This is a genomic window from Streptomyces sp. NPDC058371, from assembly GCF_042723265.1.
Classification (GTDB): domain Bacteria; phylum Actinomycetota; class Actinomycetes; order Streptomycetales; family Streptomycetaceae; genus Streptomyces.
The window spans coordinates 465,510-521,406 of the sequence record NZ_JBHXJC010000002.1 but is presented as its reverse complement, the minus strand read 5'-3'; the positions used below and the strand labels follow the sequence as shown (position 1 = coordinate 521,406).

Annotated in this window: 52 protein-coding genes and 2 pseudogenes (1 of these 54 running past the window's edge); 28 read left to right on the top strand and 26 right to left on the bottom strand. The window is 71.1% G+C overall.

The window, feature by feature from the left end:
- The 7 genes and pseudogenes from ACFWM2_RS09940 to ACFWM2_RS09910 all read right to left on the bottom strand — a co-directional run.
- A protein-coding gene (locus tag ACFWM2_RS09940; protein WP_383275549.1) for a phosphoketolase crosses the window boundary here: on the bottom strand, nt 1-1,503 show its 5' portion. The gene continues 879 nt to the left of window position 1, outside the view; 1,503 of the gene's 2,382 nt are visible here — the first part of the coding sequence; the start codon lies at nt 1,501-1,503; its stop codon lies off the left edge, out of view.
- Between the two features lie 149 nt (nt 1,504-1,652).
- Nucleotides 1,653-2,558 (bottom strand): universal stress protein, encoded by a 906-nt coding sequence (locus tag ACFWM2_RS09935; protein WP_383275546.1) that lies wholly within the window; start codon nt 2,556-2,558, stop codon nt 1,653-1,655.
- Nucleotides 2,559-2,563: 5 nt separating this feature from the next.
- Complete coding sequence (locus tag ACFWM2_RS09930) at nt 2,564-3,586, bottom strand: zinc-dependent alcohol dehydrogenase (RefSeq protein ID WP_383275543.1); 1,023 nt, start codon at nt 3,584-3,586, stop codon at nt 2,564-2,566.
- Between the two features lie 24 nt (nt 3,587-3,610).
- Nucleotides 3,611-4,065 (bottom strand): annotated as a pseudogene (locus ACFWM2_RS09925) (universal stress protein); the annotation flags it as partial.
- A gap of 391 nt (nt 4,066-4,456) precedes the next feature.
- Nucleotides 4,457-5,677, bottom strand: a complete 1,221-nt coding sequence (locus ACFWM2_RS09920) for a metallophosphoesterase (protein ID WP_383275540.1) — start codon at nt 5,675-5,677, stop codon at nt 4,457-4,459.
- Between the two features lie 53 nt (nt 5,678-5,730).
- Nucleotides 5,731-6,015: pseudogene (locus ACFWM2_RS09915) on the bottom strand (uracil-DNA glycosylase); the annotation flags it as partial.
- Nucleotides 6,016-6,205: 190 nt separating this feature from the next.
- Nucleotides 6,206-7,291, bottom strand: a complete 1,086-nt coding sequence (locus ACFWM2_RS09910) for a WD40/YVTN/BNR-like repeat-containing protein (protein ID WP_383275537.1) — start codon at nt 7,289-7,291, stop codon at nt 6,206-6,208.
- Between the two features lie 291 nt (nt 7,292-7,582).
- Between ACFWM2_RS09910 and ACFWM2_RS09905 the strand changes: the two genes are divergently transcribed.
- A complete protein-coding gene (locus tag ACFWM2_RS09905) occupies nt 7,583-8,164 on the top strand; it encodes a hypothetical protein (protein WP_383275534.1) in 582 nt (193 codons plus the stop codon).
- Nucleotides 8,165-8,492: 328 nt separating this feature from the next.
- Here the strand turns inward: ACFWM2_RS09905 and ACFWM2_RS09900 are convergent, their stop codons facing one another.
- Together ACFWM2_RS09900 and ACFWM2_RS09895 are read right to left on the bottom strand one after the other, a co-directional pair.
- Nucleotides 8,493-10,535 carry a HEAT repeat domain-containing protein gene (locus tag ACFWM2_RS09900; protein ID WP_383275531.1) on the bottom strand — a complete coding sequence of 681 codons (2,043 nt, stop codon included), beginning with the start codon at nt 10,533-10,535 and terminating at the stop codon, nt 8,493-8,495.
- A 192-nt stretch (nt 10,536-10,727) separates the two neighbouring features.
- Nucleotides 10,728-11,807 carry an NADH:flavin oxidoreductase/NADH oxidase gene (locus ACFWM2_RS09895; protein WP_383275528.1) on the bottom strand — a complete coding sequence of 360 codons (1,080 nt, stop codon included), beginning with the start codon at nt 11,805-11,807 and terminating at the stop codon, nt 10,728-10,730.
- Nucleotides 11,808-11,964: 157 nt separating this feature from the next.
- On the opposite strand from ACFWM2_RS09895, the gene ACFWM2_RS09890 reads away from it, so the two are divergent.
- Nucleotides 11,965-12,327, top strand: coding sequence for an ArsR/SmtB family transcription factor (locus ACFWM2_RS09890; RefSeq protein WP_383275525.1), 363 nt, complete (start codon nt 11,965-11,967; stop codon nt 12,325-12,327).
- Here ACFWM2_RS09890 and ACFWM2_RS09885 read toward each other — a convergent pair.
- Complete coding sequence (locus tag ACFWM2_RS09885) at nt 12,247-13,695, bottom strand: nucleobase:cation symporter-2 family protein (RefSeq protein ID WP_383275522.1); 1,449 nt, start codon at nt 13,693-13,695, stop codon at nt 12,247-12,249. The two genes, ACFWM2_RS09890 and ACFWM2_RS09885, sit on opposite strands and share 81 nt — an antisense overlap.
- Before the next feature lie 149 nt (nt 13,696-13,844).
- Nucleotides 13,845-15,203, bottom strand: coding sequence for an FAD-dependent oxidoreductase (locus ACFWM2_RS09880; protein ID WP_383275519.1), 1,359 nt, complete (start codon nt 15,201-15,203; stop codon nt 13,845-13,847).
- Nucleotides 15,204-15,443: 240 nt separating this feature from the next.
- On the opposite strand from ACFWM2_RS09880, the gene ACFWM2_RS09875 reads away from it, so the two are divergent.
- Nucleotides 15,444-15,914: a DUF6214 family protein gene (locus tag ACFWM2_RS09875; RefSeq protein ID WP_383275516.1), complete on the top strand. Its 471-nt coding sequence runs from the start codon at nt 15,444-15,446 to the stop codon at nt 15,912-15,914.
- Nucleotides 15,915-16,010: 96 nt separating this feature from the next.
- On the opposite strand, the gene ACFWM2_RS09870 is transcribed toward ACFWM2_RS09875, so the two are convergent.
- Nucleotides 16,011-16,667: a DUF305 domain-containing protein gene (locus ACFWM2_RS09870; RefSeq protein WP_383275512.1), complete on the bottom strand. Its 657-nt coding sequence runs from the start codon at nt 16,665-16,667 to the stop codon at nt 16,011-16,013.
- Nucleotides 16,668-16,859: 192 nt separating this feature from the next.
- On the opposite strand from ACFWM2_RS09870, the gene ACFWM2_RS09865 reads away from it, so the two are divergent.
- Complete coding sequence (locus ACFWM2_RS09865) at nt 16,860-18,362, top strand: LVIVD repeat-containing protein (RefSeq protein WP_383275509.1); 1,503 nt, start codon at nt 16,860-16,862, stop codon at nt 18,360-18,362.
- 108 nt (nt 18,363-18,470) lie between these two features.
- On the opposite strand, the gene ACFWM2_RS09860 is transcribed toward ACFWM2_RS09865, so the two are convergent.
- Nucleotides 18,471-19,172 (bottom strand): TetR/AcrR family transcriptional regulator, encoded by a 702-nt coding sequence (locus tag ACFWM2_RS09860; protein ID WP_383275506.1) that lies wholly within the window; start codon nt 19,170-19,172, stop codon nt 18,471-18,473.
- A gap of 243 nt (nt 19,173-19,415) precedes the next feature.
- On the opposite strand from ACFWM2_RS09860, the gene ACFWM2_RS09855 reads away from it, so the two are divergent.
- A complete protein-coding gene (locus tag ACFWM2_RS09855; RefSeq protein ID WP_383275503.1) occupies nt 19,416-19,661 on the top strand; it encodes a DUF2630 family protein in 246 nt (81 codons plus the stop codon).
- 15 nt (nt 19,662-19,676) lie between these two features.
- On the opposite strand, the gene ACFWM2_RS09850 is transcribed toward ACFWM2_RS09855, so the two are convergent.
- From ACFWM2_RS09850 to ACFWM2_RS09835, 4 genes are all read right to left on the bottom strand, one after another.
- Nucleotides 19,677-20,375, bottom strand: a complete 699-nt coding sequence (locus ACFWM2_RS09850; protein WP_383275500.1) for an HAD family hydrolase — start codon at nt 20,373-20,375, stop codon at nt 19,677-19,679.
- Between the two features lie 78 nt (nt 20,376-20,453).
- Nucleotides 20,454-21,137, bottom strand: a complete 684-nt coding sequence (locus tag ACFWM2_RS09845; protein ID WP_383275497.1) for a phosphatase PAP2 family protein — start codon at nt 21,135-21,137, stop codon at nt 20,454-20,456.
- A 62-nt stretch (nt 21,138-21,199) separates the two neighbouring features.
- Complete coding sequence (locus ACFWM2_RS09840) at nt 21,200-22,132, bottom strand: M56 family metallopeptidase (protein WP_383275494.1); 933 nt, start codon at nt 22,130-22,132, stop codon at nt 21,200-21,202.
- A gap of 191 nt (nt 22,133-22,323) precedes the next feature.
- Entirely contained in the window at nt 22,324-22,872 is a 549-nt protein-coding gene (locus ACFWM2_RS09835; protein WP_383275491.1) for a DUF5134 domain-containing protein, read from the bottom strand.
- Nucleotides 22,873-23,027: 155 nt separating this feature from the next.
- Between ACFWM2_RS09835 and ACFWM2_RS09830 the strand changes: the two genes are divergently transcribed.
- Nucleotides 23,028-24,677, top strand: a complete 1,650-nt coding sequence (locus ACFWM2_RS09830; RefSeq protein ID WP_383275488.1) for an FUSC family protein — start codon at nt 23,028-23,030, stop codon at nt 24,675-24,677.
- The gene (locus tag ACFWM2_RS09825; RefSeq protein WP_383275485.1) at nt 24,674-25,297 is read left to right on the top strand and encodes a MarR family winged helix-turn-helix transcriptional regulator; all 624 of its coding nucleotides are present in this window, start codon (nt 24,674-24,676) and stop codon (nt 25,295-25,297) included. Before ACFWM2_RS09830 ends, ACFWM2_RS09825 begins: the two co-directional genes overlap by 4 nt.
- Nucleotides 25,298-25,346: 49 nt before the next feature.
- Here the strand turns inward: ACFWM2_RS09825 and ACFWM2_RS09820 are convergent, their stop codons facing one another.
- Nucleotides 25,347-26,111: a VOC family protein gene (locus ACFWM2_RS09820; protein ID WP_383275482.1), complete on the bottom strand. Its 765-nt coding sequence runs from the start codon at nt 26,109-26,111 to the stop codon at nt 25,347-25,349.
- Nucleotides 26,112-26,185: 74 nt separating this feature from the next.
- The gene (locus tag ACFWM2_RS09815; protein ID WP_383275479.1) at nt 26,186-26,578 is read right to left on the bottom strand and encodes a VOC family protein; all 393 of its coding nucleotides are present in this window, start codon (nt 26,576-26,578) and stop codon (nt 26,186-26,188) included.
- Between the two features lie 72 nt (nt 26,579-26,650).
- Between ACFWM2_RS09815 and ACFWM2_RS09810 the strand changes: the two genes are divergently transcribed.
- A complete protein-coding gene (locus tag ACFWM2_RS09810; RefSeq protein WP_383275476.1) occupies nt 26,651-27,190 on the top strand; it encodes a GNAT family N-acetyltransferase in 540 nt (179 codons plus the stop codon).
- Nucleotides 27,191-27,193: 3 nt separating this feature from the next.
- Here ACFWM2_RS09810 and ACFWM2_RS09805 read toward each other — a convergent pair whose 3' ends face one another.
- Nucleotides 27,194-27,877: a glycerophosphodiester phosphodiesterase gene (locus ACFWM2_RS09805; RefSeq protein ID WP_383275473.1), complete on the bottom strand. Its 684-nt coding sequence runs from the start codon at nt 27,875-27,877 to the stop codon at nt 27,194-27,196.
- Nucleotides 27,878-28,173: 296 nt separating this feature from the next.
- Between ACFWM2_RS09805 and ACFWM2_RS09800 the strand changes: the two genes are divergently transcribed.
- The 6 genes from ACFWM2_RS09800 (at nt 28,174) to ACFWM2_RS09775 (ending at nt 33,996) form a co-directional block, all read left to right on the top strand.
- Complete coding sequence (locus ACFWM2_RS09800) at nt 28,174-29,229, top strand: alpha/beta hydrolase fold domain-containing protein (RefSeq protein ID WP_383275470.1); 1,056 nt, start codon at nt 28,174-28,176, stop codon at nt 29,227-29,229.
- A gap of 81 nt (nt 29,230-29,310) precedes the next feature.
- Nucleotides 29,311-30,708 carry a DUF6421 family protein gene (locus ACFWM2_RS09795; RefSeq protein WP_383275467.1) on the top strand — a complete coding sequence of 466 codons (1,398 nt, stop codon included), beginning with the start codon at nt 29,311-29,313 and terminating at the stop codon, nt 30,706-30,708.
- A gap of 53 nt (nt 30,709-30,761) precedes the next feature.
- Nucleotides 30,762-31,520: an SDR family NAD(P)-dependent oxidoreductase gene (locus ACFWM2_RS09790; RefSeq protein ID WP_383276497.1), complete on the top strand. Its 759-nt coding sequence runs from the start codon at nt 30,762-30,764 to the stop codon at nt 31,518-31,520.
- A complete protein-coding gene (locus tag ACFWM2_RS09785; RefSeq protein WP_383275464.1) occupies nt 31,517-32,587 on the top strand; it encodes a threonine aldolase family protein in 1,071 nt (356 codons plus the stop codon). Before ACFWM2_RS09790 ends, ACFWM2_RS09785 begins: the two co-directional genes overlap by 4 nt.
- Before the next feature lie 109 nt (nt 32,588-32,696).
- Entirely contained in the window at nt 32,697-33,290 is a 594-nt protein-coding gene (locus ACFWM2_RS09780) for a transglutaminase domain-containing protein (RefSeq protein WP_383275461.1), read from the top strand.
- 13 nt (nt 33,291-33,303) lie between these two features.
- Complete coding sequence (locus ACFWM2_RS09775; protein WP_383275458.1) at nt 33,304-33,996, top strand: B3/4 domain-containing protein; 693 nt, start codon at nt 33,304-33,306, stop codon at nt 33,994-33,996.
- A gap of 4 nt (nt 33,997-34,000) precedes the next feature.
- Here the strand turns inward: ACFWM2_RS09775 and ACFWM2_RS09770 are convergent, their stop codons facing one another.
- Complete coding sequence (locus tag ACFWM2_RS09770) at nt 34,001-34,729, bottom strand: lysophospholipid acyltransferase family protein (protein WP_383275455.1); 729 nt, start codon at nt 34,727-34,729, stop codon at nt 34,001-34,003.
- 183 nt (nt 34,730-34,912) lie between these two features.
- The gene (locus ACFWM2_RS09765) at nt 34,913-35,329 is read right to left on the bottom strand and encodes a DUF4395 domain-containing protein (protein WP_383275452.1); all 417 of its coding nucleotides are present in this window, start codon (nt 35,327-35,329) and stop codon (nt 34,913-34,915) included.
- Nucleotides 35,330-35,404: 75 nt separating this feature from the next.
- Between ACFWM2_RS09765 and ACFWM2_RS09760 the strand changes: the two genes are divergently transcribed.
- The 6 genes from ACFWM2_RS09760 (at nt 35,405) to ACFWM2_RS09735 (ending at nt 42,048) form a co-directional block, all read left to right on the top strand.
- A complete protein-coding gene (locus ACFWM2_RS09760; protein WP_383275449.1) occupies nt 35,405-35,818 on the top strand; it encodes a TlpA family protein disulfide reductase in 414 nt (137 codons plus the stop codon).
- Nucleotides 35,819-36,024: 206 nt separating this feature from the next.
- Complete coding sequence (locus ACFWM2_RS09755; RefSeq protein ID WP_383275446.1) at nt 36,025-36,534, top strand: flavin reductase family protein; 510 nt, start codon at nt 36,025-36,027, stop codon at nt 36,532-36,534.
- Nucleotides 36,535-36,728: 194 nt separating this feature from the next.
- On the top strand, nt 36,729-37,514 hold the full coding sequence (locus tag ACFWM2_RS09750) for an electron transfer flavoprotein subunit beta/FixA family protein (protein WP_383275443.1): 786 nt from the start codon (nt 36,729-36,731) through the stop codon (nt 37,512-37,514).
- 157 nt (nt 37,515-37,671) lie between these two features.
- Nucleotides 37,672-38,634 carry an electron transfer flavoprotein subunit alpha/FixB family protein gene (locus ACFWM2_RS09745; protein ID WP_383275440.1) on the top strand — a complete coding sequence of 321 codons (963 nt, stop codon included), beginning with the start codon at nt 37,672-37,674 and terminating at the stop codon, nt 38,632-38,634.
- A 182-nt stretch (nt 38,635-38,816) separates the two neighbouring features.
- Nucleotides 38,817-40,121: a DUF6986 family protein gene (locus tag ACFWM2_RS09740; RefSeq protein ID WP_383275437.1), complete on the top strand. Its 1,305-nt coding sequence runs from the start codon at nt 38,817-38,819 to the stop codon at nt 40,119-40,121.
- 181 nt (nt 40,122-40,302) lie between these two features.
- Complete coding sequence (locus ACFWM2_RS09735; RefSeq protein ID WP_383275434.1) at nt 40,303-42,048, top strand: serine/threonine-protein kinase; 1,746 nt, start codon at nt 40,303-40,305, stop codon at nt 42,046-42,048.
- Between the two features lie 14 nt (nt 42,049-42,062).
- On the opposite strand, the gene ACFWM2_RS09730 is transcribed toward ACFWM2_RS09735, so the two are convergent.
- On the bottom strand, nt 42,063-43,127 hold the full coding sequence (locus ACFWM2_RS09730; protein WP_383276494.1) for a LacI family DNA-binding transcriptional regulator: 1,065 nt from the start codon (nt 43,125-43,127) through the stop codon (nt 42,063-42,065).
- A 223-nt stretch (nt 43,128-43,350) separates the two neighbouring features.
- Here ACFWM2_RS09730 and ACFWM2_RS09725 point away from each other — a divergent pair, with 223 nt between their 5' ends.
- The gene (locus ACFWM2_RS09725) at nt 43,351-44,307 is read left to right on the top strand and encodes an ROK family protein (RefSeq protein ID WP_383275431.1); all 957 of its coding nucleotides are present in this window, start codon (nt 43,351-43,353) and stop codon (nt 44,305-44,307) included.
- Between the two features lie 30 nt (nt 44,308-44,337).
- Here the strand turns inward: ACFWM2_RS09725 and ACFWM2_RS09720 are convergent, their stop codons facing one another.
- Complete coding sequence (locus ACFWM2_RS09720) at nt 44,338-46,359, bottom strand: NPCBM/NEW2 domain-containing protein (protein ID WP_383275428.1); 2,022 nt, start codon at nt 46,357-46,359, stop codon at nt 44,338-44,340.
- Between the two features lie 278 nt (nt 46,360-46,637).
- On the opposite strand from ACFWM2_RS09720, the gene ACFWM2_RS09715 reads away from it, so the two are divergent.
- From ACFWM2_RS09715 to ACFWM2_RS09695, 5 genes are all read left to right on the top strand, one after another.
- Nucleotides 46,638-47,906 carry an ABC transporter substrate-binding protein gene (locus ACFWM2_RS09715; RefSeq protein WP_383275425.1) on the top strand — a complete coding sequence of 423 codons (1,269 nt, stop codon included), beginning with the start codon at nt 46,638-46,640 and terminating at the stop codon, nt 47,904-47,906.
- 20 nt (nt 47,907-47,926) lie between these two features.
- Entirely contained in the window at nt 47,927-48,841 is a 915-nt protein-coding gene (locus ACFWM2_RS09710; RefSeq protein WP_383275422.1) for a carbohydrate ABC transporter permease, read from the top strand.
- A complete protein-coding gene (locus ACFWM2_RS09705) occupies nt 48,838-49,767 on the top strand; it encodes a carbohydrate ABC transporter permease (RefSeq protein ID WP_383275419.1) in 930 nt (309 codons plus the stop codon). The genes ACFWM2_RS09710 and ACFWM2_RS09705 overlap by 4 nt, the downstream gene beginning before the upstream one ends.
- 48 nt (nt 49,768-49,815) lie before the next feature.
- Nucleotides 49,816-50,013 carry a hypothetical protein gene (locus ACFWM2_RS09700; RefSeq protein WP_383275416.1) on the top strand — a complete coding sequence of 66 codons (198 nt, stop codon included), beginning with the start codon at nt 49,816-49,818 and terminating at the stop codon, nt 50,011-50,013.
- A gap of 141 nt (nt 50,014-50,154) precedes the next feature.
- On the top strand, nt 50,155-51,198 hold the full coding sequence (locus ACFWM2_RS09695; RefSeq protein ID WP_383276491.1) for an NUDIX domain-containing protein: 1,044 nt from the start codon (nt 50,155-50,157) through the stop codon (nt 51,196-51,198).
- Nucleotides 51,199-51,354: 156 nt separating this feature from the next.
- Here ACFWM2_RS09695 and ACFWM2_RS09690 read toward each other — a convergent pair whose 3' ends face one another.
- Complete coding sequence (locus ACFWM2_RS09690) at nt 51,355-52,710, bottom strand: dipeptidase (RefSeq protein WP_383275413.1); 1,356 nt, start codon at nt 52,708-52,710, stop codon at nt 51,355-51,357.
- Between the two features lie 255 nt (nt 52,711-52,965).
- Between ACFWM2_RS09690 and ACFWM2_RS09685 the strand changes: the two genes are divergently transcribed.
- On the top strand, nt 52,966-54,183 hold the full coding sequence (locus tag ACFWM2_RS09685) for a geranylgeranyl reductase family protein (protein ID WP_383275410.1): 1,218 nt from the start codon (nt 52,966-52,968) through the stop codon (nt 54,181-54,183).
- Nucleotides 54,184-54,384: 201 nt separating this feature from the next.
- Here ACFWM2_RS09685 and ACFWM2_RS09680 read toward each other — a convergent pair whose 3' ends face one another.
- A complete protein-coding gene (locus ACFWM2_RS09680) occupies nt 54,385-54,837 on the bottom strand; it encodes a nitroreductase family deazaflavin-dependent oxidoreductase (RefSeq protein WP_383275407.1) in 453 nt (150 codons plus the stop codon).
- 223 nt (nt 54,838-55,060) lie between these two features.
- Between ACFWM2_RS09680 and ACFWM2_RS09675 the strand changes: the two genes are divergently transcribed.
- On the top strand, nt 55,061-55,813 hold the full coding sequence (locus tag ACFWM2_RS09675) for a TetR/AcrR family transcriptional regulator (protein WP_383275404.1): 753 nt from the start codon (nt 55,061-55,063) through the stop codon (nt 55,811-55,813).
- Nucleotides 55,814-55,897 lie beyond the last annotated feature (84 nt).

The following is a 55,897-nucleotide window of genomic DNA, read 5'->3' as shown; positions in this document are numbered from 1 at the left end:
GACCATCGAGTCGACGATGTGGACGAACGCCTCGTAGCAGGAGAACAGTCCGTGCCTGCCGGTGAGCAGATAGCCCTCCAGCCAGCCCTGGCAGAGGTGTTCGGACAGGATTTCCATGACCCGGCCGTGCCGGTCCAGGTGTTCGTCCACCTGGAGGGTCTGGGCCTGCCAGGCCTTGCCGCTGGCGTTGAAGACGGCGCCCAGCCGGTTGGAGGCGGTCTCGTCGGGGCCCACCAGGCGGAAGTCGCGCCGTCCCGAGGTGTCATTCATGATCTGTTCGAGGAGGTCGCCGAGGACCCGGGTGGGCTCGTGCTGGGTGGCGCCCGGCTTGTCGACGGGGACGGCGAAGCGGTCCAGGGACGGCACCGGCAGGTCGCGCAGGAGCAGGCCGCCGTTGGCGCGCGGGGTGGCGCCGAGGCGGCGGGTGCCCTCGGGGATGCAGGCGAGAACGTCGGCACTGGGCCGGCCGTCCGCGCCGAAGAGCTCCTCGGGGCGGTACGAGCGCAGCCAGGCCTCCAACTGGCGCAGGTGGTCCGGGTTCTCGCGGACGCCTGACAGCGGGACCTGGTGGGCGCGCCAGGTGCCCTCGACCGGGACTCCGTCGACCTCGGCGGGTCCCGTCCAGCCCTTGGGCGTGCGCAGCACGATCATGGGCCAGTGCACGCGCTCGGTCACGCCGTCCTCGCGGGCCGTGCTCTGCATCAGGGCGATGCGGTCCAGCGCCTGGTCGAAGGCGTCGGCCATGGCACGGTGGATCTCGTGCGGGTCGTCGCTGGTGACATGGATCGGTTGGTGTCCGTATCCGCGCAGCAACTCGTCGAGCTCGGACTCCGGGAGCCGGGACAGCACGGTCGGGTTGGCGATCTTGTAGCCGTTGAGGTGGAGGATCGGCAGCACGGCGCCGTCGTGGACCGGGTCGAGGAACTTGTTGGAGTGCCAGGACGCGGCCAGCGGCCCGGTCTCCGCCTCGCCGTCACCGATGACGCAGGCGACCAGCAGGTCCGGGTTGTCGAAGGCGGCGCCGTAGGCGTGCGCGAGCGAGTAGCCGAGCTCGCCGCCCTCATGGATCGAGCCGGGTGTCTCGGGGGCGACATGGCTGGGCACTCCGCCGGGGAACGAGAACTGCCGGAAGAGCCGGTCCATGCCCGCCGCGTCACGCGAGACGTCCGGATAGGTCTCGCTGTAGCTGCCCTCCAGCCAGGAGTTGGCGAGGACGGCGGGCCCTCCGTGCCCGGGACCCCAGACACAGAGCGCGTCGAGACCACGCGCCTTGATCACCCGGTTGAGGTGGGTGTGCACGAGGTTGAGGCCCGGGGAGGTGCCCCAGTGGCCGAGCAGCCGCGGCTTGATGTGGGCGGGGGTGAGGGGTTCGGTCAACAGTGGGTTGGCCAGCAGGTAGATCTGGCCGACGGCCAGGTAGTTCGCGGCCCGCCAGTGGGCGTCCAGGGTGCGCAGTTCCTCGTCGTTCAGCACGGTGCTGTTCTGGTGTTCGACCTGGGGCATGGTGACTCCGTAAGTCATCGAGACGAGTCAGGCTTCAGGAAGGGGCGCGAACCGAGGGCGCCTGGCTCGTCGTGGTGTTGGGGCCACGTTCACCGTGCCTCGGAGCACGTGAACCCGCGCGTCGCGCACACGCCGGCGCTCCGAGCCGCTCACGCCCGCTGGGGTACGACGGCCACGGGGCAGGCGGAGTGGTGCAGGACCGTGTGGGCGACCCTGCCGATCTGGAGCCCGAAGTGACCATGACGCCGCTGGGCGCCGACGACCAGCAGACCGGCGTCGGCCGAGGCGTCGAGCAGCACCTTGCGGGCGGGGCCTTCGGCAGTACGCCGGTGCAGTTCCACACCCTCCGGGGCATCCCGCAGCGCCGCCTCCAGGATCTCCACGGCCCGCTCCTCGTGCAGCCGGGCGGGTTCGCCGGTCATCAGAGGGTGGTCGGTGGTCTCGTACCCGGGACACCGCCAGGCGCGTACGGCCTCCAGGGGCACTCGGCGTTCCGCCGCCTCCTCGAAGGCGAAGCGCACGGCCGCCGAGTCCGGCTCCTCGCCGACCCCCAACACCACGCGCCCGCGCATCGTGGAGTCCGCCCGGCTGTCCTGGCTGCCACGCAGCACGATCACCGGGCAGTCGGCGCGGGAGGCGACCGCGAGGCTGACCGAGCCGAGCAGCAGCTCGGCGATGCCGCCTCGGCCGCGCGAGCCCAGGACCAGGGCGAAAGCGGCACTGCCCTCGCGCAACAGCGCGGGCACGGGCTCTTCGGGCAGTACCTCGGTGGAGATCTTCACGTCCGACGCCCGGCGTTGTGCACGCTTCGCGGCAGCCTCGACGATGCTGTCGGCCAGCATCTGTTCCGAGGAGCTGCCGAGCCCCGTGGCGAGTGCGGCACCTTCGATGGGGGTCCCCCCGCTCGAGCGAAGCCGATAGTGGGGGGACCCCCACAGCGAGGCGTACACCAGCCGCAGCGGCACCCCGCGCAGCGCGGCCTCGTCAGCCGCCCAGTCCACGGCGCGCAGACTCGGCTCGGAACCATCGACGCCCACGACCAAGGGGAGGTCCATCGTCCTCACCTTGCCGAAGCCAGGTCGAAGACGATCCGTGCCTTGATCTCGCCGCGCAGCACGGCGTCCATGGACTCATTGACGCTCGCTAGCGGCCGTGTCTCGTAGATGACCCTGGTGCGGCCGGCCGCGTGGAGCTGGAAGACCTCGGCCAGGTCCTGCCGGGTACCCACGATGGAGCCGATCACCGAGGTGCCGTTCAGCACGGTGCCGAAGATCGGGACCTGGATCGTGCCGTGCGCCGGCAGGGCCACCATCACGAGCTTCCCGCCGCGCCGCAGCCCGGCGTACGCCGCCGAGAAGGCCGCCTCGTTCACCGCGAGCGCGATGGCGGCATGCGCACCGCCGTACCGCTGGAGCACCTCGCCCACATCGTGCTTGCGGGCGTCGATGACGAGGTCGGCGCCGAGTTCCGCGGCGAGTTCGAGCTTCTCGTCGGTGACGTCGATCGCGGCGACGGTCGCGCCGGCGATCTTCGCGTACTGCACCGCCAGGTGGCCCAGCCCTCCGACACCGGAGATGGCTACGAGCTGGGTCGGCCGGACGTCGGCGACCTTGAGGGCCTTGTACGTGGTGACGCCCGCGCAGGTCAGCGGGGCGGCCTCCAGGGCGCTGATGCCCTGGGGCACCGGTTGGGCGAAGTCGGCCCCGGCGAGCATCTTCTCGGCGTACCCGCCGTCGCACCCGTATCCGGTGTTGATCTGCTGCTCGCACAACGTCTCCCGGCCGGACAGGCAGTACTCGCACCGCCCGCATGCCCTGCCCAGCCAGGGCGCGGCAACACGCTGCCCCAGTGCGAGGTGCGTGACGTCGTCACCGAGGGCCTCGACTAGGCCGACGCCCTCGTGGCCCGGGACGAACGGCGGACTCGGCTTGATCGGCCAGTCTCCGCGAGCGGCGTGGATGTCGGTGTGGCACAGCCCGGAGGCCTCGACCCGGATACGGACCTGGCCGGGGCCGGGCTCCGGCTCGGGGCGCTCCTCGATGACCAGGGGCTCGCCGAAGGCTCGTACGACTGCTGCCTTCATGGTTTCTCTCCTCCTCGGGGCAGGTCAGCCGTGTGCGACAACGGGGGCGGTGGCGTGGTGCAGTACGGCGTGGGTGACCGGGCCGATGTGGGCGCCGAGCGGGCCCCGGCGGATGCGGCGGCCGACGACGACCAGGGAAGCCTCGTGGGAGGCGCCGACCAGGTGAGTGGCGGCCGTTCCGTACGGGGACTCCTCGACCACCTCGACGACGGGGAACTTCTGCCGCCACGGGCGCAGGATGTCGCGCGGGGCGGTGGCCTGCTGCCGGGACAGCCCGGTGTGGAGTTCAAGGTCGGAGGAGAGGCCGTAGTCGTAGTAGGGCGGCGGGTTCCAGCCGTGAACGACCCGCAGGGAGGTGGCGCGGCGGTCGGCCGCGTCGAAGGCGAACTCGATGAGAGTGGGTCCGGGTCATCGGTGCCCAGGCCCAGGACCACGGGCCGGTAGGGGGCCGCGTCGGACGGGATGCCGGACGGGTCCATCGTCTCCACCTCCTGAATCGGGATCGCACGATCCGATTCCAGAGTGGTTTCGATCGAGTTCGCGGTGCAGGGGCCGCAGGTCCCTGGCAGGGGCCGATCGGCCCCTGCCGCGCCTTCCCGCGGTCAGCGCAGGCAGCCGTTGGCGTGGTCGAACGGCAGCCTGGCCCGGAGCTTGCCGACGCCCCAGGTGCCGTCGGCGGGAGGCCAGGGAGGGGGCGATCAGAGCAACGGCGTAGACGCTCCGGTCGGCGGCGAACGGGTTCGCGGCCTTGCTCCTGGCCGCGGCCCGTTACCTCTGCCCGTCGGACGGAGCACACCCGGGCGCCGCGCTGACGAGGCAGGCTTCGACTCCGTGAACCGGTCCACGAGGGATTGTCGGCCCGCCCCGTGGTTATCGCGTGGGGCGCCGCTGCGGGGAGCGGAGTACGAGCAGGGTGATCTCGCTGGGGGCGAAGATGCGGAAGGGCGGGCCCCAGAAGCCGGTGCCGCGGCTGGTGTAGAGGAGGGTGCGGGTGCCGTGGTGGCTGAGGCCGGCGACGGCGGGCTGGTCGATGCGGACGAGGTGGTGGAAGGGCCAGATCTGGCCGCCGTGGGTGTGGCCGGAGAGCTGGAGGTCGATGCCGTCTGCTGCGGCCCGGTCGACGAACTTGGGCTGGTGGGCCAGGAGCAGGACGGGGTGGTCGGGGTCGGCGCCGTTCAGGGCTCCGGCGAGGTGGGCGCGGTGGCCTGCCAGGCCGGAGGATTCGGCAGTGACGTCGTCCACGCCGGCGACCACGAGGGTGTCGCCGCCGCGTTCGATCAGCAGATGGCGGTTGCGCAGCGGCTCCCAGCCCAGCTCGTCCATCAGGTCGACCCAGCCCTGGGCCTCGCTGTAGTACTCGTGGTTTCCGGTGACGTAGACCCGGGCCCGGGTGGCTCGCACGGTACCGAGCGGGACGGCCTGGGCGCGGCGGCGTTGGGCCGTGCCGTCCGCGATGTCGCCGGTGTGGCAGACGAGGTCGGCTTCCAGGGTGTTCACCGTCTCGCACACCCGCGCCGACCAGCGGGCGCGGTCGAGCGGGCCGTAGTGGGTGTCGGTGATGAGGACGACGCGGATACCGTCCAACCCGGCACCCAGGCGCGGGAGTTGCACGTCGAGCCGGCGCACCCGTGGCACGCGGCGGGCCTCGGTGTACCCCCAGGCGAGTAGCACGGCGGCTACGCCGAGGACGGCCCAAGTGACGATCCGGGCCCGGCCCTGACTGTCGCCCACGTCGGCCACGGTCAGGGCGAGGCGCAGCAGGATGCCGAGCAGGACGGACCAGGTGAACAGCACCCAGCTGGCCCCGAGGAGGGTGTCCCCGACGATCGCCGCCCAGTCCTGCTGCCGCCGGCCGTGGCCGCGCACCATCGCGAGCGGCATAGCGATCAGACCGAGGACGAACAGAGCGGTGCCGCCCAGCGCCACGGGGAGCGGCCAGTGCTGGCCGGCGTACAGGAGCACCCAGCAGGGCACGGTCCACAGCAGGACCGGGGCGATCAAAGGGATGTAGCGCATCAGGCGGCGCAGTCGACTCTGCTGCGTCGCATGCGCTGCACCGTCCGCGGATCGGGCCTCGTTGGTGGTGGTCACGTGTCCCCTCCTCAGTCCTGGCAGCGTCCCACCCGTATCCGACAGCTGATTTCCGCGTGGCCCGGAGTCGGATACGGGTCCTGACCGACGATGAGGACGCGCACCTCGTCGAAGGGCTGCTGAAAGGCGCGCAGGACATTCGGCCCGGCGCGGAGACAGGTGCGTCCCGCGGCGATCTCCGCGCGCAGGAAGTCGCCCATCTCGGCGATCTTCCCGGCCACGGGTTCGTGGGCCTTCGCCCAGCCGGCTTCGACGATGTCATGCAACGGTCGTGGTGCCACGGGCGTCACCCTACTGCCGTACAGCCGCCGACGATCAACCGGCGGCCCTGGACGCACCGGAGTTGACCGGTCGGTGGCCGAAAGGGAGGACGGCCTGGCGCGTGACGACCGGGAGCGGGCCGTCCGTGGTGCCCGGGCCGCGGGGGTGGCTGAACCCCGCAGCCCCGCAGCCGCGCCACAGCGGAGCGGTCCCGACCGGCCCGTGTGCGTGGGCCCGGCCATGGGCTCAACTCCGTCGGCCCGCTCCTCAATCCACCACCGCCGCTCGCACGCACAGGACGTCCGGGAGATGGGAGGCCAACTGCCGCCAGCTGTCGCCGTCGTCGGCCGACCCGAACACCTCCCCATTGCGGTTGCCGAAGTAGATGCCTGCCGGGTCCGCGTCGTCCGTGCACAGGGCGTCGCGCAGCACCGTGCCGTAGTGGTCCTCCGCCGGCAGCCCGGCGGAGAGCGGCTCCCAGCTCTTGCCCGCGTCCGCCGTGCGGAAGACCCGACATCGGTGGTCGGCCGGGACGCGGTCCGCGTCGGCGTTGATCGGGAACACATACGCGGTGTCCCCGCGGTGCGGATGCCCGGCGGCCGCGAATCCGAAGGTGGACGGAAGTCCCGCGCCGATGTCCGTCCAGTGGCCGCCAGCGTCGTCGCTTCTGTAGACCCCCCAGTGGTTCTGCAGATACATCCGGTCCGGATTCGCCGCGTCCCGCGCGATCTTGTGCACGCACTGGCCGAACTCGGGGTTCGGATCCGGCAGGAACACCGCGGAGACACCGGAGTTGGAGGGTGTCCAGTTCGCACCGCCGTCGGTGGTGCGGAACACCCCGGCCGTGGAGACGGCCACCGTCACGGCCGCGGGGTCGCGCTCGTCGGTGAGGACGGTGTGCAGCCCCTCACCGCCGCCGCCCGGCACCCACTTGGACCGCGTGGGGTGCTCCCAGAGCGGGCGTACGAGCTCGAAGGTCTCGCCACGGTCCTCGGAGCGGTACAGAGCAGCCGGTTCCGTGCCCGCGTACACCACGTCCGGCTCCGCTGCCGCCGGGTGCAGCTGCCACACCCGCTCCAGCGAAGCCCCGGTGTCCTTGGGGAACTTGACGGCCGGCCGGGCCGGTTCGGTCCAGGTGCGGCCGAGGTCGTCGGAGTGGAAGACGGACGGGCCCCAGTGCGCGCTGTCGCCGCCGGCCAGCAGCCTGGGCGTGGGGCCACGGGTGTCGATGGCGACCGAGTACACGGCCTGCGCGTTGAAGTAGGGGCTCACGTCGAACTCCCAGGCGCCGCCCCGGCGCCGGCCGATGAAGAGCCCTTTGCGAGTGCCTACCGTGAGCAGTACGTCGGCCATGCCGACCACCTCCGCGACGTCGTTGTCCCAGCACCGGCCAGTCTGCACCCCTGCACTGACAGTCACCTCTGGACACGGCATCACCGCAGGTCACAGCGGTGGCGTCGCTATCGGGCCGGGCCTCCCCGCCGGCGCCCCGGCATCGCGGAGGCGCGTTCTCCTTCCGCAGCTTTCCGGTCAACGTGACGCATGAGTCCGACGAGTTGGAGCACCGGTATGAGCAGTAAGGAGACGGCTCCCGTATGGGAGGGCGGTCCGGCATGTCCCTGAGTCCGTGAGGAGGGTGCCTCGATGGCGGCATTCCGTGGTCCGAAGGTGTGGCTGTGGCGATGGCGGCGCAATCCGCTGCGACGCCCGGTCGATGCGCTGGAGGCCTGGGTCGTGCTGGTCGTCTGGACCCTCACCGTGCTCTGCGGGGCGCTGGCGGGCCTGGCGGCGGCGCACTCCGTCGACAACGGCCTGGCCCGGGAGCGCGCCGAGTGGCATCCGGTCCAGGCACTGCTCAGCGAGGACGCGACGCGGTCGGCGGGCCCGGCCGCCTCCGGTGCGGGCCAGGTCTGGGCCCCGGTGCGCTGGACGGCGACGGACGGTTCGGCGCACGCCGGTCAGGCGCGGGTGAAGCCCGGCAGCGCGGCGGGCACTCCCGTCACCGTGTGGACTGACGCCGCCGGCCGACTGGTGACCAAGCCCGCCACCGAGTCCCAGGCGCGGCTACGGGCCGCCCTGGTCGGATTCCTCGTCGGGGTGAGCGTGGCGAGCATCCCCTTCGTCGGCGGCCGCCTCGCCCGGGTCCGCCTGGAGCGCCGCCGCATGGCGCACTGGGACGAGGAGTGGCAGCGGTTCGGCCCACGCTGGGGCAGCACGACGGGCTGAGCCAGCCGCGGTCGCCTCCGGCGCGGACCGGGGGTCTGATCGCGGCCGGGGCCCGCGGACGAGCGCCGGGGGCCCGGTCACCTCGGCCGTCTTGCCGCGCCCGTGCTCCCGCCTCCCGCTCCCGCTCCCGCTCCCGCGAGTCCGTACACGCCGGCCCAATTTCCGCTCCCGCGCGTCCTCCACGCCTGCATGGTTCCCACACCGGCCCGGCGCCCCGCGCCTGCACGTGTTTCCACCGGCCCAGGTGTCCCACGCCCGCACCTGCCCCCTCCACGCCCGTACCCGGGACCAAAAGGGCCCGCACCCGCCCGTTCCGCCGCCCCCGCGGCTACCCTCCCGCCACCCCCTCCCGGCACGCCCTCAGCAGCCGCTCGTCCTCGATGATGTCGTGGCCGCTGAATCCGCCGGCGCGGGCCAGGTGGCGGCGCGGCTGGGCGAGCTCGGTGCGGAGCAGGTCGTGGGTGGGTGCCGGCGCCGGGCCGAACTCGGCGAGGCAGCCGGCGATGGTGCCGCGCGTGTACACGCGCTGCGTCCAGGCGGCGTGGAACACCGGGAGCACCGGCTCGGGATCCCCGGTGATCCGCCACACCGCGCACGCCCCCGCGGTCCGCTCCCACACGTCCTCGGAGTCGAGCAGCCGGCGCAGTCCGGGCAGCGCCGAGCGCGCGTCGGGTCCGAGGCGGCCCAGCGCCTCGGCGGCGCGCCTCCGGTGCGGTCGGCCGGCCGCCAACTCCCGCCGCAGCAGGGGCAGTACGGCGTCGGCGTCACCCTCCACCGACCAGAGCGCCGCGGCGGCGGTCACCGCGCACTCGGAGTCCAGCAGCTCGCGCAGCGCCGGTATGGCCTCGGGGGTCCCGAGGGCGCCCAGTGTCCGGGCCACGGCCTCCAGGAGGGGTTCCCGCAGCCGCGGATCGCCCGCCATGCCGTGCGCCAACCGCAGCACCGCCGGCAGTGCGGCACCGTCCTCCAGCGCCGCCAGCGCCAGGAGCAGCGGGGCGGCACGGTCATAGAGGTCGCGGGAGTCGAGGGGTACGTCGGCGAGCCGTGCCCGCAGCAGCGGAGCCAGCGAGGCGGAGCCCGGGCCCGTGTCGGCGATCACATATCCGAGATCCTTCGGCACAGTGGGCTGCTCCAGCAGCTGCGCCAGGACCGGTATCGCCCGTGGATCCCTCGTTCTGGCCAGTGCCTTGAGTGCGCCTCCGAGGGTCGGTGCCCCGTGCTCCCAGTGCCGGACCCGGTACTCGGGGCGACCCTGGACGAGCGCGGCCAGCTGGTCGGCCGCGGGAGCCGCCAGAGTGAACAGGTCCTCCAGGACGGAGATGGCCGCATCGCGCAACCGCTCGTCGTCCGCGCCGAGTTGCTCGCCGATCAGCGCGACCGGTTCCGCGTACGACGCACGCCATTCGCGGAACAGCCCGGCGGACATCCACACGGCGTTGCACCGGTCGGCGCTCCCCGGACTGGTCAACTGCCCGCTCAGCAGGGCGATCCGGTCGCCGACCCGGCCGCCGAGCCCGGAGTGCAGCGTCCGCAGCAGCTGTGAGCCCTCCTCGTCGGCGGGCCGCAGCCGCCGCAGATGACCGATGAGCGTGTCGGTGTGGGGCCGCTCCGGCTCGTCCGGAACTCGGAGCCGTTCCGATCTGGTGCGGAGGAGGCCGACGACCGTCGGCACCAGGTCGGCCGGAAGTCGCTCTGGCGCGCAGCCCGCGAGCTGTCCGAGTGCGGCCAGCCGGAGGCCCGGATCGCCGGCGGCCGTACTGAGCTCGGCCAGACAGGCCACGGCGGGAGCGGCGACCCCGGGGTACAGGCGCGCGAAGAGCCCGAGGCCCTCGGTGAGGGCCGGCCGGACCCTCGCGTCCGCCTCCTCCTCGATCCGCCCCCGCAGCAGCCCGAGCACCCGGGCCGGATCGTCGGCGAAGCGCACCAGGGCCGTCGGAACGGCCCGCCGCACCTGCGGGTCAGGATCCTCGACGAGCGCGGCGAAGACCGCGGCGCCGGCCCTCACCGCCGTACGGGCCATCGCGTAGTTGCCGTTGACGGGCCTGTCGTCCGCCCCGGTGCCGTCCCGCGCGCCGGGTGAGTCCCCCGGGTCCTGGGCCCCGCCGCCGATGCTGACCAGTAACTCCACCACCTCGCCCCGGTCCTTGAGGTCCCCGCGGGCGATCAGCGCGAACAGGAACGGGATGCAGGCGAGCGTCGAGTCGTAGACATCGCCCTGGTGGTGCACCGCTCCGTACATCCCGTCGAGCGCTCGCTCCCGCTCCTCCGGACGGGGCGACATCAGCCCACGGAGCAGCTCGGGCACGTCCTCGGCGCTTCCGTAGGCATGCGCCATCGAAGCCCAGTCGACCTCGTCGATCCCCGTGAACACGGCGTTCCTCCCCGGCTGTTCGGCAATTGATCGTGAGTGTCCACCACAGCACTGACAGTCATCTCGGGGAAAACCGGCTCGACGGCGGGGATCGGCCGAAATGAGCCGCGCATGGTTTTCGGGGAAGGTGCCGCAGGCTGTGGGTGCCACAAGCCGCAGGGGAGGGCGCGCCCGGTGGTCGGACGGCGGAGGTCAGACCGAGCGGTGGTACTGGTCCGGCACGTGCACGTCCCCGCCGAGTTCGCGGGCCGCGAGGCGTGCGAAGGAGGGATTGCGCAGGAGCTCGCGGCCCAGCAGCACGGCGTCGGCTTCGTCGTTGGCGAGGATCTTCTCCGCCTGTTCGACGTCGGTGATGAGGCCGACGGCCGCGACGGGCATCCGTGTCTCGGCCTTCACCCGCGCGGCGAAGGGGACCTGGTAGCCCGGACCGGCCGGGATGCGTACGCCGGACGCGTTGCCGCCGGTGGAGACGTCGAGGAGGTCGATCCCGTGCTCGTGCAGCTGCGCGGCGAAGCGGACGGTGTCGTCGGCGCTCCAGCCGCCCTCCTCCAGCCAGTCGGTGGCGGAGATGCGGAAGAAGAGCGGCTTGTCGGCGGGCCACACCTCGCGTACGGCGTCGACGACCTCGAGCGCGAAGCGCGTGCGGTTCTCGTAGGAGCCGCCGTACTCGTCGGTGCGGCGGTTCGAGTGCGGCGAGAGGAACTCGTTGATGAGGTAGCCGTGTGCGCCGTGGAGTTCGGCGATCTCGAAGCCGGCGTCCAGTGCCCGGCGGGCCGCGGCCACGAACTGGCCGACGATCTCCCGGATTTCGGCGACCGTCAGTTCGCTGGGGACCGGGTGCCGCTCATCGAACGCCACCGCGCTCGGCGCGAGCCCCTGCCAGCCGTACGCGTCCGGACCGACCGGCGCGCCGCCCTTCCAGGGGCGGTCGGTGGAGGCCTTGCGTCCGCTGTGCGCGAGCTGGATGGCCGGCACCGTCCCCTGCGCCTTGAGGAATTCGGTGATCCGGCGGAACGCCTCGACCTGGGTCTCGTTCCAGATGCCGAGGTCGTACGGGCTGATGCGGCCTTCGGGGGAGACGGCGGTCGCCTCGACGATGATCAGGCCCGTGCCGCCGGCGGCGCGGGCCGCGTAGTGCGCGAAGTGCCAGTCGTGCGGGGCACCCACAGAGGGCCCCTCGGGTGCGGCCGAGTACTGGCACATCGGGGGCATCCACACCCGGTTCGGGATGGTCAGGTCGCGCAGGGTGTAGGGCTCGAAGAGCGCGCTCACGGCGGACTCCATTCGTCACGGGGTCGGTGTCGGGTCGTACGATAAGCATCGTAGTACGGGAGATGTCAAACTACGAGAGGTCTCGTACAATGGCGGCGGTGGGACCCTCCGGAGACGTCGCCGGACCGGAAGCCCGCCCCGAGGAACTGGAGCCGCCGTGACGACCGCCGCCCCCGCCGGCAGCAGCAGCCGGGATCTTCCGCACCCCGCGAGTGAGGAGATCCGCCTGGAGAGCGTGCTGCACGCGCTGTCCGACCCGATGCGCCTCCAGGTCGTGCGAGAGCTCGCCGCCGACGGCGACGAGCTCTCCTGTTCGCACTTCGACCTGCCCGTCACCAAGTCCACGACCACGCACCACTTCCGGGTGCTGCGCGAGAGCGGGGTGATCCGGCAGATCTACCGGGGCACGGCCAAGATGAACGGCCTGCGCAAGGACGACCTAGACGCGCTGTTCCCCGGTTTCCTCGACAGTGTCCTCGCCGCGGCCGCCCGACAGGCCGACCGGCTCGGCGCCGGCTGAAACACCCTGCGGGCTCTCCGCGGCCTTCGCGGTTCCCGGGGTCCCGGCCTTCGCCGCTGAACCCGCCTTGCCCGACAGGTGGTTGAAGAGCAGGTTCAGCACGATCGCCGTCAGGCAGCCGGCGCTGATCCCGCTGTTCACCACCGTCTGGAACCAGTCCGGGAACTTCGCATAGACCGTCGGCACCCCCACCGGCAGCATGCCGACGGCGACCGAGACCGCCACGACGGTCAGGTTGTCGTTGCCCTTGAAGTCGACCTCGGACAGCGTGCGCAGCCCGCTCGCTGCGACCGTCCCGAACATCACCAGGCCCGCCCCGCCGAGCACCGGCGCCGGTATCGCCGCGACCACCGCACCCAGCTTCGGCAAAAGACCGAGCAGCACGAGGATGCCTCCCGCGGCGGCGACCACCCAGCGGCTGCGGACGCGGGTCATGCCGACGAGGCCCACGTTCTGCGCGAACGCGGTGTAGGGAAAGGTGTTGAACACGCCGCCGAGGACCGTCGAGAGTCCGTCGGCGCGCAGACCGTCCGCGAGCGAGCGCGGCTGGATCGGCCGGTCGGTCATCTCGCCGACCGCGATGAAGTCGCCGGTCGTCTCGGTCATCGTCACCAGCGCCACGACCAGCATCGAGATGATCGCCGAGGCGTGGAAGGACGGTGCCCCGAAGTGGAACGGCGTGCTGATCCCGACCCAGTCGGAGTCCCCGACTCCGCCGAAGTCCGTGAAGCCGAACGGGACCGCGACCGCGAGGCCCACGGCGATGCCGATCAGCACGGCGATACGGCTCAGGAAGGCCGGCGCGAAGCGCTGGATGCCCAGCACCACGGCCAGCACGAAGCCCGCGAGCGCCAGGTTCTTCGGCTCGCCGAACTCCGGCGAACCCTGGCCGCCGGCCGCCCAGTTGCCGGCCACCGGCAGCAGCGAGACGCCGATGATCAGGATGACCGTGCCGGTGACGAGCGGCGGGAAGAAGCGCAGCAACTTCCCGAAGACGGGCGCCAGCAACACGATCGTGAGACCCGCGACGATCACCGATCCGTAGATCGCGGGCAGTCCGCCGCCCGTCGTCCCGATGAGCACCATCGGCGAGACGGCCGCGAAGGTGCACCCCTGCATGATCGGCAGCCGCACCCCGAATCGCCAGAAACCCACGCACTGGATCAGCGTCGCGATCCCGCACACCAGCAGGTCGGCGGTGATGAGATACGCCAGATCGGCGGGCGACAGCTTCATCGCCCCGCCCACGATCAGCGGTACCGCGACCGCGCCCGCATACATCGCGAGCACATGCTGCAGACCGAAGGCGGCCAACTGGCGTACGGGTGGGACCTCGTCGACGGGATGCACGGGTGCGGTCGTGGCCATGGGCACTCCAGGAGCGGCGGGCGAGCGGGAAAGGTCCGGAGGGCGGGGAGAAGTCCGGACAGCACGAGACCGTAAGGGGCTTGAACAGTTTGTTGATTTCCGGATTGTTGCCGGTGTGTGTCCTGCCCGCGGGAGCGGATCCGCCTCTGCTACGAGGCTGCTGTCCGGGCCGCGGCCAGCAGGGACGCCCAGTCGGGAAGCTTGACCACACCCCGCCCCAGGGAGGCGCCCAGCTCCGCCTCGGCCCGCTCGATCGCCTGCCAGCCGGCCCACTCGACCGGCGTGACCCCGGCGGCCCGCAGCGCCGCGAGCGGGTCGTCGGCGACGTCCCGCCGTACGAGCTGGGGCGCGTCCGCGAGCAGTGAGGTCACCGTCTCCTTCGCGCACGGCCGGTTGGTGCCGATGACCCCCGTCGGACCCCGTTTGATCCAGCCCGCGACGTACTCGCCCGGGGAGACGACGCCGTCCCGCAGGACCCGCCCCGCGAGATGCGGCACCGTGCCGCGCTCGGCGTCGAAGGGCAGTCCCTCCAGCGGCACTCCGCGATAGCCGACCGAGCGCAGCACCAGCTGGGCCTCGATGTCCTCGTACCGGCCCGTGCCGCTCACCCCGCCGTGCCCGTCGGGCGCCGTCCGCTCGAAGCGCACCGCACCGACGCGGCCGCCGCCGGCCTGGTCGGCGAGCAGTTCGGCCGGGCGCAGGAAGAAGCGCAGCCGGATCCGGCGGTTGCTGCCCGAGGGGGGAGCGGCGGCCCAGGCCCGCATGACCTCCACATTGCGGCGCTGGGCGGCCGGCAGGGCCGACGGGTCTACGTACCCCGGATCGAGCGCCAGCTCCTCCGGGTCCACGACCACGTCGACATCCGGCAGGGCGCCCAGCTCGCGCAACTCCTTGGTGGTGAACCGGGCCTGCGACGGGCCGCGCCGTCCGACCATGTGGATCTCCGCGACCTCGCTCGCGGCGAGTGCGGCGAGCGCTGCCTGGGGCATGTCGGTGGGGCTGAGCTCGGGCGCGCCGCGGGCGAGGATACGGGTCACGTCGACGGCCACGTTCCCCACGCCGATGACCACGGCCGAGCGGGCGCCGACCACGAAGCCGTCGGAGGTGGAGTCCGGATGCGCGCTGTACCAGGACACGAACTCGGTGGCCGACCAGCTGCCGGGCAGCTCCTCGCCGGGGATCCCGAGGTGGCGGTCGGTGGCGGCACCCACGCAGTAGACGACCGCGTGGTACAACTCCCGCAGCCGGGTCGCCGGCAGCCCGCCGGGTCCGACCTGGACGCCGCCCAGGAAGCGCACCCGCTCGTCCTCAAGGACCGCGCGCAGATTGTTCTGCAGCGACTTGATCTTCTCGTGGTCCGGCGCCACCCCGTAGCGCACCAGGCCGTACGGGGACGGCAGCCGGTCGAGCACATCCACCCTGACGTCGGGCAGCGCGCTCTGCTGGACGAGGCTCTGGGCGGTGTAGACCCCGCTGGGCCCCGAGCCGACGACGGCGACATTCAGCACGGCGGAACTCCTTCTCGACGTCCGGACGGTCCGAGGAGATCGCTGGTGGCTCCAGCATCGCACCGTACGGAGCGCTCGGGGAGGGGGCGCGGGGGCGGAGCGGCCCTGGGCCGACGGGGTACGGCGCCCGCGTCCGGCATGCGTGCCGTTGTGCATTGAATGTGATCATGCGGTTACGTTGCGTATGTGCTGGAAGCATCCTTTCTTAATCTTTCTGATCGTGATCGACCGGATGGTGCGGTGTCCGTGTGGCCCGCGTGGGAACTGCGGGAGCACGGGATCGCCACGTCGTGGTTCAACGTGCGGCTCGGATTCGGCGACGGCGCCCGGGTCGACGTGCTGGCCGTGGTGTCCGGGGCGGGCGTCTCGATCGAGGACGTACAGGCGCGGCCGCCGTTGTCCCTCGACGATCTGGCGGTGCTCGCCGAGTGGATCGAGGGGCCGCTCTCCGACGCGTGCGGCGCCGGGCCGCGGTCCACGGGGTCCGGCGAGGGCCCGCACGTGCCGCCGCGTCGCGCCCGGCCCGCCTGGCCGCGCGGCACGGAAGGCAGGCGCCTCGTCGCGGAGGAGTACCGCGCGGCGCAGGAGGAGGGTGCGGACCCCGTGTTCGCGGTCATGCGGGCCACCGGGCACAGCCGTCGGCGCGCGCTCAGACTGATCGCCGGAGCGCGCGACGCGGGATTTCTGACGCCACGTCATGTACGGCGCTGATCAAGCCGGTTGAGGCGCCGGCCGACCGTTTTGATGCGTGCGGCCGGTGTGCCGATGGTCCCGGCCACGTGAAGGAGGTCAGGCCGGTAGGCGGTGTCAGGACATGGCGCGCATGCGGCCGATCTCGGTGGTCTGCTGGGCGATCACGTCGTCCGCCATCTCCTCGATCTGGACGTTGTTGCCCTGCGACTTCACGTCGGTGGCCATCGTGATCGCCCCGTCGTGGTGCGTGATCATCAGCTTCAGGAAGAGCTCGTCGAACGCCTTCCCCTTGGCGGCGCGCAACTTCTTCAGCTGTGCCTCGGTCGCCATGCCGGGCATGGTGTCGTGCTGGTGTTCCGCGCTTTCCGTCGGCCCGCCGTGCGTTGCGAGCCAGCTTTCCATCACCTTGATCTCCGGACCCTGCACGGACGCGATCCGTTCGGCGAGCCGCTGCACGGCACTCGACTCGGCCCGCTTCGGAACGAGTTGCGTCATCTCGACCGCCTGGGTGTGGTGCTTGATCATCATTCGTGCGTACGTGAGGTCGGCCGAGTTGGGGGAGTCGTCGGGCCGCTGCTTCCGGGCGTCCTGGGCGGAGAGCGTCTCCGCCGCCTCACCGGGTTTTCCCGGCGCGATCACCGAAGGACCGCTGCTCGCCGGGGACTTGGCAGCCGCGTCGGACGAGCCGGAGTCGCACGCCCCGAGTAGGAGCACGGCGGCCGCCAGGGACGCCGTGACCAGGGATGCGCGGGACGTGCGGCGAACGAGCACAACGACCTCCTGTGGCCCACGGGTTGAGGGACGCCTCTTGGTGTCGAGGACCGTCCTAGCACGCTTCCGCACGCGAATGATCAAAAACTTTCATTACGAGTCCGTTGCCGTCTGTTGATCTGTGCATGATGAAGACGATACTGCGGAGGTCGGTGAACCGTTCGAACACGGACGGCGACTAGGGAGGACGCAGTGACCCTGTTGAACAATCCCCGAACGCGGCACAGACGCCTGGGAGTTGCCGCAGCCGCGGCCGGGCTCCTGGCCGCGCTGCTCACGGCCGGCCCGGCGGCCGCGACCCCCGACCCCGGGGACGGCCCCGCCGCACAGGAGCAGGTCTCCAAGAGCGAGGCCGCCGAGGTGCGGGCGGCGATCACGGCCGGCGAGATACCCGGACAGGACGAGATCGTCCACTCCGACAACATCACGCACCTGGCCAACATCCCCAAGGAAGCACTCCTCGGCACCAATTCGGACCTGGCCTTCCAGGGCCACTACGCGTTCGCCGGCAACTACGACGGCTTCCGCATCTTCGACATCAGCAACCCCAAGGCGCCCGAGACCGTCGCGCAGGTGCTCTGCCCCGGCTCGCAGAACGACGTCTCCGTCTCGGGTGACCTGCTCTTCCTCTCCACCGACTCCTCGCGGAGCGACAACTCGTGCAGCAGCACGACCCAGCCCGTGACCGAGAAGTCCTCGTGGGAGGGCATGAAGGTCTTCGACATCAGCGACAAGGCGAACCCGAAGTACGTCGCCGCCGTCGAGACCGCCTGCGGTTCGCACACCCACACGCTGGTGCCGGAGCGCAAGAACGTCTACGTCTACGTGTCCTCGTACTCGCCGAACGCCACGTTCCCCGACTGCCAGCCGCCGCACGACGGCATCTCGGTCATCAAGGTCCCGCGCAAGGCCCCCGAGAAGGCGGCCGTGGTGAACTTCCCTGTCCTGTTCCCCGGTGAGGGACCCGACGGCGGCGGCAACCCGGGCGGGCCCACCAACCCGGGGGTCTCCAAGACCACCGGCTGCCACGACATCACCGTGCTGCCCTCCGAGGACCTCGCGGCGGGCGCCTGCATGGGTGACGGCATCCTGTTCTCCATCAAGGACCCGGAGAACCCGAAGGTCATCGACCAGGTCGAGGACAACGTGAACTTCTCGTTCTGGCACTCGGCGACCTTCAACCAGGATGCCGACAAGGTCGTGTTCACCGACGAGCTGGGCGGCGGCGGCGCGGCCACCTGCAACGCGACCGTCGGACCCACCCGCGGTGCCGACGGCATCTACGACATCGTCGGCAGGGGCGACCACCGCAAGCTCGTCTTCAAGAGCTACTACAAGATCCCCCGCTACCAGGCGGACACCGAGAACTGTGTCGCCCACAACGGCTCGCTGATCCCGGTCGAGGGCAAGGACATCATGGTCCAGGCCTGGTACCAGGGCGGTATCTCGGTCTGGGACTTCACGGACTCGGCGAAGCCGAAGGAGATCGCCTACTTCGAGCGCGGCCCGCTGACCACGGACAGGCTCACGGGCGGCGGCTCCTGGTCGGCGTACTACTACAACGGCTACATCTACTCGAACGACCTGGTGAAGGGCTTCGACGTGCTGAAGCTCAGCGACCGGCGCACGGACCCGGCGAAGCGGATCCACCTGCGGGAGCTCAACGTCCAGACGCAGCCGGACTACTTCGACTGACCGGACTGATTCGACCGACCGGATCCACTGCGACTGACCGGATCCACGTCGAGTGACGGGGATCCCTTCGCGTCACGGGGCCGCCGCCAGGCCCGATCCGCCGGACTGTCACGCCCGGCCGGACTCCACGGTCCGGTCGGGCGGCGGATCGGTCTCGCGGCTCCCGGCCGCGAAGAAGCGTGACAGATCCGGGTCGAACATCCCGCCGGGCGCCTCGGCGTCCGGCGGGGTACCCATCGCCGGATCCAGCCGGTAGCGCTTGAACAGCTCGGCCCGCAGCACCGGCACCGGCATCGGCACCCCGGGCACCAGCGCCGAGTACACCGCGCCCATGAGCAGCGCCCGCAGCATCGGATAGTCGGTGGCCGAGTCGGGCGAGCCGTACCGGGCGACGGTGTCCCGCAGCAGCTCCGCGAGCCGCTGCTGCTCCGGGCACTGGACGAAACCCTCGGCATGCAGGATCCCGGCCATGTGCTGGCGCATCAGGACGGGGTGGTCCTGGGTGAGGCCGAGAATCGCGTCGATCGCGCGGGCCATCCGCTCCCGGCCGTCGTCGGTGTGCGGTTCGCGCTCCAGCGCCTCTTCCAGGGTGCGGTGCATCAGGCGGTGCACGGCCGACTGCAGCAGCTGTCTCTTGCCGGGAAAGTAGTACGACACAAGACCGCGCGCAGAGCCCGCCCGGTCCGCGATGTCGCCGAGTGTCGTGGCCTCGAATCCGCGCTCGCGGACGAGCTCGGCAGCCGCCTGCAGAAGCCGCTCGCGGGAACGCCGCCGCAACTCTTCATTGACCGAGGCGCTTCGCGGGGACATGCTGTAACTCCTGCGTTGACTGGCTGCCAGCCAACTATACTCAACGCGTCCGGTCCAGACCCCCGGTGGGTCTCCTCCGGGCTGCCGTCCGCCCTGGGCGACGCGGGGGATCGTCCAGGGCGGGCGTGCGGGGGTCCTGCCCTGCCTCGGATATCGCCGGTGCGGGCCGTGCCCGTCCACAGCTGTCGCAGCGGCGCCGAACCGTCTCTAGAGTGGGCAGAAGTCCCGAGGAGGCGTACGGACATGGATCAAGAACAGATCCTGGCCAGGATCACGGCGATGGTGGACGACGAGCGGCGGCTGCGCGAGGCCGCGGCGTCCGGGCAGATCGACAGCACCACGGAACAGGAACGGCTCGGACAGCTGGAGCGCGACCTCGACCAGTGCTGGGATCTGCTGCGCCAGCGCCGTGCGAAGTCCGAGTTCGGCGAGAATCCGGACGACGCCCGGGTCCGTCCGTCGTCCCAGGTCGAGGGCTATCAGAGCTGAGGCGCCCGGCCTGCGTCAGCCGACCAGGTCCAGCACCGGGCGGAGCCCGTCCGGCCGCCGCGCCACGGGCAGATGGTCCACGAAGTGCACTCCGCATCCCAGCGCCGCCGCGCCCCCGTCCGCCCGGCGGTCGTCCCCGACCATCAGCGTGTCCTGCGGGGCGACCCCGAGCGCCTCGCAGGCGGTCGCGAACAGCCGCGGATCCGGCTTCTGGATGCCGTGTTCGTAGGACAGCACGTACGTCCCGACACAGCCGTCGAGTCCGTGCGCACGGAAGACCGGCCGCAGATCCCACCCGATGTTGCTCACGACTCCGACCGCGACCCCGCGTTCGCGCAGCGCATCGAGTACCTCCAGAGCGTCGGGATACGGGCGCCAGGCATCCGGCGTGCTGTGCCGGTCGTACAGCGCGTCGTGCATTCCCGGGTCGGGCAGCGTCACCTGACGGGAGAGCCCGGTGTACGTGGCCCGGTGCAGCTCGGCGCTGCGGTCCCGGATGTCCCACAGCTCGGCGATGCCCGGCGGCAGGGGCCGGCTCGGCGTGGCCCCGCCGGGCAGCGCGCCCACCGCCTCCAGCTCCACGGCCGCGCCGAGCAACTCGGTCTCGGGCAGGGAGACATCGGCCGCCGCCAGTACGGCCCGCAGCCACGATTCGCTGGATTCGATACGGAAGAGGGTCCCGGAGAAGTCGAAGAGCACACCCTTGATGGCCATGGAAGGTGATCCTTGGTGAGCCGACCGCCCGGGTCAAGAGCGCCCGGCCCGCACGGAGGCACACCTCGGCGGCACAGGTCAGGGCAGTCTCGGGGCGCCCCACCGCTCGTACGCGGCCACCGCGAGCGCCGCCACCAGGGCGCCCAGGAGCCAGCCGCCCAGGACGTCCGACGGCCAGTGGACGCCGAGCCAGATGCGGGTGAGGCCGACGCCCAGGACGGAGACGGCGGCCGCGGCCACGGCGGTCCACCACAGGAGCCGCCCGGCGCCGTACCGGTGGAGCAGCCAGAGCAACAGTCCGCACACCAGGGTGGCCGTCAGGGCGTGGCCCGAGGGGAAGGCGGCGTAGTGGGCGGAGTCCACGGGGTCGGGCCAGACGGGACGCCGGCGGTCGACCGCCGCCTTGAGGCCCTGCTGCAGCAGGGTGCCCACCGCGCAGGCGGCCGCCAGCCACAGGGCGGTCCGCCAGGCGGAGTGTCGCCACACCAGCCACAGGGCGGCGGCCGCGCACACGATCCGCATCGTCAGCGGATCCCAGACCCAGTCCGTCAGGATGCGGAACGCATGGGTGGTGCCGGGTTCGTCGACCGCCCAGCGATGTGTGGTGCGCGCGATGTCCCCGTCGAGGGAGAGGAGCGGGTGCCAGGAGAGCGCGACCAGCAGCAGGAGCGCCAGGGAGGCCACGGCGAGGAGCAGTGCGACCAGGGCGGCGGTCCGCGGGGCCGGCGTGCGGGACGGTGGGTCGACGGGCGGGGGACGCATACCGCGATCCTCGCCGACTTACGAGGTTCTATGCCAGTACCGGGCCGGGAGAGGCCGGGTCGTCAGCCGAGGGCGCGCAGGCCCGGGACGAACGCCACCAGCAGTGGGATCACCGGCACCAGCGTCCCGGCCGCCGTCAGCCGCAGCCGGCGCGCCGCCGTGAGCCGGTCCGGCGGGGTGAGGAGGCGGTCGACGCGCTGCGGGACATGGGCCTGCGGCGTCGGGCAGGGGCCGAACACGCCCCGGTCCTCGTTCAGTTCCACCAGTGCGAGGGCGATGGTGAGGCGGCCGAAGCGGCGGGACGCCATGTCGTCGGCGGCCAGTTCGACCAGCCGGTGCATCTCGTCGCGGAACGCGGCGAACACCGGCACCTGCGGAAACCCGTTGGCCAGCGCGGCCGAACAGTGCAGCAGCCAGTCGTGCCGCGCCTGCGCGTGCCCCTGTTCATGGGCGAGGACGGCATCCAGCCGGCGGCCTTCGAGGCGGCGCAACGCGGCCGTGGTGATGACGAGTTGGGGAGCGGCCCCCGGTAGCCACCAGGCATCGGGGCGCTCGCCCTCCAGGACCACCAGACGGTCGCTGCCGGGCTCCTCGCCGGGCAACAGCGGGGCCCGTACGAGGAGTTCGGCGCGGTGCCGGCGACGGCGCGCCCGGGCCCGTACGATCTCGCGGGCCAGCATCGCCGCGGTCCAGGCACCGCCGCACGCGAGGGCCACGGCGGTCGCGGCGGCCCAGGGGCTGCTGCTCAGCGCGTAGGCGTTCACGACGGAGTGCGGCGCGGGGGCGAACACATGGCCGCGCACCGCGACCCACGCACCGGCCGCGCTCAGCGTCATCGACAGCACACAGCAGAGCAGGACCGACGCCACCACGCACTGCCACACCCACAGCGCCACCACCGGTTCGCGGTCCGGCCAGTCGGCCCGGGCGAGCAGCCGCGGGGCGACGAGGGCGGCCAAGGCGCCGAGCAGCAGCAGTGCCGCGGGGACCATCATGGGGCGAAGCCTATGAGCGGGGCCGCGCCGGGGATACGGCCTGCCGCGGCAAGTGACGTACACCACGGGTTCGTGCACTGGAGCCCGCCGGTTCGTACAGCCACCGCGACGGTTTTCTACAGTTCGCACAACGGATCAGCGAGACGTGCCTCGCGGCGCGGCGCGACCCGGGGTGCGAAGCCCTGCGGGTCTCAGAGCGTGAGCAGCATGGCGACCATGGCGATCCCCATCGACAACCGGCACGCCCGGGCCACTTCGGGCCGGTCGCCCCAGCCGGGCGCGTCCCCCTGTTGCCCGGCCACCGCCGTCACCGGCAGCAGTCTGGCCCCGGACCACAGCACGTATCCCGTGAAGTAGAGCAGCAGGGCTCCTGTCACCAACGGCACGCCGGTGCCCCCGTGTTCCCGGTGACCGGGAGAGGCGGCCATCACCGCCGCCATGTAGGCCATCGCGCACACCCCGACCAGATGGTGCAGGTGATGCGAATTGGACCGAGCCGCCCACAGTGCGCGGACGGCCGCCGCGCCGAACAGAGCTGTGTACGCCAGCCAGGTCCAGCGCGGCGGCGCCGCCACCGCCGCGGGGACGGCCATCGCGGCCATCCCGAAGCCCATGAGCGCCTCACCGCCCGCGGCGCGCCGCTGTTCCTCGACCGGACTGCGCATGCGCAGCAGGCAGTAGGCCCCGGTGGCCGCACAGAGCGCGACGAGCAGCCAGCCGGGCGAAGCCGGTCCGTGCACCGCGCACCTCCCGTTCGACGGCGTCGGACAGTCGGTCAGGACATGCCCCACCCGGCCGGTGCGCAAGCGAGCGCAAGGGTGTACACGGGGGAGCATGAGGGAGCGAACCGCAGGTCGGAGACTATCTTTTACGAGTAAAACACCTGGTAATCTGTATGCGCAGCGTTTCCCCCACCTCTTCGCCCCTCCGCAGGCTCCCGCTCGCCGGGGTGCTGCGGGTCGGCAGGCCCTCCGACATCTGGTTCAAGCCCGCGTCGAGCGTCGTCGTCTCGGTCGCTCCGCCGAACCTCACGCTGCTCGCGCTCGGGCGCCTCGATCTCGCGATGTACACGATGGCCGGGTCCCTCTGCGCCCTCTACGCCCACAACCGTCCCTACGCCGCCCGGGCGCAGGTGCTGGCCCGGGTGGTGCTCGGCATGCTCGGCGGCCTGGCCGTCGCCCTGGTCGCCGCGTCGCTCACCACGGACGCCGTCGCGCTGGTCACTGTCGGCGCCCTGCTGGCCGCCGTGCAGAAGGCGCTGTGCGACGCCACCCGCGTCGGACCGCCCGGACATGTCGTCCTGACCTTCATCAGCTCCGCGTCCCTGTTCGCGCCGCAGACCCTCGGCCAGGTCCCCGGGCACCTGGCGGCGGCGGCCGTCGCGGGCACCTGGGCCTGGGTGGTCTGCATGGCACCCGGACTCGTACGGCCGCACGGACCCGAGCGGCGCGCCACCGCACACGCACTCGGCGCCGCCGCCGCGTACGCCGAGACGCGCGGCACCGGGGACGAGCACGCCGGGACCCGTGCCGCCGGGGCCGCCGCCGTGCACGCGGCCTGGCAGGCGCTGCTCTCCACCGGCGCCCGGTCCGCGCCCCGCCGCGCCCTGGAACGACTGGTGGTCCGCGCCGAGGTCGCGCTCGCCGCGCCCGCCGACGCCGAGCCGGAGCGGCTGCGGGCCTGGGCACGGGACCTGCGCGGCACCCGGCCGATCCCGAGCGTGGACGACCCGGACGCCGACGACGAACTGCTCGGTGTGGAGGCCGAACTCGACGTCCCCGTAAGGCCGTTGAGTGCCCGGCTCGGCCCGCTGGCCCCGCTCGCGCTGCGCACCGCCGTCGGCTGCGCCCTCGCCGGATACGTCTCGCTCGCCCTCGGCATCGGCCGGCCGTACTGGGCGCTGGTCACCGCGGCCTCGCTCTACCAGGCCAACGTCACCCTGACCTGGAGCAGGGGTGTCCAGCGCGTCGTCGGCAACCTGATCGGCGTGCTGGTCTTCGCGGCCGTCGTGCCGCTCGCCCACCTCGGCCAGTCGGCCCTCGTCCTGTGCTGCCTCGCCCTCACCTTCGGCGCCGAGGCGCTGATCGGCCGGAACTACTGGCTCGGCAGCGTCTGCGTGACTCCCATGGCGCTGCTCATCACCGAGTTCGCGCACCACCAGCGGTCCGGTGAGCTGATGGCCGACCGGGTGCTCGACACGCTCGTCGGCGCGCTGGTGGGCTTCCTCGCGGCGGTCGCGGTCACCAACCGGCGCGCCGGCGACCGTGTCGAGGAGGCCCTCGACAGCGTCGAGCGGGCCCGCGAGCGCGCCGCGGGCGTCCTGGCCGCGCAGACCCCCGCGCCCGGTGCCCTGGAGTCCGCCCGCCGAGGCCTCGCCGCCGCCGTCGTCGAGCTGCGCGCCGTCGCCGACGCGGCCGCCGGCGAGTGGTGGCAGCGCGCCCTGCCCGAGGACCGGGTGATGATGGCTGAGCAGGCCGGACACCGTACGCTCGCGGCGACGGTACGACGGCAGGGACGGCACTTCTTGGAGGACGCACAGGCATGACGGCAGCGAACGGGCGGGCGGCGACCGGGGGCGACACGGCCGGGTCCGCGGACCCCGAGGCCGCCCCTGGGCATCCGGTGGCGGGGCCCGCGGACTCCGGGAGCGGACGGGCCGCGCCCGTGGACACGATGGCCTTCGTGGTGCGTCAGTGGCAGGCGGTGCATCCCGGCATCGACACCGGCCCCATGGAGATCATCGGCCGCATCAACCGCAGCGCGGCCCTCCTCCAGCAGGCCGAGGACGCCCCGCTGCGCCGCGCCGGACTCACCCGGCCCGAGTTCGACGTCCTCGGCACGCTGCGGCGCACCGGTCACGAGCTGACCCCCAGTGACATCGCCCGCGAGACGTTCTCCTCCGGAGCCGCGGTCACCAAGCGCCTCAAGCAGCTGAGCGAGCGGGGCCTGATCGAGCGCCGCGGGGACACCCGCGACCGCCGGGTGGCGCACGTCCGGCTCACCGACGAGGGCCGCGACCTCGTCGACGGCATCCTCCCCGAGCAGCTCTCCTTCGAGACCTCGGCCCTGTCCGGCATCGATCCGGCCCGACGGGACGAACTCGCCGTTCTGCTCGGTGAGTTGCTCGGCCAGCTGGAGGGCCGGCTCGGGGCGCCCCGCGGCTGAGGGCGCGTCGGGTGCCCGCCACCCGTCCGCCACCCGTCCGCCGGAGGCCCTACCCCTCCTCGCCCGCCACGTGGATGCCGAAGACCGCTCCCTGTGGATCCTTCAGTACGGCGATCCGCGGGCCGTCCGGCACCGAGGTGGGTTCCATCAGCAGGCTGCCGCCCGCCGCGACGGCGGCGTCCGCCGTGGTGTCCACGGCCTCGACGGCGAAGTACGGGAGCCAGTGCGAGGGCACCTCGGGCGGGAACTTGTCGTCCATCGCCAGCAGCCCCCCGAAGTCGGCGCCGTCGATGCCCCACTGCGGGTACTGCTCCGAGGCGCTCAGCGTCCAGCCGAAGACCGTCGTGTAGAAGGCGGCGACCTGCTCGGGGGCGCGGGTCAGCAGTTCCACCCAGCCGAGCGAGCCCGGCGCGTTGAACAGCCCGGCTCCCGGAAACGTACGGGCCTGCCACAGCTGGAAGGCGGCGCCGCCCGGGTCGAAGGCCACGGCGAAGCGGCCCACGTCGAACACGTCCATCGGGCCGAGGACGACCGTGCCGCCCGCCGTGCCGACGGTCTCCGCGGCGACGTCCGCGTCGGTCACCGCGAACGACACGTTCCACGCGACCGGCTGCGACTGCTGGTAGAGCGGGGAGATCGCCGCGACCGACGCGTCGCCGAGGTGCGCGACCGTGTAGCCGCCCGCCTCCTGACGCGGGTCCGTCTCGAGGCGCCAGCCGAACAGCGCCGCGTAGAACTCCTTGGCCGCCTCCGGATCGCTCGTCCCCAACTCGGTCCAGCAGGGCCCGCCGGTCACCGGCCTGTCGAGCTTCATGACGTCACCTTCCGGACGAGGGACCCCCGCGATCACGCTATGCCCGCCGGCCCGGGCGTGGCCACCGGTACCCCTCAGATCCCCGGCCGGTACCGCAGGGGATGGTCGGCAGGGATCTCCACGAGCACGATCTCGGTCCCGTCCGGGTCCGCGATCCACATCTCGATCAGGCCCCAGGGCTCCTTCACCGGCGGGCGCCGGATCTCCACGCCGGCGGCAGTCAGCTCCTCGTGCGCGGATGCCGCGTCCTCGACCTGGAGCCACAGCTTGAGCGTGGGGGAGGGCCGGGTGTCGGCGCGGCCAGCGACCTCCAGGAAGCCGCCGCCGAGGAAGTACACGGTGCCGCGTTCGGGGCCCGTGCCGAACTCGCGCTGGACGGCGAGGCCCAGCTGGTCGCCGTAGAAGGCGCGGGAACGCTCGGGGTCGGTGGGTCGCAGAAGGGTCCGGCTGCTCAGTACATGCACCATGCAACCGGAGCTTAAGGGCGGGTTAGTCTCGTCGGAGCACGAGCCGCGCCACAGAAACAGGGGAACCGCTCCATGGACACCGCTCCCAACGGACTGACCTTCCGCGACGCCACCGACGCCGATGTCGACGCGCTCGTCGCGCTGATCGAGTCGGCCTACCGCGGCGACTCCAGCCGGACCGGCTGGACGACGGAGGCGGACATCCTCGAAGGACAGCGGACCGACCCCGACGGCGTGCTCGCGGTCATCAAGTCGCCCGACAGCCGGCTGCTGACCGTGGAGCGGGACGGCTCGGTCATCGCCTGCTGCCAGCTCGAACACCGCGGTGACCACGCCTACTTCGGGATGTTCGCGGTCAGTCCGGTGCTCCAGGGCGCGGGGCTGGGCAAGGTGATCATCGCGGAGGCGGAGCGGCACGCGCGCGAGACCTGGGGCGTCACGGAGATGCACATGACCGTGATCTCCGTGCGGGACGACCTCATCGCCTGGTACGAGCGGCGCGGCTACCGCCGTACGGGAAAGATGACGCCCTTCCCGTACGGCGACGAAAGCTTCGGCATTCCGCAGCGCGACGACCTGCAGTTCGAGCTGCTGGTCAAGCCGCTCGCCTGATCCCTACGCCGTGAAACGGCCGGTGCGCTTGATCTCGGGGTAGTCGGTGGTCGCACCGTCCAGTTCCAGGGCGCGCACCAGCCGCAACTGGTCCTGGGTGTTCACCACCCAGCCGATGATCCTCAGGTCCGCCTTGCGCGCGTACTCGACGACCTCCAGGGTCAGCCGGCGGATGTTCAGGACGAGCGTCGTGGCGCCTACGGCGGTGGCGCGGTCCACGACATCGATGCCGTAGCGGCTGGCGACGAGGGCGGTGCGGACGCCGGGGACGAGGCGGGCGATCTCCGCGAGCGCCCCGTCGTGGAACGAGAGGACCTCGACCCGCGCCACGAGGTCCCGGCGGTGCATGACCTCGGCCAGCGCCCGGGCCGCCGCCACGTCCTTGATCTCCGCCTGCAGCGGCGCCTTGACGGCGTCCAGCACCTCCTCGAAGACGGGAATCCGCTCGCCGTGCCCCGCGTCCAGGGTGCGCAGCTCGGCGAGGGTCTTCTCGGCGATCGGTCCCGAGCCGTCGGTCGTACGGTCCACGTCGGCGTCGTGCATGACGACGAGTGCGCCGTCCTTGCTCAGATGCAGATCGAGTTCGATCAGGTCGAGGCCCGCCTGCTGGGCGGCGATGAAGGAACGGAGGGTGTTCTCGGGTGCGATACCCATCACTCCGCGATGACCGATGGTGAGGAAGTTCAAGGTTCAACTCGCTTCCGTCGACGGCGGCTCGGCTCCGGCGTGGAGTCCGACGGGGCATCCACGCGGCAGGGCCGCAGCCTAATGGTCCTGCCGTGTGATGTACCCGGTCGTACGCCGGGGAATGGGGGTCGGTGCCTGGCGGACCTGCCCCTGGAGCCCGGGCGGATCACCCGGGGGTGGGCGAGTCCCGCGCGGGTTGACCCGCCGCCGGATTCCCTTGCCCCTTCATCTCCTGACGACTAGTCATATGGCGTACCCGGTACAGCAGTTCACCGACCCCGCCGAGAGGTGACGCGATGACCGCCGAACCCGCCCCCGAAGTCCGTGCCCTCGTCGACGCCATCAAGGTCCACTTCCCGGACCTCGGTGGCGCCGTCACCGACGCGGCAGAGGCCCGTCGGGTCCTGGCCGCGGCACCCGCCTGGCCCTTCGAACCCCCGGCCGTCGGTTCCGTGGAGGACCGCGTCGTACCCGGCCCGCCCGGGGCGCCGGACATCCCCGTACGGATCTACCTGCCGGAACCGGGGAGCGCCCGCGACCTGCCGGCGACGGCGGTCGTCCCCGGGCCGAGCCCGGGCGCCGGGGCTCCCGGTCGGCCGGAGAGAGCCGCGCCCCGTCCGACCGTCGTCTTCTTCCACGGCGGCGGATGGACGATCGGCGGCCTGGACAGCCATGACCCGATGGCGCGCGGGCTGTGCCGGGACGCCGCCGCGGCGGTGGTCTCCGTCGACTACCGGCTCGCGCCCGAGGCGCGTTTCCCCGCGGCCGTCGAGGACGCGTACGCCGCCGTGTGCTGGGCGGCGGCACATCTGGACGAACTCGGTGGGGACCCGGGTGCGCTGGTCGTCGCCGGTGACAGCGCGGGCGGCAACCTGGCGGCCGTGGCCGCGCTGATCGCCCGCGACCGGGGCGGCCCCGCGCTCGCCCACCAGGTGCTGGTCTATCCCGTGACCGACGCGCGGCGCGAGAAGACGTTCGCCGACGGTCTGGGGCTCTTCCTGACCGCGGCCCACGGCCGGTGGTTCGCCGAGCAGTACTTCGGGCCCGACGGCGACCGCACGCACCCCCACGCGTCGCCTGCGCTGGCCGAACTTCGCGGGTTGCCGCCCGCGCATGTCGTCACCGCCGGTTTCGATCCCCTGTGTGCTGAGGGTCACGCCTACGCCGTGCAGCTGCGCACAGCGGGCGTCGAGGTCACCGAGAGTCACTATCCGGCCATGTTCCACGGCTTCTACGGCTTCCCGGAGCTCCTCGCGGACGCTCGCGACGCTCAGCGGCGGATAGCGGAAGTAGTCGCATCTACGGTGTCCGGCAGGAAAAAGAGCGGTGAAGATGGGGGTAGCGCAGGATAATTCGCCGGACCTGCACTTGTGGGAAGGAACCTCGCATGCATACGGTGTCCATACGCGAGTTTCTCCCGTGGAGGATGGGTCATGACGGAAATTCTTGAGCAGGTGGGTACGGAGGAGCGGATTCCTCCCCTTGGCAGGGTGGTGGAACACCCGGCTTGGCCCGTGCTCAAGGATGCGGTGGAAGAGATTCGGCCGTGGCAGGCCAAGGACGGCTCCATCGACTTCGACGCCGAGGACGCGCCGGACGCCTCCGACGCCGAGCTGGCCGTACGCCGGGTCATAGACGCCGTGGAGCGGCTGTCCCCGCTGGTGCCGCACGACGCCGAGTACCACGCGGCGCTCGTGAAGGACCTGCGCCGCTGGGCCGACGCCGGCTTCCAGGTGCCCGACTTCCTCGACTCGCTGCTGGCCTTCCAGCCTGCCGCGCACCGCGAGGACGGCCTTCAGCACCTGGTTCTCTTCCCGATGTACACACAGAACGGCAACCCGGACCGCAACCTCGAAGCGGTCGTGCTGCGCATGGTCTGGCCGGACTGGCTGGCCGAGCTGGAGCGCACCCGCTACGACAACCCGCTGTTCTGCGGCATCACCTTCGAGGACTTCACCGCGGGCTACGACACCAACTCCGCGGTCCTCTTCCCGGAGACCATCGCCGTGCGCGAGGCTCCCGAGCGCTTCAGCTGGGGCGGCATCTTCTGCGACCGCGAGGCCGCCCGCTTCCGCCGCGTCACCGAGGCCGCCGTCGACATCCTCGGGCTCGAACTGCCCGCCGAGATCCAGCAGATGGTCGGCGACCAGAAGCGCTGCGAAGAGGCCTTCGTGCTGTGGGACATGGTCCACGACCGCACCCACAGCCACGGCGACCTGCCGTTCGACCCCTTCATGATCAAGCAGCGCCAGCCGTTCTGGATGTACGGCCTGGAGGAGCTGCGCTGCGACCTCACCGCCTTCAAGGAGGCCGTGAAGCTGCAGGCCGACGGGGTCCCGCAGGCCCGTGACGTGCAGTACGCCGTCCTGTTCGACCGGATGTTCCGCTTCCCGGTCTCCGGCGAGCGGGTGCGCAACTACGACGGCCTCGGCGGTCAGCTGCTCTTCGCCTACCTGCACAAGCACGATGTCGTCCGCTGGACCGACAACAAGCTGCACATCGACTGGCAGCGCGCGCCCGAGGTCACCAACCAGCTGTGCGCCGAGATCGAGGACCTCTACCGGGCCGGCATCGACCGCCCGAAGCTGGTCCACTGGTTCGCCGCCTACGGCCTGGTCTCGCAGTACCTCGCCCCGCACCCGGGTTCCCGCTGGGCCAAGGGCCCGGACGCCCTGGACCTGTCCCAGCCGCCGCGCAAGCTGGTGGACGACGTGCTTCCGGACGAGTTTCCGCTGAGCATGTTCTACGAGGCGCTCGCCAAGAAGCTGAAGAACGTGATCGCCTCCACCAAGGGCATCACCGCGGAGAGCGCCGAGCGGATCGCCGCGTGAGCGCCCGCGCCGGGAATGCCGAGGACGCTCAGGACGCTCAGGAGGCGAAGGTCATGGCCAACGGGAACGGCAACGGAGCGCTGAGCGGCGCGGTGATCGCGGTGGCCGGGGCCGGCGGCCCGGCCGGCCGGGCCACGCTGATGCGGCTCGCCGAGGCCGGCGCGGTCGTCGTCGGCTCGGACGCGGACCCCGAGCGGCTCGCCGAGGCCGTGGACGCGGCGCGCTACGCGCACGGCGGTGCCACGGTCGTGGGCGACACCGTCGACCTGCTCGACCTGCAGGCCACCCGGGACTGGGCCGGCCGGATCGAGAAGGACTTCGGACGCGTCGACGGCCTCGTTCACCTGGTCGGCGGCTGGCGCGGCAGCTCCTCCTTCACGGGGACGGATCTGGCCGACTGGGAGCTGCTGGAGAAGCTGCTGATCCGCACCGTCCAGCACACCTCCCTCGCCTTCTTCGACGCGCTCCAGCGCAGCGACCGCGGCCGTTACCTCCTGACGAGCGCGGCCGGCACGGCCAAGCCCACCGCCGGCAACGCGGCCTACGCGGCGTCGAAGGCCGCGGCCGAGGCGTGGACGCTGGCCATGGCCGACGCCTTCCGCAAGGCGGGGGGCGAGGAGGGCCCCCGGTCGGCGGCTGCCATCCTGGTGGTCAAGGCACTGGTGCACGACGCGATGCGCGCCGAGCGCCCCAACGCGAAGTTCGCGGGCTTCACGGACGTCACGGAGCTGGCCGAGGCCATCGTCGGCGTCTGGGACAAGCCCGCCGGTGAAGTGAACGGAAACCGTCTGTGGCTGACCGAGAAGCCGTGAACCCTCCGAAGACCGACGCCCGGCGTCATCACGACCCGGACGTCCGCGGCTTCGCCAGCGACAACTACGCGGGGGCGCACCCCGAGGTGCTCGCCGCCCTGGCCCTGGCCAACGGCGGGCACCAGGTCGCGTACGGCGAGGACGACTACACGGCGGGCCTCCAGCGGATCATCCGCAGTCACTTCGGTGCCGGCGCCGAGGCCTTTCCGGTCTTCAACGGCACCGGGGCGAACGTGGTCGCGCTCCAGGCGGTCACCGACCGCTGGGGCGCGGTGATCTGCGCGGAGAGCGCGCACATCAACGTGGACGAGGGCGGCGCCCCCGAGCGCATGGGCGGACTCAAGCTGCTCACCGTGCCCACTCCCGACGGCAAGCTCACGCCCGAGCTGATCGACCGGCAGGCGTTCGGCTGGGACGACGAGCACCGTGCGATGCCGCAGGTCGTCTCGATCGCCCAGAACACCGAGCTCGGCACCCTCTACACGCCCGACGAGATCCGTGCGATCTGCGGGCACGCCCACGCGCACGGCATGAAGGTGCACCTGGACGGTGCCCGGATAGCCAACGCGGCCGCCGCCCTGGACGTCCCGATGCGGACGTTCACCAACGCGGTCGGGGTCGACATCCTCTCGCTCGGCGGGACGAAGAACGGCGCGCTGTTCGGCGAGGCCGTGGTCGTCCTCAACCAGGACGCCGTCAGCCACATGAAGCACCTGCGCAAGCTGTCCATGCAGCTGGCCTCCAAGATGCGCTTCGTCTCGGTGCAGTTGGAGGCGCTGCTCGCCAAGGACCTGTGGCTGCGCAACGCCCGCCATGCCAACGAGATGGCCCAGCGGCTCGCCGAGGGCGTCCGTGCCGTGCACGGCGTGGAGATCCTTCACCCGGTGCAGGCCAACGCCGTCTTCGCGCGCCTTCCGCACGACGTGAGCGAGCGGCTGCAGAAGCGCTACCGCTTCTACTTCTGGGACGAGGCGGCGGGCGACGTCCGCTGGATGTGCGCCTTCGACACGACGGAGGACGACGTGGACGGGTTCGTGGCCGCGCTCAAGGAAGAGATGGCGCGCTAGCGAGAGAACAGGACCCTGGCTCTCGGGGAAGCCCGAGCTGATGCATAGATATGCGGCCGATCGAAAAGTAATTGACTCTCGACCGGCCGCATTCCTATGCTCTGCGGCCATGGAGCTGATCCAGGAAACCCCTGACCTGTCCGCCTATTTGGCCGCAGACGAGGTCGTCGACCATCATCATCCGCGGGTGCGGCAGGCGGCTGCGCGCCTGGCCGAGGGTGTGGCGGACTCGTATGCCTATGCGCGGGCTGCCTATGAGTTCGTGCGCGACACCATTCCGCACTCCGCCGACTCCGGGGATCCGCGCGTCACCTGGCGCGCCTCCGACGTCCTGGAGCTGCGTACGGGTATCTGTCACGCCAAGGCGCACGCGCTGGCCGCGCTGCTGCGGGCCGAGGACATCCCCGCGGCGCTCTGTTACCAGGGCCTGTTGCACGACGACGGGAGCGGGCACGTCGTGCACGGTCTGGTCGCCGTGCGGTTCAACGGGGCCTGGCACCGTCAGGACTGCCGCGGGAACAAGGCGGGTGTGGACGCCCAGTTCTCCCTCGACGGTGAGCGGCTGGCCTGGGTCCCGGATCGGGAGTCCAATGAGGTGGACTATCCGGTACTATATGCTGCACCGCATCCGGACGTGCTGCGGGTGCTCCGAGCGGCACCGGACCGTCCGTCCCTGTGGAAGACGCTCCCCACCGCACTCTGACGCAAGGCAGCCGATGACTCTCACGCTCACCGTGTCCGACGAGGTGCGCGCCCTCGCGCCGGGCTTCACCCACCTGGCCGTCGAGGCGCAGGGCCTCGTGAACGGGCCCAGCACCGAGGAGACGTCGGCGCTGCTGGACGACGCGGCACGCCGGCTCGCCGTACGACTGGACGGCCGTCCTCCGCACGAGGATCCGCACATGGCGGCCTGGCGCGCGATGTACACGGCGTTCGGCTCCAAGCCGTCCCGGACGCGCAACTCGGCGGAGGCGCTGGCCAAGAGGGCTCTGTCGGAGGCCGGGCTGCCCCGGATCAACGTGCTCGTCGACGTCTACAACGCGATCAGCGTCGCGCACCTGATCCCGGTGGGCGGTGAGGACACCGATCGCATCCAGGGCGGGATGTCGCTGGTGCGGGCCACGGGCGACGAGGACTTCGTGACCGTCGCGGGCGGCGACGAGGTGGTCGAGCACCCGGACGCGGGCGAGGTGGTGTGGCGCGACGACGCCGGCGTGACCTGTCGGCGCTGGAACTGGCGCCAGGGTCCGCGGACCCGGCTCACCGAGGAGTCGACCTCCGCGGTCTTCCTCCTGGAGAGCCTGGCCCCGATGCCCGTGCCCGATGTCACGGCCGCGGGCGCCGAACTCGCCGAACTCCTGGAGAAGTTCAGCCCCGGGGCGCACATCGCGGTGCACGCCCCGGCGTGACGATTCAGCGCGCCTCGGAAGCACGCACCTCTTCGGGGGTCGGTGCCGTGCCTCCGAGGTGCGCGGGCATCCACCAGGTGTCGTCCGCGCCCTTGGGGCGGACCGGATAGGCGCGCTGCGCGGCCTCGAGAAGCTCCTGCACGCGCTCGCGCAGCCGCCGGGTGATCGCGCCCGCGTACTGGTCCTTGGGCGCTTCGACCGGCTCGCCGATCCGGATGGTGACCGGGATGTGGCTGCGCTTGAAGTTGCGCGGGTGGCCCTTGGTCCACAGCCGCTGGGTGCCCCACAGTGCCACCGGAATCAGCGGTACGCCCGCCTCCTGGGCCAGGCGCGCGGCGCCCGACTTGAAGCTCTTCAGCGTGAACGACTGCGAGATGGTGGCCTCGGGGAAGACTCCGATGACCTCGCCGGACCGCAGCGAGTCCAGGGCGTGTGCGTACGCCGTCTCACCCTGCTTGCGGTCCACGGGGATGTGCTTCATGCCGCGCATCAGCGGTCCGGAGATCTTGTGCCGGAACACCGACTCCTTCGCCATGAAGCGCACCAGGCGCTTCTGCGGCAGGGCCGCCAGGCCGTCGAAGACGAAGTCCAGGTAGCTGATGTGGTTGCTGACCAGCACGGCGCCGCCCGAGCGCGGAATGTTCTCCGTTCCCTGGCAGTCGATCTTGAGGTCCCACGCCTTGAACAGGGTGCGGGCGAAACCGATGACGGGACGGTAGACAAGCTCTGCCATGGACGGGGTGGACCCTTCTCTCTGCCTGGGAAGGGCTTCCCGGCGGAAGTTACGCAGCCGTAGGTTTACGGCGATGCGCAGATCGTGCCCCAAGAACGGACGGGGGGCCAGTCCTGGTTCCTGTGAACGGCGAGATCCTCGTCACGTCGGGCACCTGATCCACCTCGGGGTTTTCCCCTCCCTTTACTCTGCGCGCACCGTCACCCGGCGGACGAGCAGGTACATCTCGCACCCCAGGCAATACCCGAAGGCGGCATTGAGAAACGCCGCGGCCAGCGCGGCCGCGGTCGCCGCGAGTCCCAGCCACTCCGGGCCCACGGTGTATCCGATCAGTCCGACGACCGCGAAGAGCAGCCCGACCACCTGGGCGAAGCGCGGCGGCTCCGGGGGTTCGAACTCCGTCGGCGGCCCGATCCGGGGCCGTACCACCGTGCGGAACAGCCAGCCGTACGGGGAGCGACCGACGCCGCCTGCCGCGCCCAGGGCGAAGGCGAGCGTCTGCCACGCAAGCACCCACGGGCTGCCGGTGATCAGCACGACCGCCAGTACGACGGTCGTCACGGCCGCACCGAATCGCGGCCCCCTCACATCGATGTCCATGAATCAAGCATTCCGTACCGGACGGGATTCGTGGCGGCGGGAATCTTTGCGGTCTCGTGAATGCTTGAGGATGTGATGACCGGACTTGTGGTGTGCATGGTGGTGCTCGCGCTGGCGAGCGCCTACGGAGTGCTGCATCAGCGGCGGAGCGGGAGAGTGCGCGTGCGCGGGAGGGACGGCGGAAAGCGGCTCGGCGCGGCGGAGTTGGGCGAGGACATCGGCGAACGCGCCACGCTCGTCCAGTTCTCCAGCGCGTTCTGTGCGCCCTGCTGGGCGACCCGCCGGGTGCTCGACGAAGTGGCCGGCATGGTCCCGGGGGTGTCCCACGTCGAGATCGACGCCGAGGACCATCTGGACCTCGTACGGGACCTCGGGATCCTGAAGACGCCGACGGTGCTGGTGCTCGACGCCGAGGGGAAGATCGTGCGGCGCGCGACCGGACAGCCGCGCAAGGCGGATGTCATCGCCGCGCTGGGGGAGGCCGTCTGACCCATGGCGCCCTTGGTGAGGCATCTCCCAGATAGCGGTCCGTACTTGACGCCACCCGCCACCTATCGTCAGCCTGACCGTATGCCCCCGGAACTCCTTCTCTTCGAGCGCGTCCATGTGGACCTGGCCCGTACCGCGAGTGCGCGCTGTCCGGGCCGTTGAGCACCCACGGACCCGCACGTCGCCTCCCGAAGAAGGACAACTCCATGACGGCCACATCCGGCCTCGGTACCCCTCGGCTCGCCTCTCCCGACCTCCTGCGCTCCGTCTTCCGGCGGCATGCGGCGGGGGTCGCCGTGATCACCGCGCAGAGCGAGGGCGGCCCCGTGGGGTTCACCGCCACCTCGCTCGCCTCGGTCTCGGCCGAGCCCCCGCTCATCTCCTTCGGCATCGGTACCGGCGCCTCCAGCTGGCCGGCCGTGTCGCAGGCGGACCATGTCGGCGTGCACATACTCGGCGAACACCAGCAGGAGCTGGCCGGCACCTTCGCCCGGAGCGGTGCCGACCGTTTCGGTGAACCCACCCGCTGGCGCGAGGGCCCCGAGGGGGTCCCGGTCCTCGAGGACGTGCTCGCCTGGCTGGTCTGCCGCATCGTCGCGCGCGTGCCCGCCGGGGATCACCGCATCGTCCTCGCCGAGGTCTCCCTCGGCGATCCTTCCGGAGTCGGCAGCCCGCTGCTGTACCACCAGGGGCGCTTCAACGGCCTGCGGGACTGAGTCCTGAAGGCCGACTACGCAGCGTTGTCAAGGTCACAGTTCAAAGCGCTTGCTCAGTGGGCATCCGCTAGGTGTACTGACGAGTAATATTTCGTTCGGGGCGTGGGTCGCCCCGACCGGGATCGGCCGCTTCAGGCGCCTATGCTGCCTGAAAGAAGGCAGCCCAGAAATGACGATGCAGTAGGAGAGCCGGCGTGAGCTTGAGGATCGTTGTCACTGTGAAGTACGTGCCCGACGCCACTGGCGATCGGCACTTCGCCGATGACCTGACCGTCGACCGTGACGACGTGGACGGTCTGCTCTCGGAGCTCGACGAATACGCGGTCGAGCAGGCGCTGCAGATCGCCGACGAGGCCGACGACGCCGAGATCACCGTGCTGACCGTCGGCCCCGAGGACGCCAAGGACGCGCTGCGCAAGGCCCTGTCCATGGGCGCCGACAAGGCCATCCATGTCGAGGACGACGACCTGCACGGCACCGATGCCATCGGTACGTCGCTGGTGCTCGCCAAGGCGATCGAGAAGGCCGGTTACGACCTGGTCATCTCCGGCATGGCGTCCACCGACGGCACCGCCGGTGTCGTCCCGGCGCTGCTGGCCGAGCGGCTGGGTGTCCCGCAGGTCACGCTGCTCTCCGAGGTCTCCGTCGAGGACGGTGTCGTCAAGGGCCGTCGCGACGGCGACTCCGCCTCGGAGCAGCTGGAGGCGTCGCTGCCGGCGGTCGTGTCGGTCACCGACCAGTCGGGCGAGGCGCGTTACCCGTCCTTCAAGGGCATCATGGCCGCCAAGAAGAAGCCGGTGGAGGCCTGGGACCTGTCGGACCTGGAGATCGAGGCGGGCGAGGTCGGTCTCGCGGGCGCCTGGACCAAGGTCGACTCCGCCACCGAGCGCCCGGCGCGCACCGCCGGCACGATCGTCAAGGACGAGGGCGAGGGCGGCAAGCAGCTGGCCACCTTCCTTGCGGAGCAGAAATTCATCTAGGCCCAGCCTCGCGGGCCAGAAGTTCATCCGGCCGCCGAGGGCCCGGGGTCATCTCCCGGACCGGCGCAGCGCCCAAGGCCCGCCAGACCGCCCGGGGTTCGGCTCGCCGAGCCCCCACTGCCCCCTCATACTTCGTAAGCAGGAGAGAAGAAGTCCCATGGCTGAAGTTCTCGTCTACGTCGACCACGTGGACGGCGCCGTCCGCAAGCCCACCCTGGAGCTGCTGACGCTGGCCCGTCGCCTCGGCGAGCCCGTCGCCGTCGCCCTCGGTGCCGGTGCCGAAAACACCGCCGCTGCGCTCGCCGAGCACGGCGCGGTCAAGGTCCTCACGGCCGACGCCCCCGAATTCGCCGACTACCTGGTCGTACCGAAGGTGGACGCCCTCCAGGCCGCCTTCGAGGCCGTCTCCCCGGCCGCCGTGCTGCTCCCGTCCTCGGCCGAGGCCAAGGAGATCGCAGCCCGTCTTGCGATCCGCATCGGCGGCGGCATCATCACCGACGCCGTCGACCTGGAGGCCGGTGACGAGGGTCCGGTGGCCACGCAGTCCGCGTTCGCCGCTTCCTTCACCACCAAGTCCCGTGTCTCCAAGGGCACCCCGGTCATCACGGTCAAGCCGAACTCGGCCGCCGTGGAGGCCGCCCCGGCCGCGGGTGCCGTCGAGGCCCTGACGGTCTCCTTCTCCGAGCAGGCCACCGGCACGAAGGTCACCTCGCGCACCCCGCGCGAGGCGACCGGCCGCCCCGAGCTGACCGAGGCCGCGATCGTGGTCTCCGGCGGCCGTGGCGTCAACGGCGCCGAGAACTTCTCGGTCATCGAGGCGCTCGCCGACTCCCTCGGTGCCGCCGTGGGCGCCTCGCGCGCCGCGGTCGACGCCGGCTGGTACCCGCACTCCAACCAGGTCGGCCAGACCGGCAAGTCCGTGTCCCCGCAGCTGTACATCGCCTCCGGCATCTCCGGCGCGATCCAGCACCGCGCCGGTATGCAGACGTCGAAGACGATCGTGGCCATCAACAAGGACGCCGAGGCCCCGATCTTCGACCTGGTCGACTACGGCGTGGTCGGCGACCTCTTCGAGGTCGTCCCGCAGCTCACCGAGGAGATCAAGACCCGCAAGGGCTGACCTTCTCCAAGGAAGACCGGGGTCCGTGCGGACCCGGTTCTGCCGTCCGCCGGGGCCGCGTGGTGATCATCACCGCGCGGCCCCGGCCGGTTTCGGGGGACCATTGACGCAGGTCGAGGCCGCCTATTAACTTCGCTATACGGATTGTTGATTCCGTGAAGCGGAAAACAGGAGGACGTGGGATGGGTCAGGGCCAGCAGGAGAAGGTGGCGACGAGCCTCGCGGGAGCCGTCAGCGAGGAGATCAGTGCCTCCCTCGCCCCGGTCGACGCGGAGCTGGAGCGCCGCTTCCCGGGAGACCCGGGCACCCGGCAGCCCGTCCACACGGTGTACGTACCGGGAGACGTGTTCGCCGCCGACACCATCCGTAGCTGGGGCGACCAGGCACTCGCGGCTCTCGACGAACACGCCCCGGACGCCGCCTCCTTCGCCGCCGTCCTCGGCCTCGGCGACGACCTCGCCGAGCCCGTCTACAGCCGGGTCCGCGCCAAGCTGGAGCGCGAACCCATTGAAGACCTGCGCGTCGACTTCGAGGACGGCTACAGCCCCGGCTCCGGCGCCGAGGAGGACGAGACGGCCGCCCGGGCGGCCCGGCTGATCGCCGAGGCGTACGAGAACGGCACGGCGGCCCCGTACATGGGCATCCGCATGAAGTGCCTGGAGGCGCCGGTCCGCGACCGCGGCATCCGCACGCTCGACATCTTCCTCACCGGTCTGATGGAGGCCGGCGGTCTGCCCGAGGGGCTCGTCCTGACGCTGCCGAAGGTGACGTACGCCGAGCAGGTCACGGCGATGGTCCGGCTGCTGGAGGAGTTCGAGAAGGCGCGCGGTCTCGAACCTGGCCGGATCGGCTTCGAGATCCAGATCGAGACCAGCCAGTCCATCCTCGCCACCGACGGCACCGCGACCGTCGCCCGGATGATCGGGGCCGCCGAGGGCCGGGCCACCGGTCTGCACTACGGCACCTTCGACTACAGCGCCTGCCTCGGCGTCAGCGCCGCCTACCAGGCCAGCGACCACCCGGCCGCCGACCACGCCAAGGCGATCATGCAGGTCGCGGCCGCGGGCACCGGCGTACGCGTCTCGGACGGCTCCACCAACGTCCTGCCGGTCGGCCCCACCGAGAAGGTCCACGACGCCTGGCGGCTGCACTACGGCCTGACCCGACGAGCCCTGGCCCGCGCCTACTACCAGGGCTGGGACATGCATCCCGGCCACATTCCGACCCGGTACGCGGCCGTGTTCGCCTTCTACCGCGAGGGCTTCGAGCAGGCCGCGGCCCGGCTCGCCCGGTACGCCAATCACGCCGGTGGCGACGTCATGGACGAGCCCGCCACCGCCAAGGCCCTGAGCGGGTACCTGTTGCGCGGCCTGGACTGCGGTGCCCTCGACATCGCCGAGGTCGCCCGGGTGACCGGTCTGACCCGCGCCGACCTGGAGGGCTTCTCGGCGCCGAGGCGGGGAGATCTCACCATCTCCGGCAGCTAGGACCTGCGCGGCCAGGGGACGCGCCGAGCCACGTGACCGGCGCCGAGCCGGCCCGTGGTTTCCGGACAACTGGGGCGCGCTTGCGTAGCGACCGCGTCACAGAGGTCCCCGGCGGTCCCGCGGGTCACATCCGCCCCTTAATCTGAGGGCCACGCAAGGTGGCTCACAGATCGGGGCGGACGTGTCTTCGGGGGAGAACCAACAGGCGGACGGGACAGGCCGACTCCTGGCCGGCCGCTATCGCGTAGTGGGCCGGCTCGGCCGCGGCGGCATGGGTATCGTCTGGCGGGCCGTCGACGAGGTCCTCGGCCGCGAGGTGGCGGTCAAGGAACTGCGCACCTTCACCGACGCCGGAGGGCCCGAACTGGCCGATCTGGGGCTGCGGATGCAGCGCGAGGCCCGTGCGGCGGCCCGGGTGCGCCACCCGGGAGTCGTCGCCGTGCACGACGTGGCCGAGGTCGACGGGCGTCCGCTGATCGTCATGGAGCTGGTCGACGGGCCCTCCCTGGACGACGTCCTGCGCGAGCAGGGCACCCTCGACGCGCGCGAGGCGGCCGCCATCGGTGCCAAGGTCATGGAGGCGCTGGCCGCCGCCCACCGCGCCGGAGTGCTGCACCGCGACGTGAAGCCGGGCAACATCCTGCTCGACCGCTCGGGCCGTGTCGTCCTCACCGACTTCGGCATAGCCGCGATGGAGGATCCGGGTGACGGCTCGACCACTCATCTGACCCGCAGTGGTGAACTGGTCGGCTCCCTGGACTACTTGGCGCCCGAGCGCGCCCAGGGCAACGACCCGGGCCCCGCGTCGGACATCTGGGCGCTGGGCGCCACCCTCTACGCCGCGGTGGAGGGAGCCTCCCCCTTCCGCCGTACGTCGACCTGGTCCACGCTCACCGCGATCGTGGTCGAGCCGCTGCCCGAGCCCCGCAGAGCCGGGCCGCTGGGTCCCGTCCTGCAACAGCTGATGCACAAGCAGCCCGAGGCCCGCCCGGACGCGGGCCGGGCGCGTGAGCTCCTGGAGTCGGTCGCGCGGGAGCCGGACACCGACTCCGACACGGCCGGGCTGCGGAAACCGGACCCCCGGCCGCGCGAGACCACGGAGCTGAGCGTTCCGGCGGTGCCGCCGGGATTCGGGCCGGCGCAGCCCCCCGCCGCACCCGTGGCGCCCGGCTTCGGGCCCGCGGAGCCCGTCGTGACGGCCGCGCCGACCACCACGGTCGGCGCACCACCGGCACCCCGCCGGCGCAAGGGCCGGGGTCTCCTCGCCGCCGTGGCCGTCGCGGTCGTCCTGGCCGCGACCGGCGTCACGGTCGCGGTCATGAACGGCTCGGACGGCGACTCCACGGCCGCCGCGCAGCCCGCGTCGTCCGCCGACGGCGGCACGGCTCCCTCCTCGGGCGCCAGCCGCGGATCGGTCGACCTGTCGCACGACGGCGAGCCGACGAAGCAGGCCGACAAGGCCGACGAGAAGGACAAGTCCACGGACGAGAAGCCGACGGGGAAGGACAAGCCCGCGTCCGGGACGTCCGACGCGCCGTCGAAGTCTGCCGACGGCGGTACCACGGGCGGCGGTTCCGGCGGTTCGGGAACTTCGGGCGGCGGCGGTACGACCGGCGGCAGCTCGGGCGGGGACTCCACCCCCGCGCCGGTCTGCACCTCCGTCGGCGGCGGCAGGTACGACTGCCAGGTCTGGCGCACCGCCAAGTCGTACACGGCGTCCGGCACGGAAGTCGGGGTCCTCAACGCGGGCACCAACTACTTCTACTGCCAGCAGAACCTGGGCCGCCGCGAGACCTACGGTCAGTGGACCAACGTCTGGTGGGCGAAGACCGACGACGACAACGGTCACACCGACGTCTTCGTCAGCGACGTCTACATCAAGGGCGGCGACAACGACACAGCGCTCCCGGGGCTCCCGGTCTGCTGAGACCCGAGGCCAGGTCAGTCCGCGGGCGGCAGCTCGCCGGAGCCGCGCGTGATCAGCCGGGTCGGGAGTTCGATCCGCTCCGGCGTGATGAGGGTGCCGTCCAGCTGACGGAAGAGGCGGTCGGCGGCCGTACGGCCGAGCGCGGCGGCGTCCTGGGCCACGACCGTCACACCGGGCCGGAGGAGATCGGCGAGCTCGATGTCGTCGAAGCCGACGAGGGCGACCTGGCGGGCGTGCTCGGCCAGGACGCGGACCACCGTGACGGTCACGCGGTTGTTGCCCGCGAAGATCGCGGTGACGGGGGAGGGCCCGGACAGCATGTCCTCGGCCGCCCGGCGCACCCGGACGGGGTCCGTGACGCCCAGGGACATCCACGCGTCCTCGACCGGTATGCCCGCGTCCTCCATGGCCGTCCGGTAGCCGCGCAGTCGCTCGGCGGCGGTGTGGATGCGGGGCATGTCGCCGATGAAGCCGATCCGGCGGTGGCCGTGGGCGATGAGATGCGCGACCCCGCCGCGGGCCCCGCCGAAGCTGTCCGACAGCACGACGTCGGCGTCGATCCGGCCGGCCGGGCGGTCCACGAAGACCGTGGCGACGCCCGCCTTTATCTCCGGCTCCAGATAGCGGTGGTCGTCACCGGCCGGGATGACGACGAGCCCGTCCACGCGGCGCGCGCACAGGGCGAGGACCAGCTCCTGCTCGCGGTCCGGGTCCTCGGCACTGGAGCCGTTGATGAGCAGGGCGCCGTGGGCGCGGGCGACTTCCTCGACCGCGCGGCTCAGCGGGCCGTAGAAGGGGTCGGCGAGATCCTCCAGGACGAGACCGATGCTCGCGGTACGGCCCTTGCGCAGCACTCGCGCGCTGTCGTTGCGGCGGAAGCCCAGCGCGTCGATGGCCTCCTGGACGCGGCGCTCGGTGTCCGGGGTGACCCCCGGCTCGCCGTTCACCACGCGCGAGACCGTCTTGAGGCCTACGCCGGCACGCGCCGCCACGTCCTTCATGGTGGGACGATTGCCGTAGCGGGTCTCGGATCGGCGGGCGGTCTCGGCCACGATGTACTGTCCTGTCCTGTCGTCCATGGGGATGCGTCGGTCCATGGGGTTGTATGAGGATGTGGCGTCGAGCATAGAGCCTGGACAACGTTGTCAGATGCGGGAGAGACTGTCCACCGCAATCTCCGGCCTGCGCCTTCCCCCAGGGGCGCGATGTCCTGCCAGCTTTTCGGCCGGGGACCCGGGCCCGCGGCGGCAGCCGCTCCATGTCAGGGCCCGGGACGACACAGCAGCGGGAGATCTGACTCTGATGCACACCGACCTCGTGGCCGCGCTCGACATCGGCGGCACCAAGATCGCCGGGGCACTGGTGGACGGCCGCGGCCGGATCCTCCTGCGCGCGCAGCGCGCGACGCCCGCGCAGGAGGACGGCGACACCGTGATGGGGGCCGTCGAGGCCGTGATCGGCGAACTGACGGTCTCCCCGCTGTGGAGCAGAGCGCACGCGGTGGGCATCGGCAGCGCGGGCCCGGTGGACGCCTCCGCGGGCACGGTGAGCCCGGTGAACGTCCCGGGCTGGCGCGGCTACCCGCTGGTGGAGCGGGTCCGTTCCGCCGCGGCGGGGCTGCCCGTCGAGCTGATCGGCGACGGCGTGGCCATCACGGCGGCCGAGCACTGGCAGGGTGCCGCTCGCGGCCATGCCAACGCACTCTGCATGGTCGTCTCCACCGGCGTCGGCGGCGGCCTGGTGCTGAACGGACAGCTGCACCCCGGCCCGACCGGCAACGCGGGCCACATCGGGCACATCAGTGTGGACCTCGACGGTGACCTCTGCCCGTGCGGCTCCCGCGGCTGTGTGGAGCGCATCGCGAGCGGCCCCAACATCGCCCGCCGCGCACTGGAGGACGGCTGGCGGCCCGGACCCGACGGCGACACCTCGGCCGCCGCGGTGGCCGCCGCCGCCCGCGCCGGCGACGCGGTGGCCCTGGCGTCCTTCGAGCGGGCCGCCCAGGCGCTGGCCGCGGGGATCGCCGCGACGGCGACCCTCGTCGAGATCGACATCGCCGTCATCGGCGGGGGAGTGGGCAAGGCGGGTGACGTCCTGTTCACCCCGCTGCGCAAGGCCCTGAGCGACTACGCGACGCTCTCGTTCGTGCAGCGCCTGACCGTGACGCCCGCACAGATGGGCACGGACGCCGGTCTGGTCGGCGCCGCGGCGGCCGCGCTCAGCAGGCCGAGCGCGACCGCCGCGGGGGTGGGTGGCTGAGGCCGGCGGCTCCCGGCCCCTCGCCGGGCGTCAGCAGCTGAGTTCGGCGTCCGCCCAATCGCCGTGGTCCGAGGTGACGCCGTCCCCGGCGTCGGTGACCACGAGGCGGACCACCCCGGCGCCCGTCACATCGGCCGAGATCGGCTGGGCCGGCATCGCATTGGTCAGCGTCCCGGACGAGGCGACCTTGGCGCCGTCCGCCCAGATCTCGAAGGCGACGGTGCCGTCGGCGCCTTCCTCGTCGTCGACGCCCACGTTCGCGGTGACCTTCTCGCAGGCCTTGCCGGCGTAGATCTCGACCGTGCTCTGGGCGTGCGCCCCGATCCCCTTGGCGTGGACGGTGCCGTTGATGGTGATCGGATGACCGTCGCCCGCGTCGCTCTCGCCGTTGCTGGTGTTGCGCTCGACCGGACCCCAGCCGTTCGTCGTCGACATCCACGGCAGGTCCCCCAGGGAGGAGACGCCCGAGGGCGGGGCCACGACCACGGTCGTCGCCAGCGGCACCTCGGTGTCGGCGCGCACACCGGCCGGCGAGCGGTACATCGCCTTCAGCGTCAGGTCGTAGGTGCCCGCCTTGGTGCCGACCGGCACGGCGACCTTCCACTTCGTACGCAGTGAACGGCCGGTCCTCAGCATGCGCGCGGTGGTCGGTGAATCCGCCTTCACCCGCCAGCCCCGCGGTCCGCTCAGCTTCACGGAGACGTGGTGTGCGGGCGTACGGCCGAGGTCGGTGACCGTGGAGTCGAGGGCTACCGTCCGGCCCGCCTCGAGCAACGGACTTTCGGTCAGGCCGAGTTCGACGGCGGACGGGTTCCTGGCCCACCTGACGTCGGTGGAGACCCGTACCAGGACTGTTCCGTGTGCCGGGACGGTCGCCGAGATCGCCCCTGCGGTGTTGTAGCTCCGGTGCTGCCACAGATCGCGCAGCGTGTACGCGTGCGCCCTGGGCAGACCCACCGCCTGCGCCGTGGTGGCGATCCGCTGCGGGCTGCCGGTCTCGTTGAAGAGGGCGACCGCCCGGCTGCCGTCCTTCATCTGCTTGGCGACGACCCAGCGGCCGCCCTCGGAGGAGAGCACGGTGCCCTGCTTGCCGAGCGGGTCCTGGTCGACCGCGATGACCTCCTTGTTGTCGAGGATGCCGAGGGTCGTGTCGGACGCCTTGCGCAGGTCCGAGCCGATGAGCAGCGGCGCGGCCATGACCGACCACATGGAGAAGTGCGAGCGGTACTCGGTCGCGGTCATGCCGCCGTTGCCGACCTCCAGCATGTCCGGGTCGTTCCAGTGCCCGGGGCCGGCGTACTGGGCGAGGGGCAGATTCTGCTTGAGGATCGACAGCATCGAGCTCCAGCTGTCGCTGATGTCCCCGGTCGTACGCCACAGATGTCCGACGTCCGACGCCCATTCCCAGGGTTTGTTCTCGCCCCACTCGCAGAGGCTGTAGACCATGGGACGCCCGGTGGCCTTCAGAGCGTCACGCATCGTGTTGTAGCGGAGTTTCGCGTCGACGCCCTGGTTGTTGCAGTTGTCGTACTTGAGGTAGTCCACACCCCAGTCCGCGAACTGCTGGGCGTCGCTGTACTCGTGGCCCAGTGCGCCGGGGAAGCCGGCTTCGTTGCAGGTCTTCGTGCCCGCGCTGGTGTAGATGCCGAGCTTGAGCCCCTTGGAGTGCACATAGTCGGCAACCGCCTTTATTCCGCGCGGGAATCGGTCGGGGTCGGGCACCAGCTTGCCGTTCGCGTCGCGGGAGGGCAGGGCCCAGCAGTCGTCCAGGTTGACGTACCGGTATCCGGCGTTCTTGAGGCCTTTCTTGACGAAGATGTCGGCTATTCCCTTGACCATCGCCTCGTTGAACTCCGACCGGCATCCCGTGGAGTTCCAGTTGTTGAAGCCCATGGGCGGGGTGAGAGCGAGGCCGTCGGCCGGTGCCGCTGACGGGGGCTCGTGGGCAGGAGCGGCAAGTGCCGGCGCCGCGAGAGCGGTTGTACACAACAGGCCCCCGGCAAGCGCTCCGACAACTCTTCGGCGTGCTGTGCGGGTGTGGGGGTGACGCATCGTGACGTTCCTCCGAACACGCTAAAGGTGGGATGACTTCATGCGCACATCAACTGTGCATCAGCTGTGCGCGTTTACGGTAGGACCTGTCGGACTCTGTTGGAAGAGAAGTGGTAACGGTTGTTCGATATCTCGTCCGAACCCTTGACGGCACTCTCACTTGGGAGTGAAATCCGAGCCTCGCGTTCGGTTGTGTTGGGTGGCACCCCGAGGAGGGGGACATGGCGCAGTCATCGTTCAAAGGACTCGTTGTGCCCGAAGGTGGGGCAGGACATCGGATGTCCCGGCGAAATCTCTTGCGTGGTGCGGCCGTTGGGGCCGGTGCGGTCACGCTTCCCGCTCTACTGACGGCCTGCGGCGACGGACCCGGTGGAAACAAGAACGAAGTCTCGGTGGGGTCCAACGCCTCGGACGCGGTCCCCAAGAAGGCATTCGCCGCGGCCTTCGCGGCGTACGAGAAGAAGTCGGGCAAGACCGTCAAGGTCAACACCAAGGACCACAACGACTTTCAGGAGAACATCAACCGCTATCTGCAGGGTTCACCGGACGACGTCTTCATGTGGTTCGCCGGATACCGTATGCAGTATTTCGCGGAGAAGGGCCTCCTGCACGAGATCAGTGATGTGTGGAGCGGCTTCAGCGGTTTCTCGGACGCGCTGAAAGAACAGTCCACCCACGCGGGCAAGCAGTACTTCGTGCCCTATTACTACTATCCCTGGGCGGTATTCCACCGGAAGAGCCTTTTCCAGGACCAGGGGTACGAACAGCCCAAGACATGGGACGACTTCATCGCGCTCGCAAAGAAGATGTCCAAGGACGGCACACCGGTCGCCTTCTGCGACAAGGACGGCTGGCCCGCTATGGGCACCTTCGACTACATCAACATGCGGCTCAACGGATACGACTTCCACAAGTCGCTGATGGCCGGCGAGAAGGCGTGGACCGACACCAAGGTCAAGAACGTCTTCGACACCTGGCGCGAACTCATGCCGTACTACCAGAAGGGCGCCCTCGGCCGGACCTGGGAGGAGGCCGGGCAGAGCCTCCAGCAGCGCAAGACCGGAATGGCGGTCTTCGGTATGCCGCACCCGGGCTCCCAGTTCCCGGAGGCCGAACGCGACGACATCGACTTCTTCGCCTTCCCCGAAGTCGACCCGCAGTTCGGACAGGACGCCGTGGAAGCGCCCATCGACGGCTTCCTGGTCGCCAAGAAGTCCAAGAACCTCGACGGTGCCAAGGCCCTCCTGAAGTGGCTCGGCAAGCCCGAGGCCGAGGAGACCTATCTCGCCCTCGACCCCAACAACGTGGCGGTCAACGACGACGCCGACACCGCCAAGTACACCGCCCTGCAGAAGAAGTCGGCCGAGCTGGTCTCCGGCGCGAAGCAGATCTCGCAGTTCATGGACCGTGACACCCGTCCCGACTTCGCCTCGACCGTGATGATCAAGGCGATCCAGGACTTCATCGGCAACCCCAAGGACGTCGACGGTCTCTGCAACAGCATCGAACGACAGAAGAAGACCATCTTCTCGTCGCCCGTCAGCTGATCACCGGAGGAAGACGTTCCGTGGCGCTCAACATCCCACGGCGCACCGGGGGACGGCGGCTGCGGCGGTTCACCCGCCGCGACGCCGTCGTCCTCGGCGTGCTCCTCGGCATACCCGTCCTGCTGGACATCGTCATCATCTGGGGCCCGACACTGGCCTCCATCGGGCTCTCCTTCACCGCCTGGGACGGCGTCGGCGATGTCCACTGGGTCGGCGGCGAGAACTACAAGAACCTGGTCGACAACTATCCGGCGTTCTGGCCCGCGGTCCGCCACAACGTCATGTGGCTGCTCTTCCTGGGGCTGATCGCGACCCCCTTCGGACTGTTCCTCGCCGTCCTCATCGACCGCGGGGTGCGCTTCAGCCGCTTCTACCAGTCCGTGATCTACCTGCCGGTGGTGCTCTCCCTCGCCATCGTCGGCTTCATCGCCCAGCTGATCCTCGGCACGGACCAGGGCGCGCTCAACACGATGCTCGGCAACCGGAACAACCCGATCGACTGGCTCGGCGACTCGGACCTCAACATCTGGATGATGATGATCGCGGCGAGCTGGCGGCACACGGGCTACGTCATGATCCTCTACCTGGCCGGACTCAAGTCCGTGGACCCGCAGTTGAAGGAAGCGGCCGCGATCGACGGTGCCAACGCCCGGCAGACCTTCTTCCGCGTCGTCTTCCCGACCTTGCGCCCGGTCAACGTCATCGTCGGCGTGATCACCGTCATCGAGGCGCTGCGCGCCTTCGACATCGTCTACGCGGTCAACAAGGGCCGTAACGGCCTGGAACTGCTCTCCGTACTGATCACCGACAACATCATCGGAGAAGCCAGCCGCATCGGATTCGGCTCCGCCATCGCGGTCGTCCTGCTCACCGTCTCCCTGGGGTTCATCGTGACGTTCCTGGTCCAAGAGCTGCGAGGTGCGCGCGACCGATGACCGCCGACATCCGTGCCAGCGCGCCCACTCGTCCGGTCGCGGCGCCCGCGGGCCCGCCCGCGCCCCGGCGCCGGCCGCGCCCCGGCCGCTTCGGGGTGCACATCTTCCTGATGGGCGTCTCGCTGGCCTTCCTCGCACCGCTCCTGCTCGCCGTCTACGCCTCACTCAGGCCGTACCAGGAGACAGCGCAGAACGGCTACTTTTCCTTCCCCGAGCACCTGTCCTTCGAGTACTACCGCCGGGCCTACACCGAGTCCGGCATGGGCAAGTACTTCACCAACACACTGCTCATCGCCGTACCCGGCGTGATCATCACGCTCTTCCTCGCCTCGTTCGTCGCCTTCGCGGTCTCCCGGCTGAAGCTGCGCGGCGGCCTGGTCATCCTGATGTTCTTCACGGCGGGCAACCTGCTGCCCCAACAGGTGATCGTCACCCCGCTGTACGTCCTGTTCAACAGGATCCCGCTGCCCTGGTGGATGTCCGACTCGATGACGATGTACGACTCCTACTGGGCCGTCATCATCGTCAACATCGGCTTCCAGCTGGGCTTCTGCGTCTTCGTGCTCGCCAATTTCATGCGGACGCTGCCGCAGGAGATCATGGAGGCCGCGATCGTCGACGGCGCCGGGGTGTGGACCCAGTTCTGGCGGATCACGCTCCCCTTGTGCCGCCCCGCCCTCGCGGCGCTCGGCACCCTCGAATTCACCTGGATGTACAACGACTTCCTCTGGGCCCTGATCTTCATCTCCAACCCCGACAAGCTCCCCGTCACCTCGTCCCTCAACAACCTCCGCGGCCAGTTCTTCACCGACTACAACTTGCTGGCCGCGGGCTCGGTCCTCGTCGCCCTCCCGACGATCATCGTGTTCATGCTGCTGCAACGGCACTTCATCGCGGGGCTGACGCTGGGGTCGACCAAGGGGTAGCCGGTCCGGGCACCGTGACTCCTGTGCGCGTTCGTAGTTGAACCGGGCATGAAGAAGCGAACCATGCTCGCCGTTGCCTCCCTCGCCGCCGGATTCGTCGTCGCGGCCGTCACCCCCTCCCACGCCCTCGGCGGGGACCCCCTCGACGACCTGAGCGTCGACGACACGCTCAGCAGTCTTGACCACACGATCGTCAGCAGCGACAGCCTGGCTCTCGACGACAACGCCCTGGGGCAGAACGGCTGACAGGCTCGATCGGCGGCGCCGGTACCCCTCGCAGGGGGCCGGCGCCGCCGCATGCCGGGCCCCGGAAGGCCCCTCATCAGCGCCTGGTTTCCGTGGCAGGGTGGAGCGGGCAAGCCTCAGGGGGCCAACAGAAGAGGGGGAATCGTGATCGTCTGGATCAACGGTGCGTTCGGTGCGGGGAAGACGACCACCGCACGGGAACTGATCGAACTGATCCCGAACAGCGCGCTCTTCGACCCCGAGGTCATCGGCGGCACACTCACGCACCTGCTGCCGCCCAAGCGCCTCGCCGAGGTCGGCGATTTCCAGGACCTGCCGATCTGGCGACGTCTCGTGGTCGACACCGCCGCCGCCATGCTCGCCGACCTCGGCGGTGTCCTGGTGGTTCCGATGACCCTGCTGCGCCAGGAGTACCGCGACGAGATCTTCGGCGGCCTCGCCTCGCGCCGGATCCCGGTGCGGCATGTGCTCCTCGCCCCGGCGGAAACGATCCTGCGCGAACGAATAGCCGGGCGCGAGGTGCCCCCGGAACTGCCCGACGGTGAGATGCGCGTGCGCCAGTGGTCCTACGACCACATCGAGTCCTACCGTGCCGCGCTCGCCACCTGGCTCACCGCCGACGCCCACCCCGTGGACACCAGCGCACTCACCCCGTACGAAGCCGCCCTGCGCATCACCGAGGCCGTACGCACCGGTGACGCACCCGTCTCCGAGATCGTCCAGACCCCGGAACCCACCGCCGAGACCCTGGCCGCAGGGGTGCTCCTCTTCGACGAACAGGACCGGGTACTGCTCGTCGACCCGACCTACAAACCTGGCTGGGAGTTCCCGGGAGGCGTCGTCGAACCCGGCGAGGCCCCCGCGCGCGCGGGCATGCGCGAGGTCGCCGAGGAGACCGGCCTCACGCTCGACGACGTACCCCGACTGCTCGTGGTCGACTGGGAGCCGCCCGCACCGCCCGGTTACGGCGGACTGCGGCTCCTCTTCGACGGCGGCCGCCTCGACGCCGACGACGCCCAGCGGCTGCTGCTCCCCGGGCCCGAACTGCGCGACTGGCGCTTCGTCACCGAACAGGAAGCGGCCGGACTGCTGCCGCCCGTGCGCTACGAACGGCTCCGCTGGGCGCTGCGGGCCCGCGAGCGAGGGGCCGCGCTCTATCTGGAGGCCGGGGTCCCGGTCGGCTGACCGGAAGCCCGGCCTGCGTACATCCCGCGTACGCGTACGCGTACGCGGAGAGGGCCCTCGGCCGGTGGCGGGGACCCTCTCCTGCGGGCAGTTGGTAGACGGTAGGCGGCAGACGGCAGGCGGGCGGCCGACGTCAGGCCGCGCCGGCCGTCGCGATCAGCTCGCCGCGTAGTTGCGCAGGAACAGCGCCTCCGCCACGGACAGCCGCTCCAGCTCCTCGGGAGACACGCTCTCGTTCACGGCGTGGATCTGCGCCTCCGGCTCGCTGAGCCCGATCAGCAGGATCTCGGCCTGCGGGTACAGCGAGGCGAGGGTGTTGCACAGCGGAATCGAACCGCCTTGCCCGGCGTACTGCATCTCCTGGCCCGGGTACGCGACCGTCATGGCCTCGGCCATCGCCGCGTACGCCGGGCTGGAGGTGTCGGCGCGGAACGCCTGGCCCTGGCCGATCTGCTCCGACCGCACGCGCGCGCCCCACGGAGTGTGCGCCTCCAGGTGCGCCTGCAACAGCTTCGTCGCCTCGGCCGCGTCCACGCCCGGCGGTACGCGCAGGCTCACCAGCGCCCGGGCGCCCGCATGCACGGACGGCGTCGCGCCGACCACCGGCGGGCAGTCGATGCCGAGCACGGTGACGGCCGGACGCGCCCAGATGCGGTCGGCGACCGAGCCGGTACCGATCAGCTGCACACCGTCGAGCACCTTGGCGTCCTTGCGGAACGTCTCCTCGTCGTACCGCAGCCCGTCCCACCGCGCGTCACTGGTCAGCCCGTCGACCGTCGTCGAGCCGTCCTCCGCGCGCAGCGAGTCCAGAACACGGATCAGCGCGCCGAGCGCGTCCGGTGCCGCCCCGCCGAACTGCCCGGAGTGCAGGTTCCCTTCCAGTGTGTCGACCTGTACGCGGACCAGGGTCATGCCCCGGAGCGTCGAAGTGACCGTCGGCAGACCGACCCGGAAGTTGCCCGCGTCGCCGATGACGATGGTGTCGGCGGTCAGCAGCTCCGGGTGCTCCTCGGCGTACCGCTCGAGGCCGCCCGTGCCCTGCTCCTCCGAACCCTCGGCGATCACCTTGACGTGCACGGGAACGCCGCCGTTGGCCCGCAGCGCACGAAGCGCCAGCAGGTGCATGATCACGCCGCCCTTGCAGTCGGCGCTGCCGCGCCCGTACCAACGGCCGTCGCGCTCCGTCAGCTCGAAGGGCGGCGTCGCCCACGCGGCCTCGTCCAGCGGGGGCTGCACGTCGTAGTGCGCGTACAGCAGGACGGTCTTGGCGCCCTCCGGGCCGGGCAGGAAGCCGTAGACCGACTGCGTACCGTCAGGAGTGTCGAGCAGCGCCACATCCTGGAAGCCCTCGGCGCGCAGCGCGTCCGCGACCCAGTCCGCCGCGCCCTCGCTCTCGCTCTTGGGGAATTGATCGAAGTCCGCCACCGACTTGAAGGCCACCAGCTCGGTGAGCTCCGCCTTCGCCCTGGGCATCAGCGAGGCAACGGTCTCGGCGACCGGATTCGACGACATGGGCACGCTCCTTGTGGGTGCGACGTTGTATCTCTGTGTACGCGTATAGGGGTGTACGGCGTCCGCCGGTGCACGAGGCGCACCGGTTGTCGGCTTGTGGGCGCTGTTCTGCTTGTACCTCTGTAGTGCGTACGCGCGTACTGGTGTGCAGGGCGCATACGCTGCCGATCCTCCCACAGCGGTCCCCGGCGATCTCCGCCGTAGGATGCGGGGGGAAGGTGCGGCAGACGGCTGGATCGGGAGCAGTAGACCATCGTGAGCAGCGAGAACTCTTCGGCGGACGACGCGCAGCGGGTATGGGACGTCGTCGTGGTCGGCGCGGGGCCCGCGGGCGCCTCGGCCGCCTACGCGGCAGCGGTCGCGGGACGCAGCGTCCTGCTGCTGGAGAAGGCGGAGTTGCCCCGCTACAAAACGTGCGGCGGCGGCATCATCGGTCCCTCGCGTGACGCTCTGCCGCCCGGCTTCGAGCTGCCGTTCCGGGACCGGGTGCACGCGGTCACCTTCTCGCTGGACGGCAAGTTCACCCGTACCCGGCGCTCCAAGCAGATGCTGTTCGGGCTGATCAACCGGCCCGAGTTCGACCAGCAGCTCGTCGAGCACGCCCAGAAGGCGGGCGCCGAAATCCGTACGGGCGTCACGGTCTCGCGCGTCGAACAGCACGGCTCCGCCGTCCCGGACCGGCGCACCGTCGCCGTCGTCCTGCAGAACGGTGAGACCGTGCTCGCGCGGGCCGTCGTCGGCGCGGACGGCAGCGCCAGCCGGATAGGAGCGCACGTCGGGGTGAAACTCGACCAGGTCGATCTCGGCCTGGAGGTGGAGATCCCGGTCCCGGAGACCGTCGCCGAGGACTGGAAGGGACGGGTCCTCATCGACTGGGGGCCGATGCCCGGCAGTTACGGCTGGGTCTTCCCCAAGGGCGACACGCTGACCGTCGGTGTGATCTCCGCGCGCGGAGAAGGCGCCGCCACCAAGCGGTACTTGGAGGACTTCATCGCCCGCCTCGGGCTCGCCGGCTTCGAACCGAGCATCTCGTCGGGGCACTTGACGCGCTGCCGTGCCGACGATTCGCCGCTGTCGCGCGGGCGGGTCCTCGTGTGCGGCGACGCCGCGGGTCTGCTGGAGCCGTGGACCCGTGAGGGCATCTCGTTCGCGCTGCGCTCGGGCCGGCTCGCGGGGGAGTGGGCGGTGCGGATCGCCGAGGCCCACGACGCCGTGGACACCCGTCGACAGGCCCTCAACTACGCCTTCGCGATCAAGGCGGGGCTCGGGGTCGAAATGAGCGTCGGCAAACGCCTGCTCATGGCCTTCGAGCGGCGCCCCGGCGTCTTCCACGCCGCGCTCACCGGTTTCCGGCCCGCCTGGAAGGCGTTCGCGGGCATCACGCGGGGTGCCATGTCACTCGGTGACGTGGTCCGTAACCATCCGATGGCCGGCCGCGTGCTGACGGCGCTCGACCGGCAGACGGCGGGCTGATCGTCGACTGGCCTCAGGCGGGCTGCGCTCCGGGGCCAGGTCAGGGCCGGGGCCCCAGGGTGGGTTGACCTACCCGGGCGGCGCCTGGCGGGCAGAGGCGGGGCTTGGCCTCGCTGGGGCGGCCGCGTCGCGGGTTCACCGCGCGGCCGGCGGACTGCGGTGGGCCGACCGCGCCGGCCCGGCAGACCCCGGGTCGAGGGATCACGGCTTGACGGTGATCCGGAACACCGGGTGCTTGGGCGCGGCGGCGAGCAGCTCCGCGTCACTGGAGTTCACCGTGACGTCGCCGAAGAAGCGTCCCACCTCCCAGCCCCACTTCTTGAGGTAGGTCCGAAGGACCACCGGCTTCTCCGCGTCGGGCAGCTCCACGGCGGTGAACTCCTTCGTCCTGCGCCCGACCTGGAGCTGCCCGCCCCCGGCGGCCCGCAGATTGCGTACCCACTCGGAGTGGCCGCGCGCGGAGACGAGGTAGGGGCCGCCCTCGTACGGCAAGGGGTTGACGGGCACCTTCCGCCACTCGCCGCTCTTGCGGCCGCGGACGGAGAGCTCGGCGCTGCCGAGGAGGCTGACGCCGTGGCGCGCGAGCCAGCCGACGACGCCGTTCAACGCCTTGTCGAAGGGCTTGGGCTTCATGTAGTGGGCCGACGACGACATGGCGTCCTCCTGGATTTGGGAGAGCACTGCTCTCGCTTGAGGGCAGTCTGTACGAGATCAGTGATCCAAAGCAAGAGCGGTGCTCTCTTTTGTAAGCGGCGCTCTCTGATCTGTGCAGTGCTCTCCATTGTGTGCGGCGCTCTCTACTCGGATCGGCGCTCCGTAACAAGAGCAGCGATCTCGTTTGTGTGCACTGCTCTGGATGCGTGGGACACTGCCCCGCATGACCACCGCACGAGGGGCACGGGCCCGCGCCAGGATCGAAGTCACCGCCGCCATCAAGGACGAGGCGCGCCGACAGCTCGCCGCCGAGGGCGCCGCCAGACTCTCCCTGCGGGCCGTGGCCCGCGAGCTCGGCATGGTCTCCTCCGCGCTGTACCGCTACTTCCCCAGCCGTGACGACCTGCTGACCGCGCTCATCATCGATGCCTACAACTCCCTGGGCGAGGCAGCGGAGTCGGCGCACGCCGAGGCCGCGGGCTCGGGACCGCAGGTGCGTTGGGTCGCGGTCTGCGTGGCGGCGCGCCGGTGGGCGCTGGAGCACCCGCACGAGTACGCGCTGATCTACGGTTCGCCGGTGCCCGGGTACACCGCGCCGGAGACGACCGTTCCGGCCGCGGCGCGGGTCGGACTGGTCCTCATCGGCATCGTCCGGGACGCGTATCAGGGCAAGGGGGTGGCGCGACCGCCCTTGCCTGCGAACCTCAGGGCCGAGGCGCAGCGGATGACATCGGAACTCGCGCCCGATCTGCCGGCCGAGGTGGTCGCGGCGCTCGTGGCCGCGTGGGCGCAGCTGTACGGACTGATCGGCTTCGAGCTGTTCGGTCAGTTCAACCGGGTCGTGGAGGACCGCGAGCCCTTCTTCCGACATGCGGCGGCTCAACTCGCCCACGGCGTGGGGCTGGTGTTCCCGCAGCCCGGTGGCACCGCGGGTGCGGGCCGGCGGAAGTCGCCCGGGGGCGGATCCGAAGCCTGAGGCGGGATCGGGTGCGGGAGCGCGACCCGGTCGTACCCGCCCGGTCTCGCCCCCACCGGGCAACCGTGTCGCCGCGGCTTCCGT

Excerpts from the sequence above, each read along its gene's own strand:
- ACFWM2_RS09935 (WP_383275546.1), bottom strand. The coding sequence starts at position 2,558 with ATGGACCTCCCCTTGGTCGTGGGCGTCGATGGTTCCGAGCCGAGTCTG.
- ACFWM2_RS09930 (WP_383275543.1), bottom strand. The coding sequence starts at position 3,586 with ATGAAGGCAGCAGTCGTACGAGCCTTCGGCGAGCCCCTGGTCATCGAG.
- ACFWM2_RS09910 (WP_383275537.1), bottom strand. The coding sequence starts at position 7,291 with ATGGCCGACGTACTGCTCACGGTAGGCACTCGCAAAGGGCTCTTCATC.
- ACFWM2_RS09905 (WP_383275534.1), top strand. The coding sequence starts at position 7,583 with ATGGCGGCATTCCGTGGTCCGAAGGTGTGGCTGTGGCGATGGCGGCGC.
- ACFWM2_RS09885 (WP_383275522.1), bottom strand. The coding sequence starts at position 13,695 with ATGGCCACGACCGCACCCGTGCATCCCGTCGACGAGGTCCCACCCGTA.
- ACFWM2_RS09860 (WP_383275506.1), bottom strand. The coding sequence starts at position 19,172 with ATGTCCCCGCGAAGCGCCTCGGTCAATGAAGAGTTGCGGCGGCGTTCC.
- ACFWM2_RS09855 (WP_383275503.1), top strand. The coding sequence starts at position 19,416 with ATGGATCAAGAACAGATCCTGGCCAGGATCACGGCGATGGTGGACGAC.
- ACFWM2_RS09850 (WP_383275500.1), bottom strand. The coding sequence starts at position 20,375 with ATGGCCATCAAGGGTGTGCTCTTCGACTTCTCCGGGACCCTCTTCCGT.
- ACFWM2_RS09845 (WP_383275497.1), bottom strand. The coding sequence starts at position 21,137 with ATGCGTCCCCCGCCCGTCGACCCACCGTCCCGCACGCCGGCCCCGCGG.
- ACFWM2_RS09840 (WP_383275494.1), bottom strand. The coding sequence starts at position 22,132 with ATGATGGTCCCCGCGGCACTGCTGCTGCTCGGCGCCTTGGCCGCCCTC.
- ACFWM2_RS09830 (WP_383275488.1), top strand. The coding sequence starts at position 23,028 with ATGCGCAGCGTTTCCCCCACCTCTTCGCCCCTCCGCAGGCTCCCGCTC.
- ACFWM2_RS09825 (WP_383275485.1), top strand. The coding sequence starts at position 24,674 with ATGACGGCAGCGAACGGGCGGGCGGCGACCGGGGGCGACACGGCCGGG.
- ACFWM2_RS09820 (WP_383275482.1), bottom strand. The coding sequence starts at position 26,111 with ATGAAGCTCGACAGGCCGGTGACCGGCGGGCCCTGCTGGACCGAGTTG.
- ACFWM2_RS09815 (WP_383275479.1), bottom strand. The coding sequence starts at position 26,578 with ATGGTGCATGTACTGAGCAGCCGGACCCTTCTGCGACCCACCGACCCC.
- ACFWM2_RS09810 (WP_383275476.1), top strand. The coding sequence starts at position 26,651 with ATGGACACCGCTCCCAACGGACTGACCTTCCGCGACGCCACCGACGCC.
- ACFWM2_RS09800 (WP_383275470.1), top strand. The coding sequence starts at position 28,174 with ATGACCGCCGAACCCGCCCCCGAAGTCCGTGCCCTCGTCGACGCCATC.
- ACFWM2_RS09795 (WP_383275467.1), top strand. The coding sequence starts at position 29,311 with ATGACGGAAATTCTTGAGCAGGTGGGTACGGAGGAGCGGATTCCTCCC.
- ACFWM2_RS09790 (WP_383276497.1), top strand. The coding sequence starts at position 30,762 with ATGGCCAACGGGAACGGCAACGGAGCGCTGAGCGGCGCGGTGATCGCG.
- ACFWM2_RS09780 (WP_383275461.1), top strand. The coding sequence starts at position 32,697 with ATGGAGCTGATCCAGGAAACCCCTGACCTGTCCGCCTATTTGGCCGCA.
- ACFWM2_RS09775 (WP_383275458.1), top strand. The coding sequence starts at position 33,304 with ATGACTCTCACGCTCACCGTGTCCGACGAGGTGCGCGCCCTCGCGCCG.
- ACFWM2_RS09770 (WP_383275455.1), bottom strand. The coding sequence starts at position 34,729 with ATGGCAGAGCTTGTCTACCGTCCCGTCATCGGTTTCGCCCGCACCCTG.
- ACFWM2_RS09765 (WP_383275452.1), bottom strand. The coding sequence starts at position 35,329 with ATGGACATCGATGTGAGGGGGCCGCGATTCGGTGCGGCCGTGACGACC.
- ACFWM2_RS09760 (WP_383275449.1), top strand. The coding sequence starts at position 35,405 with ATGACCGGACTTGTGGTGTGCATGGTGGTGCTCGCGCTGGCGAGCGCC.
- ACFWM2_RS09755 (WP_383275446.1), top strand. The coding sequence starts at position 36,025 with ATGACGGCCACATCCGGCCTCGGTACCCCTCGGCTCGCCTCTCCCGAC.
- ACFWM2_RS09745 (WP_383275440.1), top strand. The coding sequence starts at position 37,672 with ATGGCTGAAGTTCTCGTCTACGTCGACCACGTGGACGGCGCCGTCCGC.
- ACFWM2_RS09740 (WP_383275437.1), top strand. The coding sequence starts at position 38,817 with ATGGGTCAGGGCCAGCAGGAGAAGGTGGCGACGAGCCTCGCGGGAGCC.
- ACFWM2_RS09730 (WP_383276494.1), bottom strand. The coding sequence starts at position 43,127 with ATGGACGACAGGACAGGACAGTACATCGTGGCCGAGACCGCCCGCCGA.
- ACFWM2_RS09725 (WP_383275431.1), top strand. The coding sequence starts at position 43,351 with ATGCACACCGACCTCGTGGCCGCGCTCGACATCGGCGGCACCAAGATC.
- ACFWM2_RS09720 (WP_383275428.1), bottom strand. The coding sequence starts at position 46,359 with ATGCGTCACCCCCACACCCGCACAGCACGCCGAAGAGTTGTCGGAGCG.
- ACFWM2_RS09715 (WP_383275425.1), top strand. The coding sequence starts at position 46,638 with ATGTCCCGGCGAAATCTCTTGCGTGGTGCGGCCGTTGGGGCCGGTGCG.
- ACFWM2_RS09705 (WP_383275419.1), top strand. The coding sequence starts at position 48,838 with ATGACCGCCGACATCCGTGCCAGCGCGCCCACTCGTCCGGTCGCGGCG.
- ACFWM2_RS09700 (WP_383275416.1), top strand. The coding sequence starts at position 49,816 with ATGAAGAAGCGAACCATGCTCGCCGTTGCCTCCCTCGCCGCCGGATTC.
- ACFWM2_RS09690 (WP_383275413.1), bottom strand. The coding sequence starts at position 52,710 with ATGTCGTCGAATCCGGTCGCCGAGACCGTTGCCTCGCTGATGCCCAGG.
- ACFWM2_RS09680 (WP_383275407.1), bottom strand. The coding sequence starts at position 54,837 with ATGTCGTCGTCGGCCCACTACATGAAGCCCAAGCCCTTCGACAAGGCG.
- ACFWM2_RS09675 (WP_383275404.1), top strand. The coding sequence starts at position 55,061 with ATGACCACCGCACGAGGGGCACGGGCCCGCGCCAGGATCGAAGTCACC.